This is a genomic window from Roseateles sp. P5_E8, from assembly GCF_054177665.1.
This window is the reverse complement of record NZ_JBGCUM010000004.1, coordinates 108,837-165,946: the sequence shown is the minus strand read 5'-3', so window position 1 is coordinate 165,946 and position 57,110 is coordinate 108,837. Positions and strand designations below refer to the sequence as shown.

Genomic DNA, 57,110 nt, shown 5'->3' with positions numbered 1-57,110 from the left:
TCGGCACGACCATCTCGCCGTGGATCGTCACGATGGAGGCGCTGGCGCCGTTCCGCATCCCCTTCACCCGTCCGGCCGAAGACCCGCAGCCGCTGCCCTATCTCGACTCGCCCGCGCACCGCGCCAATGCGAGCTTCGACATCGAGCTGGAGGTCTGGTTCAAGACGCCGGCCATGACGGAGCCGACGCGGCTGTCGCGCTCCAACCTGCGCCATGCCTACTGGTCGCTCGCGCAGATTCTGACCCACCACGCCAGCAATGGTTGCAACCTGCAGCCGGGCGATCTGCTGGGCACCGGCACCATCAGCGGCCCGCAGCCGGAAGAAGCCGGTTCGTTGCTGGAGCTGACCGGCGGCGGCAAGCAGCCCATCACGCTGCCCAATGGCGAGACGCGCACCTTCGTGCTCGACGGCGACACGCTGGGCCTGCGCGCCTTTGCGCAGAAGCCGGGCTTTCGCCGCATCGGCTTTGGCGCCTGTGATGGCCAGATCGTGGCCGCTCAGTCATAGGCCAGCGCCCGCGCCGCCGGCACACGCAAGGCGCGCCAGGCGGGCAGGGCGCAGGCCAGCAACGAGATCAGCGCCATCAGCCCCAGCCAGCCGAATGCCACGCCCGCGCTCGGCACCAGCCGCCACGGCACGCTGAACATGATGCGGCCGAAGGCGACTTCGAGCAGCGCGCTGATGGGCAGGGCCAGAGGCAGCGATGCCAGCCAGGCCAGCACGACCAGGGTCAGGCCTTCAACCTGCACGATTGCCAGGATGGCGCCGTCACGCGCGCCGATGGCGCGCAGCACGCCGATCTCGCGCCGGCGCTCCAGCACGGCCAGGCCCATCGTCGAGGCCAGGCCCATGGCGCCCACGGCGATCATCACCAGGCCCATGGCGCCGAGGAAGTCCACCACCATCAGCAGATGGTCTTCGACGACGCGGCGGTTCTCGACCTGGGACTGGCTCGCGGCGACGTTGATGCCGGCTTCGGCCAGCGCCTCGCGCAGCTGCTGCACGGCATCCAGCAATGCGATGGGCGAGTTGGGAGAGGTCAGCCGCAGCACCACACTGGTCGCGAGGTCGTTGCCTGCCTGAGCGTCCAGCGCGGCGCGTGACGTGTAGGCCAGCGCCTGCGGGCCGCTGTCGACGAGGCCCACGACGGTCCAGTCCTGGCCGGCCAGGCGATGCGTGCTGCCCACCATCAGCGCCGGTTGCTGTTTCAACAGCAGACGGCTGACGACCAGTTCGCGCGCATCACCCCCGGCCAGCCAGCGGCCTTCGAGCAGGCGCGGCGTCAGCAGCCGACTGCCGGCGGGCAGGCCCAACAGCGTGACGGGCTCGGCGAGCCCGGTGGCCCGCAGGCTGCGCCAGGCCTCGGCCGCGGCGACGCCGGGCACGTCGGCCGCCAGCGCCTCCAGCCTGGACGCCGGCGTGGGCGCGCCGACGCGCAGCTGCACCTGGTAGCGCTGGGCGTTGAAGAGATCGTCCACCGAGCCTTGCACCGCGCTGCGCAAGTTGGCCGCGCCCAGATAGACGGCGCCGCCACTGGCCAAGGCCAGCACGGTCAGCAGCATGCGCTGACGACGCCGCAAGGCATTGCCCACCGACAGCAGCAGCGGCCTTGCCCAGCCGCCAAGGTAGGGCACCAAGCGTGCGGCGAGGGCACCGCGCCTGAGGCTCAAGGCCTGGCCTTCGCGCGTGATGCCGATGTCGCGCAGCGCCTCGCCCACAGGCCGGCGCAGCGCGGCGCGCACCGGCAGCGCGGCGGCGGCCAGCGGCAGTGCGACGCCGACGGCCAGCTGCAGCGCAACCGCCCAGGCGGGCGTGGCGATGCCGTCGAGAGGAAAGTTCAGCAGCTCCGCCTTCAGCCCGCCGTAGATGCGCCCCAGCCACAGCGCGGCAGGCACGGCGATCGCCGAGGCCAGCAGACCCAGTGCGCCGGCCTGCGCCAGCACCATCGTCCCGATCTGCCCCGGCGAGCCGCCCAGCACTTTCATGACGGCGATCTCGCGCGTCTGCCCGGCCAGCATTGCGGCCACGAGGTTGACGACCAGGAAGCCGCAGGCCAGCAGCGCCAGCAGGCCGAAGGCGCCTTGCGTCATCAGCAGCGAGTCCATCTGCGCGGCATGGATGTGCTGGCCGGGCTCGGGCACGTCGACGCCTTTCACCGTGTAGCCGGCGGTGGTCAGCGCCGCCTTCAAGGCCTCGGCGATGCGGCGCACGTCGGCGCGCGTCGGGTGCCTGTCACGCACGCGGACCTGCAGCTCGTTGAAGCCCGTTGGCGCGCCCAGCCGGGTCAGCGTCGCCTCCGTCCCGTAGAGGTAGACGAGGTTCTCCATCCAGCCCGGGGCCTGGCTGACGTCGCGCACCAGACCTTGGATGGCCATGGATTGCGCCTCGCCGCCGGCCAGGCGCAGCGACACCGGCTCACCGACGCTGGCACCGGAGAAGTCCAGCGACGAGCGTTCCATCCACAGGCCGCCATCGGCGGGCGGCGCGGCGGGCTGCAGCCGGCCGATGCCGGCGCGCTGGAAGTCGTCGAATGCAAAGACGACGGCGTTGCGTGCACGGCCATTGGCCTGCACGGCGGCCATCACGCTGCGCCGAAGGCGCGCGGCGGCGATATCGGGCTGGGCTTGCGCCAGTGCCAGCGCGGGTGCGTCGGCACGGTCCAGCAGCAGCGTGGCCGAGACCGGCTGGCTGGCGCGGTAGCCCAGGTCGGTCGCGCGCTCGACCAGCGCCCAGGCGTTCAGGATGGTGCCCGCCGCCGTCAGCCCCAGCGCCACGGCGAGCACCACGAGCAGGCTGCGCGCGCGGTGCTGCCAGAGGTCGCGCCAGGTCTTGCGGGAACGACGGTCAAGCATGGCGACGGTCCTCCACCAAGCGGCCGTCGCGCAGGCGCAGGCTGCGCTGCACCTGGCCCAGGGCCGCCGCCTCGTGCGTGACCATGACGACCGTGACACCCTGTTCGCGGGCCAGCTCGGCCAGCAGCGCCAGCAAGGCCTCGGCGTTGGCGGAGTCGAGGTTGCCGGTGGGCTCATCGGCCAGGATCAGCGCCGGCGCATTGGCCAGCGCGCGCGCCAGGGCCACGCGTTGCTGCTGCCCGCCGGACAGCGCCGCCGGGAACTTGTCGGCCTGGTCGGCCACGCCCAGACGCGCCAGCAGCGCCAGCGCGCGCTCGGCCCGCTCGGCAGCGGGCCACTGGTCGCAGAAGTCCATGGGCAGCATGACGTTCTCCAGCGCCGTCAGCGTGGGCAGCAGCTGGAAGAACTGGAAGACCACGCCCACCGCGCGGCCGCGCCAGCGAGACAGCGCGCGCTCGGGCAGGGCGCGCAGGTCTTGCCCGGCGACGTTCAGCTCGCCGCTGCCGGCGCGGTCGATGCCGGCGAGCAGGTTCAGCAGCGTCGACTTGCCGCTGCCCGAGGGCCCCACGACTGCGACGAACTCGCCGGCTTCGATGTCGAGGTCGAGTGCGCTCAGCGCGTGGAAGTCGCCACCCGCGGCGGGGTAGCTCTTGCTGACGCCGCGCAGGCGGATGAGTGCTGGGTTGTGTTGCATGCCGGCCAATGTAGGCAGCGGCCGGGCGCGCGGCACACCGCTCGACGGCACCGTTGTGCCACTGGGCGAATTGGCCCTCGCCAGGCGCGGCGCGGGTCGCGATGCTGGCGGCATCCCTTCTTTTGGAGACACCATGAAAGCCCTTGTCCTGTCCCTCGTGCTGGCCGTCGCCGGCATCGCCCACGCGCAGCACGGCACTGCGTCAGCTTCAGCCATCGCACCGGCCGAGGCTGCGCAATTCGACTTCCTCGTCGGCCAGTGGGAGCTGGAGGTGTCGCCCAAGGTCAGCGGCCTGGGCGCGATGATCCACGGCGCGCCCAAGCTGGTGGGCAGCTGGAAGGCCTGGAAGTCCTTCGACGGCTACGGCCTGGACGACGAGCTGCGCATCCTCGACGCGTCGGGCAACCCGACCGCGCTCAGCCACAGCCAGCGCATCTTCGATGCCAAGACCAAGCGCTGGCTGGTCAGCGGCCTGGACGTCTACCGCGCACGCTTCGGCAGCAGCAGCGGCCAGTGGCAGAACGGCGAGATGCTGCTGGAGGGCAGCGGCCAGAACGCCGAAGGCAAGCCCATGCTGACGCGCACGCGCTTCCTGGAGATTGCGGCCGACCGCTTCAAGATGCGCCAGGACCGCTCACTGGACAATGGCGCGAACTGGGAGGAGGGGACGCTGACGGTGGTGGCCAAGCGCATCTCCCGCAAGGCGAACCGATAGGCCGAAGGACGACGATGGGGCGAGCCTGGATCTGGGCGCAGTGGCTGATCGGCTGGTTGCCGGTGGCGGCGCTGTTCGCCGTGCTGATGATGACGGTGCATGGCGCCGGCTTCGCGTCGGCCCTGCATTACTCGCTGCGGCTGATGGCGACGGCCGCGCTGCTGGGGCTGGTCGTGCACCGCTTCACCGCGCGCCTGCCGTGGCCGCATCCGCTGAAGCTGGGCTTTGTCGCCAAACACGCGCTGGGCGCAGCGTTGTACGCCGTGGCCTGGGTGGCGGCCAACAGCGTCGTCGAGAGCCTGGTCGTGGGCCGTGTCGTGCTGGTCATCGGGCCCGGCATCGCGGCCTACCTGGTCACCGGCGTGTGGTTCTACGTGATGATCGCCGGCGTCGCCTATGCCCAGCGGGCCGCCGCGCGCAATGCCCAACTGGAGGCCCTGCAGGCGCGCAGCCAGCTCGCCGCGTTGCGCGCCCAGCTGCATCCGCACTTCCTGTTCAACGCGCTGCACACGGTGGTGCAGTTGATCCCGCTCGACCCCGAACGCGCGACGCGGGCGGCCGAGCAACTGGCGGCGCTGCTGCGCGCGAGCTTCGACAACCCGCGTGAGCAGGTGACGCTGCGCGAGGAATGGGCTGTCGTGCAGCTCTACCTGGACATCGAGGCCATACGTTTTGGCGAGCGCCTGCGCGTGGATGCGGAGTTCGGCCCGACCGCCCTGGATGAGCTGGTGCCCAGCTTTGCGCTGCAAACGCTGGTGGAGAACGCCGTGCGCCATGGCGCCGCGCCGCGTGTCGAGGCGACGACCGTGCGGGTCTGGGCTCGCGAGGAGGCGGGGCAGTTGCTGGTTGTCGTCGAGGACGACGGCATGGGCGTCGAGCCGGCCGCGTTGGAGGCGGGCGGCACGGGCCTGCGACGGCTGCGCGAGCGCCTGGGCTGGCTGCATGGCGGCAACGCCTCGCTGACCGTTCAGGCCGCCGCCGGCCGAGGCGTACGCGCGGAGCTGCGGCTGCCCTTGCGCTACCCGGACGAATGACGGCGATGACCGCCGCCGCCGTCACTGCCCTGATCGCCGACGACGAGCCGGTCGCCCGCGCCGGCCTGCGCCATCTGCTGCGCGGCCTGCCGTGGCTGCACTGCATCGGCGAGGCGGCCGACGGGCCGGCGGCGCTGGCCGAGATCCAGCGCTTGCGGCCGGAACTGGTGTTTCTGGACATCCAGATGCCGGGCCTGAGCGGCACCGAGGTGCTGCGCCGCCTGACCGAGGCCGGCACGCCGCCGCCGCTGGTCATCTTCACGACGGCCCACGCCGAGCATGCGATCACGGCCTTCGAGCTGGGCGCGCTGGACTACCTGCTCAAGCCCTTCGGCGCTGAGCGCCTGCACGCAACGCTGGAGCGCGTGCGCGCGGCCCTGGGCGAGCCCTGCCCGCCGGCCCTGGAGCGCCTGGCCGAGCTGCTTGGGCGCGGACCGTTGACGCGCCTGTTCGTGCGCAGTGGCGCGGCCATCGTCCCCGTGGCGGTGAGCGACGTGAGCCATTTCGAGGCGGTAGGCGACTACGTGGCCGTGCACGCCGATGGTGCCGAGCACCTGCTGCATCTGGCGCTGGCCCGGCTGGAGGAGAGGCTGGACGCGCAGCGCTTCGTGCGCATCCACCGCGGCTGCATCGTCAACCTGGATGCGGTAGCGCGCTTTCGGCGCACGGCCACCGGGCAGCTCAGCGCCGAGTTGAAGAACGGCCGCGCGCTGCCGGTCAGCCGAAGCCGGTCCCAGGTCCTGCGCGGCCTGGCCGGCTGAGCACGAATCGGGGCGAAGCCGTCCCTTGTTGGTGCGCAGATGCATGCTGCGGTACACCAACGGTGCCGTTCGCGGCGTGTTTGCACCAAAACGGTGGCGCTCAAGATGCCCGTCGTGGGGCGTGATGAAGTTCACATGCTGGCACGGGCCTTGCGGACTGTGCCGTCGGCTACCGAACTTCATCCCCAAACCCCAATGGAGGTCTCACCGATGCTTCGCCGTTCTGCCCTGGCCCTGGCCGCTTCTGCCGCCGCCGCTCTCATCACCCCCGCCGCCTACGCTGCCGACACSATCAAGGTCGGCGTGCTGCACTCGCTGTCGGGCACCATGGCCATCTCCGAGACCGTCCTCAAGGACACGGTGCTGATGGCCATCGACGAGATCAACGCCAAGGGCGGTCTGCTCGGCAAGAAGCTGGAGCCTGTCGTCGTCGACCCCGCCTCCAACTGGCCGCTGTTCGCCGAAAAGGCCAAGCAACTCATCTCGCAGGACAAGGTCGCCGTCGTCTTCGGCTGCTGGACGTCCGTGAGCCGCAAGTCGGTGCTGCCGGTGTTCGAGCAGACCAACGCGCTGCTGTTCTACCCCGTGCAGTACGAAGGTGAAGAGCTGAGCAAGAACGTGTTCTACACGGGTGCCGCGCCCAACCAGCAGGCCATCCCCGCAGTGGAATACCTGATGAGCAAGGACGGCGGCGGCGCCAAGCGCTTCGTGCTGCTGGGCACCGACTACGTCTACCCGCGCACGACCAACAAGATCCTGCGTGCCTTCCTGAAGAGCAAGGGCATCGCCGACGCCGACATCATGGAGGACTACACCCCCTTCGGCCACGCGGACTACCAGAGCATCATCGCCAAGATCAAGAAGTTCTCGGCCGAAGGCAAGAAGACGGCCGTGGTGTCGACCATCAACGGCGACTCCAACGTGCCCTTCTACAAGGAACTGGGCAACCAGGGCCTGAAGGCGACGGACGTGCCAGTGGTGGCCTTCTCCGTGGGTGAGGAAGAGCTGCGCGGCGTGGACACCAAGCCGCTGCAAGGCCACCTGGCCGCGTGGAACTACTTCATGTCCATCAAGGCCCCGGCCAACGACGCCTTCATCAAGAAGTGGAGCGACTACGCCAAGGCCAAGGGCATCGCCGGCCACAAGGACAAGCCGCTGACCAACGACCCGATGGAAGCCACCTACATCGGCATCAACATGTGGGCGCAGGCGGTCAAGAAGGCCGGCAGCACCGACACCGACAAGGTCATCGCCGCCATGGCCGGTCAGACCTTCACGGCACCGTCGGGCATCACGTCCAAGATGGACGAGAAGAACCACCACCTGCACAAGTCGGTCTTCATCGGCGAAGTGAAGGCGGACGGCCAGTTCAACGTGGTGTGGAAGACGCCCGGCCCGGTCAAGGCCCAGCCGTGGAGCCCCTACATCCCCGAGAACAAGGGCAAGAAGGACGAGCCCACGAAGTAAGACCGTCCGGCGCCGCAGCAACCGCTGCGGCCTGACGGGGTGCTGCCTGTGGACCGGCACGGCCGGCTCCACGGCAGCCACTGCAATGGCGCGCAGCGTGCGCGTCACTTGTTTGCGTTCGCTTGGATCTTCATGATCAAACGACTACTGATCGGTTGTTGGCTGGCGCTGCTGGGCCTTTCGGCCTGGGCTGCGCTGCCGCCTGAATTGCTGGCCCGCATCGCCGCTGGCGAGGGCGATGACCGCGTCATCGCGCTGAACGAGGCCGTGGCTCAGGCCGACCCGGCGCTGGCGGACTACCTGCATGCCCTGCTCGACGGCCGCGTGCGGCTGCGCGAGGGCAAGGTGGTCGTGGCGCTGGAAGGCAGCGCGCCACCCGAGGGCGACGAGCCCATGCTGAACAACCGCCTGCGCCGCGAGATCGACTCGGCGCTGGCGGGGCTGGCCCTGCTGTCCAAGGACCGCGATACACGCGCCAAGGCGCTGGCGACGCTGCGCGAAGACGCCAGCGCCGCCAAGCTGCCCCTCTACGAACGTGCGCTGGCGGCCGAGACCGACGCCGGTCTGCGCAGCCAACTGGGCGCGCTGGTGGCCGGCGCCAAGCTGTCATCGACGGACGCCGCCCAGCGCCGCGCCGCAGCCGTCGAGCTCGCCGGCAGCGCCGACCCGACGACGCGCGCCTTGCTGCTGGACCGTATCAGCAGCGAGACCGATGTCGCCACCAAGGCGGCGATGAAAAGCGCGATCGACGCCATCGGCGACCGCCTCGCCTGGGGCGAGCGTGCCCAGCTGCTCTTCTCGGGCCTGAGCCTGGGCTCTGTGCTCTTGCTTGTCGCGTTAGGTCTGGCCATCACCTACGGCCTGATGGGCGTCATCAACATGGCCCACGGCGAGCTGCTGATGGTGGGCGCCTACGCCACCTACATGGTGCAGCAGGGCTTCCGCGCCTGGCTGCCCGCCGCCTTCGACTACTACCTGTGGCTGGCGCTGCCGGCCAGCTTCATCGCGGCCGCACTGGTCGGCGCAGCGATGGAGCGAACAGTCATCCGCTGGCTCTACGGCCGCCCGCTGGAAACACTGCTGGCCACCTGGGGAATTTCGCTGGTGCTAATGCAGGCCGTGCGCACGCTGTTCGGCGCGCAGAACGTGGCCGTCGAGAACCCCGGTTGGCTGTCCGGCGGCTGGGCGCTGCTGCCCAACCTGACGTTGCCCTACAACCGGCTGGCCATCATTGCCTTCGCGGCCCTGGTGCTGGGCGGCATGGCGCTGCTGCTGGCCAAGACGCGTCTCGGGCTCATGGTGCGCGGCGTCACGCAGAACCGCCGCATGGCCGCCTGCGTGGGCGTCAACACCGCCAAGGTCGACACCATGGCCTTTGCGCTCGGCTCGGGCATCGCCGGCCTGGCCGGCTGCGCGCTGAGCCAGATCGGCAACGTCGGCCCCGACCTGGGCCAGAGCTACATCGTCGACGCCTTCATGGTGGTCGTGCTGGGTGGCGTCGGCCAGCTCGCCGGCACCGTCTACGCGGGCCTCGGCCTGGGGGTGCTGTCCAAGCTGCTGGAAGGCTGGCAGGGCGCGGTGCTCGCCAAGATCGCGCTGTTGCTGCTGCTCGTCCTCGTCATCCAGAAGAAGCCGCAAGGCCTGTTCGCACTGAAGGGCAGGTCGGTCGAATGAAAAAGCCTCTGCTCATCGCCGTGGCAGTGCTGGCGCTGCTCGTGCCTTTCCTGCACCTCGCCTTCCCGCCCGGCCACGCGCTGCACCTCAGCGAGTTCTACGTCGGCCTGCTCGGCAAGTTCCTTTGCTTTGCCATTTGTGCCCTGGCCTTGGACCTCATCTGGGGTTTCGGCGGCATCCTGTCGCTGGGCCACGGGCTTTTCTTTGCCCTGGGCGGCTATGGCATGGGCATGTACCTGATGCGCCAGATCGGCCGCGACGGGCAGTACCAGTCGGACCTGCCGGACTTCATGGTCTTCCTGAACTGGAAGGAGTTGCCCTGGCACTGGATGCTCAGCGACTCGCTGGTCGGCCAGATCTTCCTGGCGCTCGCGGTGCCCGGCCTGCTGGCCGCGGTGTTCGGCTACTTCGCCTTCCGCTCGCGCATCCAGGGCGTGTATTTCTCGATCATCACGCAGGCGTTGACGGTGGCGGCCATGCTGCTGTTCTTCCGCAACGAGACGGGCTTTGGCGGCAACAACGGCTTCACCGACTTCAAGCGCATTGCCGGCATGCCGCTGAACACGCCGGGCATGAAGGTGGGCCTGTGCGTGGCCAGCGGTGTGGCGCTGATCGCCTGCTATCTGATCGCCCGGGCGCTGACGCAAAGCCGCTGGGGCCGCATCTTGCAGGCCATCCGCGATGCCGAGGGCCGCGTGCGCTTCCTGGGCTATGACCCGGTCGCCTTCAAGCTCAGCGCCTACGTCATCTCGGCCGTGATGTGCGCGCTGGCGGGCATCCTCTACGTGCCCCAGGTCGGCATCATCAACCCGGGCGAAATGAGCCCGGCGGCCAGCATCGAGATGGCCATCTGGGCGGCAGTGGGCGGCCGCGGCACGCTGATCGGCCCCGTACTCGGCGCCTTCTTCGTCAACGGCACCAAGTCCGTCTTCACGGCCTGGTGGCCCGAAGGCTGGCTCTACATCCTGGGCGGGCTCTTCATCGCCGTGACGTTGTTCCTGCCGCAAGGCCTGATGGGCTTGGCGAAGAGGTTCAAGAAATGACTCCAGAACTTCTCGAAGCCGGCGCGGAAGCGCGCTCGCGGGCGTTCACCCGCATCGCCACGGCCGGCGAGCCCGTGTTCAACCAGGGCGTGGCGCTTTACGTCGAAGACCTCAAGGTCGCCTTCGATGGCTTCCAGGCGTTGGGTGGGCTGTCGTTCACGGTGGGTGTTGGCGAGCTGCGCTGCGTTATCGGCCCCAACGGCGCCGGCAAGACGACGACGATGGACTGCCTCACCGGCAAGACCCGGCCCGACAGCGGCCGCATCTTCTTCGGCAGCAACCTGAACCTGCGCTTGATGAGCGAGCAGCAGATCGCCCGCGCGGGCATCGGCCGCAAGTTCCAGAAGCCGACGGTGTTCGAGGCGTTGTCAGTGGCTGAGAACCTGGAGCTGGCGCTGGTCGGCGACCGTGGCGCGCGCTTTGCGATGCGCGCCAAGCTGAGCGGCGAACAGCGGGACCGCCTCGACGAGCTGCTAATGACTGTCCATCTGACCGAGGAGCGTCAGCGCGTCGCCGGCCTCTTGAGCCACGGCCAGAAGCAGTGGCTTGAGATCGGCATGCTGCTGGCGCAGGACCCCAAGCTGCTGCTGCTGGACGAGCCGGTGGCCGGCATGACTGACGAGGAAACCGAGCGTACGGCGGAGCTCTTCCTGAGCCTGGAAGGCAAGCACTCGCTGGTCGTTGTCGAGCACGACATGAACTTTGTCGGCACGCTGGCCGGCGCGCATCGCACGGTCACGGTCCTTCACGAAGGCAAAACCTTGGCCGAAGGCACGATGGCCGCCGTTCAATCGGATGAAAAAGTGATCGAGGTGTACCTTGGCCGATGACATCCTCAAGGTCCAGGACCTGCACAAGCATTACGGCGGGTCGCACATCCTGCGTGGTCTGAGCTTCGACCTTAAGCCGGGCGAAATCACGGTCGTGCTGGGCCGCAACGGCGTCGGCAAGACCACTCTGCTGAAGAGCCTGATGGGCGTGGTGCCCGTCACCTCCGGCAGCATCACGCTGGCCGGCGAGCCCATCAACAAGCTGAAGACTCATCAGCGCGTGCGCGCCGGCCTTGGCTACGTGCCGCAGGGCCGCGAGATCTTTGGCCGGCTGACGGTCATCGAGAACCTGCAGATGGGCCTGAGCAGCCAGCCCGCTGGTACGCCGTTGCCGGTGGAGCTATTCGAACTGTTCCCCGTGCTCGCCAAGATGCGTTCGCGGCGCGGTGGCGACTTGTCCGGCGGCCAGCAGCAGCAGCTCGCCATCGCACGCGCGCTCGCGCCAGGCCCGAAGGTGCTGCTGCTGGACGAACCCACCGAAGGCATCCAGCCCAACGTCATCCAGGACATCGGTCGCGTCATCAAGCACCTGGCCCACGACAAGGGCTTGTCCGTCGTGCTCGTCGAGCAGTTCTACGACTTCGCCGAGGAACTGGCCGACCAGTATTTGCTGATGCAGCGCGGCGAGATCGTCATGCGCGGGCGGGGCAAGGACATGCCGGCCGACGGCGTGCGGGAGCGGTTGGCGATCTGACGGCTCTTGGCGCGGGAGAATGGATGCGATCCATCTCCGCCAAGTCGCATGCTCAATCGTCGCTACTTTTTGTTGGCGTTGTTTTTTTGGGGCGCTTCGGCCCTCGCGCAAGCCCCTGCTTCGCCGGCAGACTGCGCGAGCTGCGCTGAAGTGCACCGTGTGCTGGGTCTGATGGAGCGGGTGATCAAGGCTGACGTGCCGACCCGGACTGCGCAAATGATGCGTCTGATCCAAGCAGAGCTTGCAGCTGTGTGTCGTGACGACCCGCCAAATCAAGAGGTGGTCTGTGACATCGCAGGCTCGCAGCCTGGCGAGCGTCTGAGTCTCGCGATGTATACCGATGATGACCGCCGCATGGCTGCCGAGCGTCGGCACTTCCTGTGGGTGCGCATGCAGTTCCACGCCCCGCGGCCGGAACGCATGCGCGAATTGGGAGAGCAACTCGGTCCGGGATGGCGCCGCATGCATTCGGGGCAGGGCGACTGCTACTACGGTGCTTGGCGTCGCGGCCCCGTGGCGAACACATTCACTCGCGTGGAGATTTCAGGTCGCTGGCGGGACACGGCAGGCTGTGAGGACAGGGTGACTGGTGTCGATTTGGTCATCACGAAAGGCGACTACCCGATGCCGCGTATTCACTGAGAGCCCAGTGGGTTAATGGGGTGAACAAAGTGAACCCCAACGTTGGCCGCGACGTCATCGTTGGGGTCTGGGCGCTCACCCCGATCTACCAAGCTGACCGCCGGGCGCCGGCGCCAGCCCCTAGTTCGTCGGATGCCGTTAGTCCCGCCGGACCACCAGAATCGGGCTCATCAGGGGATCCCGCCCACGCCGATGCATCCGCCTCGGCAGGCTGCGGGACTCACCATGCGCCATCAAGCCCAGCCCAGTTCCTCGCCAGCCCGGCAGCCTCCGGCGCCCAAAGAGCGCCGTCGCGGGCGCGACGGCTCCCTTCGCTCGCGCTTCCTGTGGCTGCGCGGCCTGATCCAGCGGCCTTTCAGCCTGCGTTGGACCACGCATGGCCCGCGCCTGGTCTGGGTCGAGCGGCGGCGCTCCCGTGGGCCGGTCGACCCGGCCAGCGGCGCCCGCGTCAGCGCCGAACTCGAGATTGCGCTGCTGGGCTATCCCGACGCGGCGGCCGCGATGCCCCATCTGGTCCGCGTGCATGAGCAGCTCGTCCTCAAAGGTTGGCCGGGTCTGGCCCTGCTGCCGCCCGAGCTGATCCGCAAGGCGCTGGCTCAGGGGCTGATTTTGGTCGAGCAGGCCGACTCGCCGGCCCTGGCCGCCCTGCTGGGGCATCTGCGCCAGTTGAGTGGCCCGCCTCCCGCAGCCGCAGCCGGCCCGCGCAGCCTGGACGACACCGTGCCGACGGGCGAGGGCATGGCCCGCGTTGAAGTCTCGGAGCTGGACGAGGTCGACTTCGAGCAACTGGTGACTGATTGGGGGCGCGACCAGGACGCGGCCCAGGCTCCGCCGGCCGCCGACGGTCAGGCGCCGCCGCCATTGCACTGAGGCGGCCCCGACACGTCAGGCGTCATGCAAATCACCGCTGCTGCCCCTTCTGACATCGAGCGCGCCGTGGGCTGCCTGGCAGCAGCGTTCGCGGAAGACCCGATCACGGGATTCCTGCTCGAAACCGGCCCCAACTATCGGGCGCGCCTGACGCAGTTTTTCTCGCTGCTGATGGGCGCGCGCATCGCGCTCGGCATGCCGGTGCTGCTGGCGCGAGACACGGCTGGCATTCGTGGGGCAGCGATGGGCTACACCACGGCGCCACCCCCTTGGCCAACCAGCTTCGCGGATGACTGGGATCGCTTCGAGAAAGCCATTCCCGGCTTGACCAATCGCATGACGGCATACGACGAAATCGCCGAGAAGAGCAAGCCGACCGTTGCGCATTACTACCTCGGCGTGATCGGTATGGATCCAGCGCTGCAGGGCCTCGGCATGGGCGCACAGCTGCTCAAGGCATTCTGCGATCGGTCAGCTGCCGACCCGCTGTCCGCCGGTGTCTACCTCGAGACGGCGAACCCGTCGAACGTGCGGTTCTACGAGCGAGCCGGCTTTGCCGAGACAGGGCGGAGCATCCTGGGCAACGCAACGCTGTGGTGCATGTTCCTGCGCCACGGCGCCTGACTTCCAAAGCCTGGCTCACAGCGCCCTAGGTGCCGCTTGCTTCGGCCTCAAGCCACAGCACCGCAAACCATTGGTTTGCATCCGTCCACACCTTCCCCGGCCTGAACCCCGCCCTCGCCGCCAGCGCCTGGAAGCCCTCGACCGTGTACTTGTGCGAGTGCTCCGTGTGCAGCGTCTCGCCCTCGTTGAAGACGTAGATCTCGCCACCCACTTGCAGCTCCAGCGGCCGCGTCGCGCGCAGATGCATCTCGATGCGGCGGTAGGCCGGGTTGTAGAAGGCCAGGTGCTGAAAGCCGTCCGTCGGGAACTCCGCGCCCAGTTCCTTGCGGGCTCGCTCCAGCAGGTTCATGTTGAAGGCGGCCGTCACGCCTTCCGCGTCGTTGTAGGCGGCGTGCAGTACCTCGTGGTCCTTCACGAGGTCGATGCCGATCAGCAGCCCGCCGCCGGCCAGTTCGGCCGCCGCCAGACGCAGGAAGGCGTCGGCCTCGCTGGGCGTGAAGTTGCCGATGCTGGAGCCAGGGAAGAAGCCCACGCGGCGTGCGCCGTCAGGGCAGGCCGGTAGCGCGTGCTGGCGCGTGAAGTCGGCCACCAGCGGGTGGATGGCCAGGCCCGGGTAGTCGCCCGCGAGGCCGTCACAGGCCGACAGCAGGTGCGGGCCGGAGATGTCGACCGGCACGAACTCCACGTTCTCACGCGGCATCGCATCCAGCAGCAGCCGCACTTTGCGCAGCGCACCGGCGCCGTACTCCACCAGCTGCACCCGCTCGCCCATCTGCGCAGCCATGTCGGCGGCGTGCGTCTGCAGCAGCGCCAGCTCGGTGCGCGTCGGGTAGTACTCGGGCAGGTCGCAGATGCGCTCGAACAGTTTCGAGCCCACCTCGTCGTAGAAATACTTGGGCGAGATCGCCTTGGGCGCGCGGTTGAGCGCGGCATGCAGGTCGTCCGCGAATTGCTCGTTCTCGGCCGCTGCCCTGGGCTGGCGCCATTCAATGCCTGGTTTCATCTTGCGAGCCTCACTCCACTGAACTGCCAGCGCGCGGCCGGCGGAAAGAAATTGCGGTAACTTGGCCGCGCATGGCCGGCGGGCGTTGCGAGGCTGCCGCCGCGCAGCACCTGCTGGCCGACCATGAACTTGCCGTTGTACTCACCGACCGCGCCCGCAGCCGGCCGGAAGCCGGGGTAGGGCGCGTAGCTGGAGCGGGTCCATTGCCAGGCTTGGTCGGCCGCTTGCTGGAAACCTTGCAGGGCCGACGCCGCCTCCCACTCGAACTCGGTCGGCAGCCGCGCGCCGGCCCATTCGGCAAAGGCGCAGGCCTCGTAGAAGCTGAGCTGCATGACGGGCGCGCCCGGGTCCAGCGGCTGCACGCCGTGCAGACCGAAGACGCTGCCGTCCTCCAGCCAGTAGGCCGGCCGCTGCCAGCCCTGGGCCTGCACAGCGGCCCAGCCGTCGGACAGCCACAGCAGCGGCTCGCGGTAGCCGCCGGCGTCGATGAAGTCGGCGAACTCGCCGCAGGTGACGAGGCGGTTGCTGATCTCGAAGGGCGTCACCAACGCGGGGTGGCGCGGGCCTTCGTTGTCGAAGGCGAAGCCGTCGCCGCCGTGGCCGATGTCAACGATGCCGCCTGAGTGACGCAGCCAGGCCTGCTCGGGCGCGCGGGCCTGCACCGGCGATGTCACGTCATATGCCGGCAGCAGCGGGTTGCATGAGAACGCGTGCAGGATGTCCGTGAGCAGCAGCTCCTGATGCTGCTGCTCGTGATGGCAGCCCAGCTCGATGAGCGTGCGGGCCTCGGCCGGTGCATGGGGCAGCAGGTCGGCCAGCGCCGCGTCGACATGGGCGCGGTAGGCCCTGACGTCGGCCAGCGACGGCCGGCTCAGCAGGCCGCGCTGCGGCCGCGCGTGGCGAGGGCCGAGACTCTCGTAGTAGGAATTGAACAGCCGCGGCCAGCGCTCGTCGAAGACGCAGTAGTCCGGCAACCAGGGCAGCAGCACCATGGTCTCGAAAAACCAGGTGGTGTGCGCCAGATGCCACTTGGCCGGGCTGGCGTCGGGCATGGACTGCAGTTGCGCGTCCTCGCCGGACAGGGGCGCGGCGAGAGCCAGCGAGTGGGCGCGGGTGGCGCGGAGCAGGTCCGGCAGCGTGGCGGTCGACATGGGGTTGAACCGTAGCGCAATCTGCTGCCAACGGTATGTCAGTGCAGGGGCACTGACTGTAGGACGAGCCCCTAGTTGCTCAACCGCGCGATGGGCCAGGCCGCCAGCAGCCCCAGAGCTATGCCGATGCCATCGGCCACCACGTCATGCCAATCGGCCTCGCGCGGTGGCAAGAAGCTCTGGGCAATCTCGATGCCGACGCCATAGGCCAGCAGCGCGATGAACAGCAGCGGCCATTGGCGCGGGCGTTGCCACAGCGCCCAGACGGCGCTGAAAGCCAGCGCGGCAAAGGCCAGGGTGTGATTGGCCTTGTCCCAGCCGAGATCGACGGTCTTGGGCGGGGCCGGTGACAGGGCCAGCCAGGTGATGACGGCAAGCAGCAGCAGGAGCAGCGCACGCCACAGGACGCGACGCTCCGGGGCGGTGAAGAGGGACAGCAGGGTTCTCATGGCGGGCGGGATTGTGGCCCGCACCCGTGTCACTTGGCGCCAGCTCACTTCATCTGCAGCAGCCAGCCCTTGGCCTGGCGCAGGTGGGCGTTCAGTTGCGCCTGGGCCGGGCCGACGTCGGAATCGGCCACCGGCAGCTTTTCCAGCAAGGCCGCGTCGATGAACTCACGCGAGGCCTTGTTCAACATCCAGTTCATGGACGGCGGGCGCTGGCCCTGCGTCGCGGGCAGGCGCAGCTCGGCCACCTGGCCACAGCCGCCGAAGCGCTTGATGAGCTCCACCGTCGAGTCACGGCCGCGCGCGCTGTTGCTGTGCAGGATGCCGCGTGGCGGGGCGCCGACTTCGTCGAGCGTGACGTTGCGGGCGCGGTAGCGGCGGCCGTCTACGGGCTGGGCGTCGGCGGCCTGCGGCGCGTCGCGGCACAGCCAGTCGTCCACCTCGGACGGGCCGTTGAAGAGCAGCAGCAGGCGCAGCCGCGAGCGGTCCAGGATGCCCTGGCGCGCGCAGTCGTCCTCGGGCTTGCAGTTGCGCAGCCGGCCACTGGCCTCCAGGTCGCGCAGCAGGTCGGACAGCATCAGCGTGGCGCTGCTCTCCACATAGCCGCCATCGCCCAGGCGGTCCCAGGTGCGGCCGACGTCGCCGGTCTCCTCGTCCTTGTGGGCGTCCTTGAAGACGACCGCCGCCGCCGGGCTGATGTAGGGGAAGCGCGCGCTGTTGTGCACGGCCTGGGCCAGCGTGAGGCGGTCCACATCGAGCCCCAGCGAGGGGTCGAGCAGGTCGATGCCGTCGCCGCTGGGCAGCAGGAAGTCGCTCTGGTAGACGCGTTGGCCGCGCGCCAGGGCGGCCGTGTTCAGGGCCAGCAGCGGCAGCCATTCGGCGGCGGTGGCACGGCCGTGCAGGGCCGTCATGGCCTGGCCCCAGGGGTTGGGGTGGGCCGCAGGGCGCGGCGCGCATTGGCGGGCCAGGCTCCTGGGCCAGTCACGCGTCCAGACGCCTTCCAGGGCCAGCGAGCGGTCCACGCCGGCGATGGCCACGGGCAAGAAGCGCTGGGCCAGGTCGCCGTAGAGCAGGGCGCCCACGGGCGTGGCGAGATGGTCCTGGCCGGTGAAGTCGCGCACCAGCTTCCACGGCGTGCAGGCGGCGGCGTCGACGGCCTGGCGGCGGGCGTCCAGCGCCGCGACGAAGGTGGCCGCGCCCAGGGCGCCGCCCGAGGTGCCGCTGACGGCGAACACCGAGTCGGCGAAGTTGACGCCCTCGACCTCGCCCAGCTCCTGCAGGCGGGCCAGCGACGCGCTGCTCCAGTAGGCCGCTCGCGAGGCACCACCGGCCGAGGCCACCAGCACGAGCGGCCGCTTGCCATCGGCACCCGCCGTGCGCAGCCAGGCCTGCACCCAGGCGTCGACTGGCTGGCGGGCGGTCACGGCACGTGGCGCGCTGCGCTCCGGGTCGGCCACGCGGTGGTTGTCGTTCAGCGGCGCGAAGGCGACGAAGAGCAGCAGCGGCAGCGGCGTCAGCGGGATGCGGATCAGCGCCTTGGGCACATAGGTCAGCAGGATGCCGCCGAAGACGATCCAGCTGCCCAGCGCCAGCAGCATCAGCGCGGGCGAGCCCAGGGACCGCGCGGTGGCTTCCGGCCAGGCCAGCAGCGCGGCGAACAAGGCCCATTGCAGCAGCAACACCAGCACGACGAGCACCCGCGACGGCGTGGGCATGCGGTCCTCGCGCTCCATCGCGGCGATGGCCTCGCGTCGCCAGTCCAGCGCCAGCCAGCGCGCCAGCCAGGAGCCCGGGCCGAGCTTGAGCAGCCAGGCGCGCCGCTTCCAGACGAAGAGATAGAGCGCGGCCGTCACCGCCAGCAGGCCCACGCCGATGAGGCGCTCGCGCTGCTGCATCAGGAAGAAGGCGCTGATGGGCAGGCCGCCACCAAGGATGAGCGCGCGCGGCAGCCAGCGGCGCAGGCCTTCGGCAAAACCAGGGTGCGTGCATTCGCCCAGCGAGTCGGGCTTGAAGCGCCGGTCCAGCAGCAGCCGGCCGGTGTACCAGGCCAGCAGCAGCCACAGCCAGAAGGCGAAGACGAGCACGGCCGTCTGCGCGCTGCCCACTTCCAGCGACAGCAGCGTCTCGCGCGCCTGCTCCAGCCCCAGCAGCATGGCCACGCCGGCAATGAGGACGCCCACCGGGAAGGCGCACAGCCACAGCACGCGCAGCAGGTAGAGCACGCGGGGCACGTCGCCCTCGGGGGGTGGCGCGGGCTCGTCCGGGCGCGGGGGCTCGGGCGGCGGCTCCGGCGGCGTCCCGGGAGGCGGCGGCGGCGGAGAAAACTTCGGCGGCGGCGCGGGATCGTGGGGCGGGTAGACGACCGGAATCAGCATGGCTGCACTTTTGGAGGCTGTCGGGCTTTGGGATGGGTGCGCGTTGGCCCGCCTTGGGGCCGCAGGCAAGGCGCAAAGCGGAGTCGGGTTGTACACCCGACGAGCATTTGCAACGCCGCATGCGACCCCAAGGCGGGTCAACCCGAAGGGCCGGGGCGATTTGCCATGCCATCCAGCGTTGCACCCTCCTTGTGGGGTGAAGCCCCACGGCGGCGGGTGCGCCTTGTCTGGCATGGCAACTCGCCCCGGCGCGCACCCATCCCAAAGCCCGACAGCCTCCCAGCCCCGGGTTGCATCGCGACCAAGGTCACCGCGCAGGCTTGGTGTCTTGTGGGAAACCCTGTCAGGGCGGGTCTGGCGTGACGGCGACGATGGCGCCTTTACAGTTGCTTCGACAACGAAGTCAGGGAGAGAAGACTCATGGACAACGGCCAACTGTTGCCACTGCTAGGCAGTTTCTTGGTGGGCGGCTTGCTGGCCGCGGGCGGCGTGAATGCCTGGTTGTCCAGCCGCGCAAAGCGCGAGGCGCAACGCCACCTTCAGGCGGAGCAAGCCCTGCAGCTGGCCGGCCAGCAGCTGACGCAGGCGCGCAAGCAGATCGAGCAGCTGCAGCGCGAGAACCACGAGCTGCGCCTGGCCGTGCGCCCGGCGCCGCGCTCGGCGCCTCCGGCCGAGGCCCCCGTCGACGCCGCCGAGGCAGCGCGGCTGTATGCCGAGTCCAAGCTGCAGCCGCAGCCGGCCAAGGACAAGCCGCAGGCCTTCAAGGACACGGTGGTGCTGCGCCGAACGGAGTAGCCGCGACGAAGGCCCAGGCCGCCTTGTCACTGCCGGGACAAGACCGCGCGGCGGGCGCTGCCTAGAATCGAACGATCGTTCTATTTCTGGGCCGGCTGCTGGATGCGCGGTTGGCCCGCCAACCGAGGTCGTGCCCATGACAGCCCATTACGAAGTTCGCGGCAGCGTCGCCGTGATCACGCTCGACAACCCGCCGGTCAACGGCCTGGGTTTTGCCACCCGCGCCGCCGCTGCCGCCGGCGTGGAGCGCGCCGAGGCCGACCCGGCCATCACGTCCATCGTCATCACCGGTGCCGGCAAGGCGTTTTCGGGCGGCGCGGACATCAAGGAGTTCGGCTCGCCCAAGGCGCTGGCCGAGCCCAATCTGCTCAGCCTGATCTCGGTCGTCGAGAACAGCAGCAAGGCGGTCGTCGCGGCCATCCACAGCGTCTGCATGGGCGGTGGGCTGGAGCTTGCGCTGGGCTGCCATTACCGCATCGCGCAGACGGGCACCAAGGTCGCGCTGCCGGAAGTGAAGCTTGGCTTGCTCCCGGGCGCCGGCGGCACGCAGCGCCTGCCGCGCGCCTTGGGCGTGGAGCCCGCGCTGAACATGATCGTCAGCGGCGAGCCGGTCGAGGCGCAGATGCTGGCCATGGTCCCGGGCCAGAAGCTGTTCGACAAGATCGTTGACGCCGATGTGCTGGATGCGGCGGTCAAGTTGGCTGAAGAAATCTCCGAGAAGCGCCCGCTGCCCAAGGTGCGTGAGCTGAAGGCCCGCCACCCCAACGCCGAGGCCTACTTCCAGTTCGCCCGCAACATGGTGGGCGGCATGAGCAAGAACTTCCCGGCGCCGCTGCGCTGCCTGGAAGCCGTGGCCGCCAGCGTGACGATGAAGTTCGACGACGGCATGCGTGCCGAGCGCGAGGGCTTTGCGGCGCTGATGCAGACGCCCGAGTCCAAGGCGCTGCGCCACCTGTTCTTCGCCGAGCGCGTGGCCAGCAAGATTTCCGACGTGCCCGAAGGCACGCCGCTGCGCGACATCAAGAAGGTGGGCGTCATTGGTGCCGGCACGATGGGTGGCGGCATCTCGATGAACTTCCTGAACGCCGGCATCCCGGTCACCATCCTGGAGACCAAGCAGGAAGCCCTCGACCGGGGCATCGCGACCATCAGGAAGAACTACGAATCCCAGGTCAAGAAGGGCAAGCTCAAGGAAGACAAGTACGCCCAGCGCATGGCGCTGCTGAGCACGACGCTGAACTATGCCGACCTGGGCGACGCCGACCTCATCATCGAGGCGGTGTTCGAGGAGATCGGCGTCAAGGAAGCCGTGTTCAAGCAACTGGACGAAGTCGCCAAGCCCGGCGCCATCCTGGCCTCCAACACGTCGACGCTGGACGTCGACAAGATTGCATCTTTCACGAAGCGTCCGCAGGACGTGGTGGGCATGCACTTCTTCAGCCCGGCCAACGTGATGAAGCTGCTGGAGGTCGTGCGCGGCAAGGAGACCGCCAAGGATGTGTTGGCCACGGTCATGGCCATTGGCAAGAAGATCAAGAAGACGGCGGTCGTGTCGGGCGTCTGCGACGGCTTCATCGGCAACCGGATGATCGAGCAGTACAGCCGCCAGGCCGGCTTCCTGTTGGATGAAGGCTGCAGCCCTAGCCAAGTCGACAAGGCGGTCGAGAAGTTCGGCTTCGCGATGGGGCCTTTCCGCATGGGTGATCTGGCAGGCAACGACATCGGCTGGGCAATTCGCAAACGCCGTTCGGTCGAGCGGGCGACGATGAAGTATTCGGCCAGCGCCGACCGCCTGTGCGAGCTGGGCCGCTTTGGACAGAAGACGGGTGCGGGTTGGTACGACTACCTGCCCGGCAAGCGCGACGCGATCCCGTCGCCGGTGGTGGCCGAGCTGCTGACGAAACACCGCGAAGCGATTGGCGCCAAGACCCGCGACATCAGCGACGAAGAGATCGTGCACCGCCTCGTGTTCGCCCTCGTCAACGAGGCTGCGCATCTGCTGGAAGAGGGCATCGCCCAGCGCGCGTCGGACGTGGACATGGTCTACCTGACCGGCTACGGGTTCCCGATCTTCCGCGGTGGCCCGATGTGCTACGCCGACACGCTGGGCCTCTTCAACGTCGTGCAGGCGATGAACCGCTTTGCCAAGAACCCGATGGACGACGGCGCGTTCTGGACGCCCGCGCCGCTGCTGGCGCGACTGGTGGCTGAAGGCAAGTCCTTCACCTGAGCGCCCGGCCAATCTGAACGCTTTGCGTGCCAGACCGATCGAGCGAAGCGAGTAGCTCTGGCACCAACTGATTAAGGACAAGACATGAGCAACGCACTGATCGTCTCCACCGCCCGCACGCCGCTCGCCAAGAGCTGGAAGGGCGCGTTCAACATGACCCATGGCGCGACGCTGGGCGGCCATGCCGTCAAGGCCGCTGTCGAGCGCGCCGGTATCGATGGCGGTGCCATCGAGGACGTGCTGATGGGCTGCGCCACGCCGGAAGGCGCCACGGGCTCCAACATCGCGCGCCAGATCGCGCTGAAGGCCGGCCTGCCCATCACGGTGAGCGGCGTCACCATCAACCGCTTCTGCTCCAGCGGCCTGCAGACCATCGCGATGGCCGCGCAACGCATCATTGCGGGCGAGGGCGACGTCTACATCGCCGGCGGCGTCGAGAGCATCTCCTGCGTGCAGCAAGAGGCCAACAAGCACATGCTGGTCGACCCGGCGCTGATGAAGCTCAAGCCCGAGATCTACTGGAACATGCTGCAGACCGCCGAGAACGTGGCCAAGCGCTACAGCATCTCGCGTGAGCGCATGGACCAGTACGGCGCCGGCAGCCAGCAGAAGGCCTGCGCCGCCCAGGCAGCCGGCAAGTTTGCCGACGAACTGATCTCGGTGACGACGACCATGGGCGTGGCGGACAAGGTCATGGGCCTGATGAGCAAGGAAGTGACCATCAGCGCCGACGAGGGACTGCGCGAAGGCACCACCTATGACGCCATCAAGGACCTGCGCTCCGCCATGCCCGGCGGCTTGATCTCGGCCGGCAATGCCAGCCAGTTCAGCGATGGCGCCGGCGCGTGCGCGCTGGTCAGCGAGCACTACGCGTCCACGCACAACTTGAAACCCCTCGGCCGCTTCCTCGGCTTTGCCGTCGCCGGTTGCGAGCCCGATGAGATGGGCATAGGCCCCGTGTTCGCTGTCCCGAAGGTGCTGAAGAAGCTGGGCCTGACGGTCGCCGACATCGACCTGTGGGAGCTGAACGAAGCCTTCGCCGTGCAGGTGCTGTATTGCGCCGACACGCTGGGCATCCCGATGGACCGCCTGAACGTGAACGGCGGCGCGATTGCTGTTGGCCATCCTTATGGCGTGTCGGGCCAGCGCCTGACGGGCCACGCCCTCATCGAAGGCAAGCGCCGTGGCGCCAAGCGTGTCTGCGTGACCATGTGCATCGGCGGCGGCATGGGCGCGGCTGGCGTCTTCGAAGTGCTGTGAGCGTCACACCAGAGGTCTTCCTGGCGATGGGTCGCGAGGTCCTCGCCAAGCAGCCATTCAGCGTGCTGTTGGGGTCGGAGCTAGCGGCACTGGCGCCGGGCAAGGTCGACCTGCAACTCGCGCTGAGACCCGAGCACCTGCAGCAGAACGGCTTTGCGCACGGCGGCATCGTCAGCTACCTGGCCGACAACGCGCTGACCTTTGCCGGCGGCACGGCGATGCAGGTGCCCGTCGTGACGTCCGAGTTCAAGATCAACTACGTTCGCCCGGCAGTGGGCGAGCGGCTGATTGCCCGCGCCAGCGCCGATGCCGTCAGCAAGACGCAGGCGGTGTGCCGCTGCGAGGTGTTTGCGGTCAAGGACGGCGCCGAGAAGCTGTGTGCGTTGGCCCAGGGCACCATCGTCAAGCTGGCCGAAAGCTGAACATGCGCGAGACCCTCGACTTCCTTTTGTTCGACTGGCTGAAGTCCGCCGACCTGACCACGCGCGAGCGCTTCGCCGAGCATTCGGCCGAGACCTTCACCGCCGTGCTCGACACCTGCGAGCGCATTGCCCGCGACAAGTTCGCGCCCTTCAACCGCCTGGCCGACACGCAGGAGCCGCACTTCGACGGCGAGCGCGTGCACCTGCCCCAGGCCACGCACGACGCAACCAAGGCCTATGCCGAGTCCGGCATGCTGGCCGCCGCGCAGGACTATGACGTGGGCGGCATGCAGCTGCCCTGCGTCATCGAGATGGCGGGCAACGCCTTCTTCAGCAAGGCCAGCGTGGCCATGGGTGGCTACGCGATGCTGACCTCGGGCAATGCCAGCCTGTTGATGGCCCACGGCACGCCGTTGCAGCGCGAGGTGTTCGCCAGAAACGAGTTCGCCGGCCGCTGGTTCGGCACGATGTGCCTGTCTGAACCTCAGGCAGGCTCGTCGCTGTCCGACGTGGCCACGCGTGCCGAGCTGGACGACGAGACCGACCCGCTCGGCCCGCGCTACCGCCTGACCGGCCACAAGATGTGGATCTCCGCCGGCGAGCATGAGATCACCGAGAACATCATCCATCTGGTGCTCGCCAAGGTGCCCGGACCGGATGGCAAGCTCATCCCCGGCACGCGCGGCATCTCCCTTTTCATCGTGCCCAAGTGGCTGGTCAACGAACAGGCCCAGCTCACCGGGGAGCGCAACGATGTTGTGCTGGCCGGGCTCAACCACAAGTTGGGCTATCGCGGCACGACCAATTGCCTGCTGAACTTCGGCGAAGGAAAGTTCAGCCCCTCGGCTGCGGGTACGCCGCCGATCCCCCAAGGGGATGTGGGGCGCCTTGGGAGCGGCCCGGCGGCGCCCCGTGGCGCGGTGGGCTACCTCGTCGGCAAGGTCGGCGACGGCCTGCGCTGCATGTTCCACATGATGAATGAGGCCCGCATCGGTGTGGGCCTTGGCGCTGTGATGCTCGGTTATGCCGGCTACGAGGCCAGCCTGGAGTACGCCAAGCAGCGCCCGCAGGGCCGGCCGATGACGGCCGCCGGAAAAGACTCCGCCAGCCCGCAGCGGCCCATCATCGAACACGCCGACGTGCGCCGCATGCTGCTCGCGCAGAAGAGCTATGTCGAAGGCGGCCTGGCGCTGGAGCTGTACTGCGCCCGCCTCGTCGACGAGCTGGCCACGGGCGACGACAAGGCCGGCGCGCAGGCCCTGCTGGACGTGCTCATCCCCATCGCCAAGAGCTGGCCCAGCGAGTGGTGTCTGGAGGCCAACTCGCTGGCCATCCAGGTGCTGGGCGGCTATGGCTATACGCGCGACTTCCCCGTGGAGCAGTACTGGCGCGACCAGCGGCTGAACATGATCCACGAGGGCACGCACGGCATCCAGGCGCTGGACCTGCTGGGCCGCAAGGTCGTGCAGCAGGGCGGCGCATCRCTGGCGGCGCTGGCCGCCCGCGTGCAGCAGACCATCGAACGCGCCATGCAAACCGACTGGGCACCGCAAGCCAACCAGCTCGCCGCCGCACTCGCCCAGGTCGGTGGTGCGACCAAGAAAGCCTGGAGCACCGGCCAGCCCGAAGACGCGCTGGCCAACGCCGTGCCCTATATGCAGGCCTTCGGCCACACGGTGCTGGCTTGGCTGTGGCTCGACGTGGTGCTGAGTGTCAGCGGCGACAGCGACTTCGCCCATGGCAAGCGCGCAGCCGCTCACTACTTCTTCGCCTACGAACTGCCCAAGATCGGCGCCTGGCTCGACGTCGTCGCGCGCCGCGAACCCCTCTTCCGAGACATCAAGGCTGAATACCTATGAGCACCAAAGTCCAAGACCTCTTCGACCTCAGCGGCCAAGTGGCCCTCGTCACCGGCGGCTCGCGTGGCCTGGGCCTGCAGATCGCCGAGGCGCTGGGTGAAGCCGGCGCCAAGATCATGCTGACCTCGCGCAAGGCCGCCGACCTCGAGGAAGCCGCGGCTCACCTGCAGGCGCGCGGCATCGACACGCGCTGGATCGCCGCCGACGCCGCCAAGCCCGAGGACGCTCAACGCGTCGTCACCGAGACGATGGAGCGCCTGGGCCAGATCGACATCCTCGTCAACAACGCCGGCGCGAGCTGGGGCGCGCCCGCCGAGGAGCACCCCATTGAGGCCTGGGACAAGGTCATGGACCTGAACATCCGCAGCCTGTTCGTCTTCGCCCAGGCCGTGGCCAAAGCCAGCATGATTCCGCGCAAGTCCGGCCGCATCATCAACGTGGCGTCCATCGCCGGCCTCTCGGGCAACTCGGCCGTCATGAAGACCATCGCCTACAACACCAGCAAGGGCGCGGCCGTGAACTTCACGCGTGCGCTGGCCGGCGAGTGGGGCCAATACGGCATCACCGTCAACGCGCTGGCGCCGGGCTTCTTCCCGAGCAAGATGACCAAGGGCCTGCTCGCGGCCGTCGGCGAGGAGAAGATGGCCTCACACGCCCCACTGAACCGCATCGGCGATGACGACGACCTGAAGGGTGCGGCGCTGCTGTTCGCGTCGCGCGCTGGCAAGCACATCACCGGCCAGATCCTGGCGGTGGACGGCGGGGTGTCGGCCATCCACGGCGGCTGATCCGGCGATGGATTTCCCGGTTCACATTCCTTTCGTCGAGCAACTCGGCTTCACGCTGCACGCCATCGAGGACGGCCAGGCGGAGCTGCGGCTGACGATTGCCGAGCAGCATCTGAACTCCTGGCGCGTGGCTCATGGTGGCGTCGTCATGACGCTGCTGGATGTGGCTATGGCCCACGCCGCTCGCAGCGTGAACCGGCATCTGCCGGACCTCGGCCCGGGCGTCGTCACCGTGGAGATGAAGACCAGCTTCATGCGGCCCGGCGAAGGCGAGTTGCGCGCGGTGGGCAAGCTGCTGCACCGCTCCACGACGATGGCCTTCTGCGAGGGCTCGGTCTTCGCTGCTGACGGCAAGCTCTGCGCCCATGCCACCGGCACGTTCAAGTACCTGCGCGCGTTGCCTGCCGGGCGCCAGTTGAAGCCGCTGGGCGGCGAGGGCGATTGAGAAGCTGCGACTGAATCCCCGCATCGCTCGCGGGCTTGAGTGAGATTTTCGGAACGGCGTTCCATAAACGGGCAAAATGGCATCCGCATGCGGCCTCTGCCGCGTCCGCCCCATTCCGCACCGCCTCTGAAAGTCACCGCCATGAAGATCGCCCTCATCATCGAGAACAGCCAAGCCGCCAAGTCCGAGATCGTGCACAGCGCGCTCAAGACCGTTGCCGAGCCGCTTGGCCACAGCGTCCACCACTACGGCATGTACACGCCGGAAGACAAGGCCTCCCTCACCTATGTGATGAACGGCCTGCTGGCCGGCATCCTGCTGAACTCCAAGGCCGCCGACTTCGTCATCACCGGCTGCGGCACCGGCATGGGCTCCATGTTGGCCTGCAACTCCATGCCCGGCGTGTTCTGCGGCCTGGTCATCGACCCGACCGACGCCTTCCTGTTCGGCCAGATCAACGACGGCAACGCCATGTCCATGCCCTACGCCAAGGGCTTCGGATGGGCGGCTGAGCTGAATCTGCAGGACTGCTACCGCAAGCTGCTCGAGAACGAGCGCGGCGCCGGCTACCCCAAGGAGCGCGCCGCCATCATGGCCAAGAACCGCGGCATCCTGAAGGACCTGAAGGCCGCTTCGTGCAAGGACATGCTGACGACGCTGAAGGCCGTCGACCAGGACCTGCTCAAGGCCGCCGTGTCGGGCGAGAAGTTCCAGGAGCTGTTCTTCACGAACTGCCAGGACGACGCCATCGCCAGCCACATCAAGGCTGTGCTGGCTTCCTGAGCTTGATCTCGACAGTCTCGCGCCCTGCGAGACTGTCGCGATGCCTTTCCCGCCTCCCCACCTCACGCTGCGCACGCTGACGCGCGGCGACGGCCTGCTGGGCTTGCGCCCGCGCGGCGCGCTCGGCCCGCGCGCTGAACAGGTGACGGTGGCGATGCTGGCGAATGGCGATGCCAACGCCGAGCAGGCGCTGCTGACGCGGGGCCTGATCCCGCTGGACCCCGGCCTGCTGCAATGGCGCGGTGAACCGCTGCCACTGAGTTCATCGCTCTGGACCCTCGTCCAGGAAGAGTTCTTCGGCGATTTCCTCGTCGACAAGGCGCCCGAACTGCTGGCCCTGGGCTGGCAGGTCACCACCGAGCCGGGCTTTGCCCATCACAGCCGCGCCGTCAGCGGCTGGCAGCTTGGGCTGGCGGAAGACGCTGAAGAAGTTGCCCTCAAGCCCGCCCGCCGCGTCGAGGGCGTGCAACTCGCGCGACGCCAGGGCGCCTGGCTGGTCAGCCTGGGCATGGAAGTCGACGGCGAGCGTATCGACCTCGCGCCGCTGATCGCCAACCTGCTGCGCAAGGACAAGCGCTGGCTGGACGCCATTGCGATTGGCGCCATCGAGGACGACGCCGTCATCTCGCTGCGCGCGCCCGGCGGCCGGCGCTTCCACGCCGAGGCCGCGCCGCTCAAGGCCATCATGCTGGCGCTGCTGGACCTGCTGAAGCCGGTGCAACTGGAGAAGGGCGAGCCGCTCAAGCTCAACGCCTGGGATGCCGACCGCATCCGCTGCATCGAGGAAGAATCGCGCGGCCGCTGGCAGATCCACGGCGACGCCGGGCTGATGGCGCTGGGCCGGCGCCTGCTGGCGGCCGGTACGCCCACGTCGACGCCGCAACCGCCCGGCCTGGGCCTAGCGCTGCGGCCCTATCAACTGCACGGCCTGGCCTGGCTGCAATACCTGCGCGAGCAGAACCTGGCGGGCATCCTGGCCGACGACATGGGCCTGGGCAAGACGGCCCAGGCGCTGGCCCACATCTGGGCCGAGAAGCAGGCCGGCCGGCTGGACCGCCCGGCGCTCGTCATCGTGCCGACCTCGCTGCTCTTCAACTGGCAGCAGGAGGCCGCGCGCATCGCCCCGGGGCTGGTGGTGCAGACCTGGCACGGCGCTGATCGCGCGGCCGTCGATCTGGCCAGCGCCGACATCGTGCTGAGCACCTACAACCTCGTCTGGCGCGACCTGCGGGCGTTGTCCGTGCAGCCCTGGCATCTGCTGATCCTGGACGAAGCCCAGTCCGTCAAGAACTCCCAGGCCCGCGCGGCCCGCGCGCTGCGCCGGCTGGATGCGCGCCACCTGCTGGCCCTCACCGGCACGCCGCTGGAGAACCACCTCGGCGAGCTGTGGTCGCTGTTCGATCTGCTGATGCCCGGCTTCCTCGGCGATTCGCGCACCTTTGCGCGCCACTGGCGCAAGCCCATCGAGGTCAACCGCGACGGCCCGCGAGCCCGCCTGCTGGCCGCCCGCGTGCGGCCCTTCATCCTGCGCCGCATGAAGACCGAGGTGGCGACCGAGCTGCCGCCGCTGACCGAGCTGGTCAAGCGCGTGCCGCTGCTGGGCCAGCAGAAGCAGCTGTACGAGAGCGTGCGCGTGGCGGCCGACCACATGGTGCGCCGCATCCTGATGCGCGACGGCTTCAGCGCGAGCGGCCTCATCAGCGTGCTGGACGCGATGCTCAAGCTGCGCCAGGTCTGCTGTGACCCGCGGCTGGTCAAGGGTGTCGAGATGGCGCCGAACATCGAACGTGCCAAGCTCGAATGGCTGCGCGAGCACCTGCCCGACTTCGTCGCCCAGGGCCGGCGCTTGCTGGTGTTCTCGCAGTTCACCGAAATGCTGGACCTGATTGCCGCTGAGTTGGACCGTTTGGGCCTGCCTCATCTGCGCCTGACCGGGCAGACCGCTGCTGCTGCGCGCGGTGACGTCGTGCAGCGCTTCCAGGCCCGCGAGGTGCCCATCCTGCTCGCCAGCCTGAAGGCCGGCGGCGTGGGCCTGAACCTGACGGCGGCCGACACCGTCATCCATGTCGACCCCTGGTGGAACCCCGCCGTGCAAAGCCAGGCCAGCGCCCGCGCCCACCGCATCGGCCAAGACCAGCCGGTCTTCGTCTACCAGCTCGTGGCCCAGGGCAGCATTGAGGAGCGCATGCTGGAGTTGCAGGAGCGCAAGAAGGCGCTGGCCGACGGCCTGCTGGGCAGCGACGACGGCGGCGCCTTGAGCAAGTTCAGCGCGACGGAACTGAACCTGCTGCTGGCGCCGCTCGAATCGGGCGACACGTAGCCAGGCCCTGCCCGGCTGGCAGCCGTGGCCGCAGCCGGCCGTGCGCCAAACCCTGAGTCAGTCCGCCACGCGCTGGTCGCTGAAGCGGAACCAGTCCACGTCGACGTGGCCGGCCGCGCCGCTGCCGGTGTTGAAGCAGAAGAGGGCGACCTGCGGCCCCTGGAAGGTGCCTGTGCGCCAGTCGTAGATCAGCGCGAACTCGTCGCCCAGCGCCTGCCACTGGCTGCCGTTCAGCCATGACAGCCGGCCCCGCGCTCGCTCGAAGTCCATCTCGGTGCGCAGCGTCACCGTGGTCGCGTCCAGCGCAGCCTGCGGGCCGGGCTGCACCGTGGCCGGGTCGCGGTCGCCGTTGTCGATGACGGTGTGCCGCTCCAGCCACAGCTTGCCGTCCTCGCTGCGCACGGCGGCGATGCCGGCGTTGACCTTGCCCAGCGTTCCCGCGCCGCAGCGGTCGCCGGCCTTCAGCGCTGCCAGGTCCAGCCGAACGTCGGTGCGGCTGTAGGGCCCCTGGCCCTTCTGCGTGAGCGTGTTGCGAGCCGTCCAGAAGCCGCTGGCCGGTGTGGCCTTCAGGCGCAGCCAGCCCGGCCGCTCGGTCAGCGACCAGCGTGCGTCGTCAGGGTTGTGGTTCCAGGCCCATTGCAGGCCCAGCTCGGTGCGGTCGAACTCGTCGCTCGTGTCCGGCTGCGCCACCGGCTGGCCCTGCACCGGCTTGACGGCCCGCGCCGGCACGCGGCCGGGCGCCTCGGGCGTGCCCCACACGGGCCAGTCGTCGCGCCAGAAGATGGGGCTGAAGTTGGTGATGCGGCCGATGCTGGGCTTGTCCTGCATGACGAAGCCCCACCAACGCCCGTCGGCCAGGTCGACGATGGCGCCCTGGTGGCCGCCGCTGGTCGCCGTGTCGATCACGTTGATCGTTTCCCACGGCCCGGTCAGTGCCTTGGCGCGCGAGATCGTCATCGCCAGCCGGCGCGRCACGGCGTTGAACAGGTAGTACCAGTCGCCGCGGCGGACCAGCTTGGAGCCCTCGGCGCCCGGGATGTAGTGCACCTTGCGCGCCTCGGTGACGCGGCTCAGCGACTTGTCCAGCGACAGCAGCGTCACCGTGCCATCGCTGCCGATGGCCGTAGCGATGAAGGCGCTGCCGTCGCGGTCGAAGAACAGCGCGGGGTCGAATGCCGCGCGGTCCAGCGAGTGGCAGCGCCACGGGCCGGCCACCCGGGCGGCGCGGCAGAGGCGCGTGTTCTGGCCCACCACCGTGAAGGCGATGACGAACTCGCCGTTGTGGAAGCGCAGGCTGGGCGCGAACACGCCGCGCCGGTAGACGCCGCCGCCTTGCAGGTCGAAGGCCGGGCCGCCCTCCAGCTTGGGCAGCACATGGCCGGCGATGCGCCAGTTGATGAGGTCGCGCGAGTGCAGGATGCGCAGGCCGGGCGAGTTGGCGAAGGTGGTCGTGGCGAAGTAGAAGTCATCGCCGACGCGGATGACGTCGGGGTCGGGATAGTCGGCGTACAGCGGCGGGTTGCTGTAGCTGCCGTCGCCGTTGTCGGCCTGCCAAGCGCGTGCCGGCAGGCTGGCGAGCAGCAGGCCCGCCGCGCCCAGCACCAGCGCGGTGAGAGGGGACTTCATGGCAGGTTGTCCTTCAGGTAGATCTCGATGCGGATGGGCGCGGCGTCCGCCGGGCTGCGCTGGCGGGTCAGCCGTGTCAGCGCCAGGCGGCAGGCCAGTTGCGCCTCCTGGGCGGCCGACTGGCCGATGACGGCGCTGGCCGTGCCGTCCAGCAAGGCCGCGCGCGTCTGCGGCGTCAGCTCGTGGCAGACCCAGGCCACGCGCCCGGCCGCGCCGCCGTCCCGCAGGGCGGTGTGGATGCCGTCGTTGCCGGCGCCGATGCTGTACAGCCCGGCCAGGTCCGGCCGCTCGGCCAGCAGTTGCGCCACCAGCGGGCGGGCCGACTCCGGGCGGTCCTGGCAGGCCAGCGGCGGCAGCAGCTCCAGCTGGGGATGCTCGGCCGCCATCAGCTCGCGAAAGCCCAGCAGCCGCTCCGCATGGTCGTGCAGCGCCAGCGAGCCCATGACGACGCCCACCGGCCCGCTGCGCCCCGTGAGGCTGCGGCCCAGCAGCGCCCCGGCCGTGCGGCCAGCGGCGCGGTTGTCGATGCCGACGAAATGGTTGCGGGCCCGCGCCGGGATGTCGGACACCAGCGTGATGACGCAGGTGCCGTCGCCGGCCATGCGGTCCACCGCGTCGCGCACCAGCGGGTGGTCTTCCAGCATCAGCACGACGGCGTCGTACTGGCCGCGCAAGCGCCGCACGGCTGCCGACGCGGCGGCGGGGGAGAAGGCGTCCGTGGTGCGCACCTCCACGCGGGCGTGCTGCTCGCTCAGCCAGGGCGTCAGCGCGTGCAAGGCCTCGCGCAGTTGTTCCACGAAGCTGTTCTGCCCGGCCGGCAGCAGGAAGCACAGCAGCCAGCTGCCGCCCCGGGGCTGCGGCGCGGTGCTGGGTTCGTTCTGCAGCGTCAGGCGCTGCACGGCCTCCTGCACGCGCAGCAGCGTGCGGGCGCTGACGCCGGGGCGCTGGTTCAGCGCCCGGTCCACTGTGGCCAGGCTGACGCCGGCTTCCCGGGCGACGTCATGCAGCTTGGCGCGCAGGTCGGGGCGCGGCGAGAGGGTGGGCTGCGTCATGGCAAGGAGCTGCTGGCGCGAAGATCAGAGGTCCGGCTGCCGGGGCGTGGCGGGCGCCAACCCGTCAGTGGTCAACTTCATGAGCGGTGTTATCTCTCGATGTTTGGTATCGCTATCATATTTACCGACCGTACTCTAATGTCTGGCGTTTCCACCTAGGCGCTGGCGCATGGGATGAGACCGATACCAACAACGATCTGGAGACTTCATGCTTGGCAACCCCTGGCGGCGCGCTGCTGCAGGCTTGGCCCTGGGGATGGCCGTGGCGCTGCCCGCCGCGGCCCAGGCGGCGGTACCCGCACTGGCGCGCGAACGCATCGACCTGGCCACGGGCTGGCGCTTCCATCGCGGTGACCCCGCCGGCGCGACGGCGCGGCTGATGTACGACGTGCGGCCCGAGGTGCAGGCCTCGGCCGATGGCAAGGTGGCCGACGCGCGGCCCGACGAGGCAGTCAAACCAACGTCCGGCGCGGCGGACGCCGTACTCAAGCCCTGGGTGCTGCCCAGCGCCAATGCCTTCATCAAGGACCCCGCCAAGCGCTACCGCCGCCCCGAGGGCCACCCGGGCAGCGACGTGGACTTCGTGCGCCCCGGCTTTGACGACAGCGGCTGGCAGGCCGTTACGTTGCCGCACGACTGGGCCATCGCCGGCCCCTTCCTGGAGACCGGCCCCTACGGCGGCATGGGCCGCCTGCAGACCTGGGGCCCGGCCTGGTACCGCCGCGCGCTGGACATCCCGGCGGCGGACCGTGGCCGCTCGCTGTTCCTGGACGTGGACGGTGCGATGTCCTATGCCACCGTCTGGCTCAACGGCAAGCTGGTGGGCGGCTGGCCCTATGGCTACAACTCCTTTCGCCTCGACCTGACGCCCTGGGCCCAGCCGGGCGGCATGAACCAGTTGGTCATCCGGCTGGACAACCCGCCTGAATCTGCACGCTGGTATCCGGGCGCGGGCCTGTACCGCAAGGTCTGGTTGACCAAGACCGAGCCGGTCCATGTGGCGCATTGGGGCACCACTGTCACGACGCCGCAGGTGTCGGCGCAGGAAGCCACCGTGGCGGTGGAAGTGCGTGTGGACAACGACGGCGGCAAGGCAGCGCGCGTCGACGTACTGACCGAGATCTTTGCGCTCGGCGCCGATGGCAAGCCCATGGGCGAGGCCGTGGTGGCGGCGCTGAAGCCGCATGTAGCCGTGCCGGCGCGCGGGCAGGGCGTCGTGACGATGTCGCTGCGCATCGCCAAGCCTTGGCTGTGGGGCCCCAGGCCCCAGCAGCAACCGCATCGCTACCTGGCGGTCACGCGGCTGCAGGGCAAGGCCGGTGTGGTGGACCGCTACGAGACGCCGTTCGGCATCCGCACGCTGCGCTTCGACGCCGACACCGGCCTGCACGTCAACGGCCAGCCGGTGAAGCTGCAAGGCGTCAACCAGCACCACGATCTCGGCGCGCTGGGCGCCGCCTTCAATGTGCGCGCCGCCGAGCGGCAACTGGAGATCCTGCAGGCCATGGGCAGCAACGCCATCCGTCTGTCGCACAACCCGCCGGACCCGGCGCTGCTGGCGCTGACCGACCGCATGGGCCTGCTGGTGGTGGACGAGATCTTCGACTCCTGGGAGCGCAAGAAGACGCCGCTGGACTTCCACCTCATCTTCCCGGACTGGCATGAGGCCGACCTGCGCAGCATGCTGCGCCGCGACCGCAACCACCCGTCCATCGTCATGTGGAGCATCGGCAACGAGGTGGGCGAGCAGTACACCGGCGAGGCCGGCGCCGCCGTCGCGCGCCGCCTGCACGAGATTGCCCGCGAGGAAGACCCGACGCGCCCCACCACCACGGCGATGAACTTCGCTAAGGCCGACATGCCGCTGCCGGCCGAGGTCGACGTCATCGGTCTGAACTACCAGGGCGAGGGCATACGGCAGGACCCCGAGTTCGTCGGCACCGACCGCATCCGCACGCCGCCGCAATACCCCAACTTTCACAAGCGATTCCCGAGCAAGCTGGTGCTCAGCAGCGAGACGGCCTCGGCCTTCAGCAGCCGGGGCGTCTACCTGTTCCCGGTCACGCCGGCCAACAGCTCCATCACGCGCAACGGCCGTGGTGGCGACGACAAGGCGCTGCAGGTCAGTGGCTACGAGCTGTACGCGGTGGACTTCGGCGCGTCGGCCGACAAGGTCTTCGCCGCGCTGGACGCCCACCCCTTCGTCGCCGGCGAGTTCGTCTGGACGGGCTTCGACTACCTCGGCGAGCCCACGCCCTACTACGCGGCGCGCAGTTCCTACTCCGGCATCGTCGACCTGGCCGGCTTTCCCAAGGACCGCTACTGGCTCTACCAGTCGCGCTGGCGGCCCGACCTGCCCATGGCCCATCTGCTGCCGCACTGGACCTGGCCTGAGCGCGTGGGCCAGGTCACGCCGGTGCATGCCTTCACCAGCGGCGACGAGGCCGAGCTGTTCCTGAACGGCCGCTCGCTGGGCAAGCGCAAGAAGGGCGCGGGCGAGTACCGCTTGCGCTGGGACGACGTCGTCTACGAACCGGGCGAGCTGAGCTTGCAGGCCTGGCGTGACGGCAAGCCCTGGGCCACGGCCAGCGTCGCAACGGCGGGCGCCGCCACCGGCCTGGAACTGAAGGCCGACCGCACGACCATCGCCGCCGACGGCAGCGATCTCAGCTTCATCACGCTGACCATCACCGACGCCGCCGGCCGCCCCGTGCCGCGCGCCGACACGCGCATCCGATTCAGCGTCGACGGCCCCGGCGACATCGTCGCCACCGACAACGGCGACGCGACCAGCTTCGAGCCCTTCCCGTCGCCCAGCCGCAAGGCCTTCGGCGGCCAGGCGCTGGCCATCGTGCGTGGCCGCGTCGGCGTTGCCGGCAAGCTGGTGGTGCGCGCTGAAGCTGACGGACTGGTGTCGGCCGAGATCACCGTCCTCACCGAGAAGAACCGATGAACGCCTACTGCGGGTAGCGCTTGCCCAGCGTCTCCAGCGGCCATTCGTCGCTGCGCGCCGGTGCAGCCGGCAGGCCGTCGCCGCCCAGCAGGTTGGACTCGCTGGCGTTGTCCACCCAGGCATAGCGCGCGGCCAAAGGTGCGGGCACGGCCGGGCTGCTCAGCACGATGGCATCACCGTCGATGCGCGCCGTGGCGGCAACGAACTTTCGGTCTGCGCCGGCCAGTACAAAGCCGCGCAGCGCCTCACCGGCCTTGGCGGGGCGCAGGCCGCCGGCCGTGCTCTTGAAGCGCAGCCACAGCTCATTGCCGCGCACTTCCGACCCGGACAACACCGGCCCGCTGGCCGCTGCAGCGCGCAAGCCCAGGTCGTGCAGCGCCAGGGCCGCCAGGCGCTGGCCCGGCGTGCGCTTGTTGCGCGGATGGATGTCGTTCGCGTCACCCACGTCGATGGCCACCGCCATGCCGGTGTGGGGCAGCTTCAGTGCCTGAGCCTGCGCATCACGAAGCTCGGCCCAGCCGCCATGGCCCGGGCGGTTGTCCTGCAGCGGCAGGAAGGAGGCCAGCTGCACAAAGAAGAAGGGCATGTCGGGCTGGCGGAACTGCGCGCGCCAGTCCTTGATGAGCCGCTGGAAGTCGCCGGCATAGGCCGCCGCGCGGCCGGTGTTGCTCTCGCCCTGGTACCAGAGCACGCCGCGCACGGCCAGGCCGTTCAGCGGCGCGATAAGGCCGTTGTGGGCCAGCGTGGGCGCGTCGTTGGCGGTGGGCCCGCTGGCCACGCTGACCTGCTCGACGCGGGCGCGCCAGGGGCCGGCCAATGACACTGCGCCGGCGGCCGTGTCCAGCCGCATCGCCGCCGCGTCGCCATGGAAACCGCCGCCGCCACCCGTGTCGGTAACGCGCACGGCGATCCAGTTCGCGCCTGCGCGCAGCACACCGGCCGGTACGGCATAACGCCTCGACTGGTCGTAGCCGCACTGGCCGCCGACGCGCTGGCCGTTCACCCAGACCTCGTCGCAGTCGTCCACCTTGGCCAGGTGCAGCTCGGCCGCGCCGCCCACCTGTGCGGCGTTCAGCTCCACCTTGCGGCGCAGCCAGACGACGCCGTCCAGGTCCGCCAGCCCCTGGCCTTCCCAGACGCCAGGCGCCTGCAGCGTGGGCCAGTTCGCGTCCAGCTCGCCGGCGGCGGACCAGCCCTTGGCGTCCACACCCTGCCAGGCCAGGCCCGGCTGCCAGGCCACCACGCGGGCCTCCAGGCGCGTGCGCAGTGCCTGGGCGAAGGCGGCGTTGTCGGTGGGCAAGGCCTTCACGATGGGCGCCAGGTCGGCGTCGGCCAGCGCGGCGTCGCGGCGCATCCAGGTCTCCAGGTGCGAGCCACCCCAGGCGGTGTTGACGAGGCCGATGGGCACGCCTTGCGCCGTTTGCATCTGGCGGGCGAAGTAGTAGCCCACGGCGCTGAAATCGCCGACCGTGCCGGCTTCCGCCACGATCCACGATGCGGGAGCGATGTCGGCCTCGGGCTGCAGGCTGGCGCGCAGCGGCACGCGCAGGTGGCGCAGTTGCGCGTTCTGCGGCGCGGCGGCCTCCTGCGCACCCGTGTCGGTGGTCGACAGCGGCCACTCCATGTTGGACTGGCCGCCCAGCAGCCAGACGTCACCGATCAGGATGTCGGCGCGCTCGACCTGGCCATCGCCCAGCACGCGCAGCCGGTGCGGCCCGCCCGCCTTCAACGCGGGCAGCTGCGCCGTCCAGCGGCCATCACCGCCCACCTTGGCGCTGGCTTTGCTGCCCGCCAGCTCCACGCTGAGCGTGCGCCCGGGCGTGGCCCAGCCCCACACGCGGATGGGCTGCTCGCGCTGCAGCACCATGTGGTCGCCAAACACCTGGGCCAGGCGCACTTCGGCTTGGGCATGGGTGGCGAGCAGGCCCAGCAGGGCGGGGATGAGCGACCGGGTGAGCCGCAGGGCGGGTGAGTTCATGGGTCTCCTTGTCTGTTCTGWTGGTCATGTAGCGCTACCAGGCCGGGCCGCGGCCCGCCGCCGGGGATTCTGCTGCGCCGGGGCCGCCACGCGCGACGGATTGGTGTATTGGTACGTAAAGGAAAAAATGTTTACGCAACCATTAATATGGTATTGCGGCGATTGCTACCATCCTATGCTGGGCCAAAACCTGGCCCCAAAGCCGTCCACAGGCCCAACCGAACCAATCGAGGTCGAGATTGAATCAACCCGCGCGCCGGCGGCGTCGCCACCCTTGAACGGCCGCCGCAGCGCGGCGCCCCGGCCGGGCCAATGACTTCTGGCCGCCGAGTGATTCGACTTTTGTCATCGCGTGCCTCAAGGGCGGATGCCAATCCTCAGATTGAGTGGATCGATATCCATCTTGAGATCGAATCGCTCGGGAATTTGATTGCTGGGCGTCGCAATCGCTTTCTACGATGGCACTGATATATCAGCGGCTATCTCGCCCGGCTTGAAAGGATGTCCATGAAGCGCGCAGAACAGCCCGGTACCGGGCCCAGGCCGGCCACGGTGGCGGATGTGGCCCGCCTGGCCGGCGTGTCGACCATGACGGTATCGCGCGTCGTCAACGGTGAATTGACCGTGAAGTCGGACACTCGCACCAAGGTCCAGGCCGCTGTTGCAGCGCTGAACTACACGCCCAACCCCGCGGCGCGCAAACTGGCCGGCGCGCGGCCCATTCTGGTGGGCCTGCTCTACAGCGACACCCGCGCGGGCTACCTGAACGGCTTCATGCTGGGTTTGTTGAGCAAGATCAGCCTGCGGCATGTGCAACTCAACGCGCAGTACTGCGATGTCAGTGGCGACTACATGGAAGTGGTCACCACCATGCTCGCCAAAGGCATAGACGGTCTCATCCTGCCGCCGCCGTTCTGCGAATCGAAGGCGCTACAGGACCTGATCGCGCGCAGTGGCACGCCTGTGGTGACGGTTTCCGCGGGCAATCCCTCGCCGCATTTCAACAGCGTCGGCATCGACGACTACAAGGCCGCCTACGACATGACCCGGCATCTGCTGGCTCTGGGCCACGAGAGGCTTGGCTTCATCATGGGTGATCCAGGCCAGAGCAGCAGTGAGCGCCGCCTTGCCGGTTTCCGCGCGGCCGTGAGCAAGGCTGGGCTCGACCTGGAGCACGACATCCAGATCCGGCAGGGGCGCTTCACCTACCGGTCCGGATTGGAAGCGGCAGAGCAACTGCTGTCCGGCAGCCAGCGGCCGTCGGCGATTTTCGCCAGCAATGACGATATGGCGGCCGCAACGGTTGCGGTGGCTCAGCGGCTGGGGCTTTACGTGCCCAGTGATCTCACCGTGGTGGGCTTTGACGACGCCCCACTGGCCACGACGATCTGGCCCGAACTGACGACCGTGCGCCAGCCTATAGGCGACATGGCCAGCGCGGCGGTCGACGTGCTGGTCAGGCAGATCCGCGCCTGGCGCAATGGGGTCAAGTTGCCGGTCAATCAGCAGTTGATGGACTACACGCTGATCCGTCGTCAGTCCGATGCGGCGCCCAAGCACCGGCCTGCGGTACGCCTTGGCATCGTGGCCTGACGCCGTCGCCATGGTAGAAGAACGCGCGCCCGGCGGCTCTGCCAGAACGGCGAGTTGGCCTGCGGCGCAAGCAAATCGGCGGTGCACCCCGTGAAGCAGAAAAACGCCCGCGCAAAGGAAAACGGCCTAGCTGCCGAAGCTGCTAAGCCGTTGATTCTCTTCTTGTTATTTGGTCGGGACGGCGGGATTCGAACTCGCGACCCCTTGCACCCCATGCAAGTGCGCTACCAGGCTGCGCTACGCCCCGACTGAGCCAATCAGTATAGCGGAGAAATCCGGCGCTCAGGTCAGAAGGCTGGCGCGGATCGCAAGAAGTTCGGCGCGGACCTGCTCTAGTGAAGTGAGCGGGTCGACTGCCAGCACCGGCAGCGTCATCGAGGCCTCTGCGGCCTTCAAAGGTTGAGCATGCGACGCGTGCGGGCGAGCGGCGGGCAGATGCGCCAGTTCGACCCGCATGTCGCCGTCGTCGTCACCCTCCAGCGCGTCAAGCGCCTGCGCTGCCTCCGCTTCGTCACGGAAGTTCTGCGCCGCAGCGGGCGGCAGGCCGTCGCTGAGCTGGTTGCGCGCGCCGCTGATCGTGAAGCCCTGGTCGTAGAGCAGGTCGCGGATACGGCGGATCAGCAGCACCTCGTGGTGCTGGTAGTAGCGCCGGTTGCCGCGCCGCTTCATGGGCTTGAGTTGGGTGAACTCCTGCTCCCAATAGCGCAGAACGTATGGCTTCACGCCGCAAAGATCGCTGACCTCACCGATGGTGAAGTAGCGTTTGGCGGGGATGGCGGGAAGCGCCTTTTCCATTGCAAATCAACAAGTTCGCGAGGGGAGGGGAGACTCTACTCGAAGTCTTCCCCGGCCGGCGCGTCACCTTGCACCTGCCCCTTGAGTTTGTGGCTGGCGTGAAAAGTCACGACGTTGCGCGCCTTGATCGGAATGGACTCGCCCGTGCGCGGGTTGCGGCCGGGGCGCGGCGCCTTGCGGCGGATGTTGAAGTTGCCGAAGCCGGAGAGCTTCACGTCCTGACCCTTGACGAGGCTGTCGTGCAGGATGTCGAAGAAGGCCTCGACCATGTCCTTGGACTCGCGCTTGTTCAAGCCCAGCTTGTCGAACAGCAGTTCGGCCAGCTCGGCCTTGGTCAGCGTGGGCGTCTCCAGGCTGCCGATGACGACCGCTGCGGCTTCTTTCTTGACGTCGTTCGCGTCCATGTTCTTGATTCCTCCTCCAGAGGGTCAGCCGCGCAGGCGGGCGCCGAGTTGTTGGTTCGCCGCTGCGACGATGGCCGCCACGGCTGCGTCTATGCGTTCGTCGGTCAGCGTTGCTCCGTCGTCGAGCAGTTCCAGGCGCACGGCCAGGCTGCGCTCGTCGGCTTGCAGGTCGGCACTGCCGGACGCCGGCTTGAAGACGTCGAACAGCTTGGCGGAGCGCAGCAACGAGCCACCAGCCGACGTGATCGTGGCCATCAGCGCATCGTGCGGCGTGCTGTCCTTGACGACCAGCGCCAGGTCGCGCTGCACGGCCTGCTGGCGCGGCAGCGGCTGGCCTTGCGGCAGCGTGCGCAGCAGCGTGGCGTCGAGGTTCAGCTCGAAGACGATGGGCGCACCGCCGCTGATCTCGTAGCCTTGGCGCCAGCGAGGGTGCAACTCGCCAACGACGCCGATGACGGCGCCATTCAGCTTTACGCGTGCGCTGCGGCCCGGGTGCAGGGCAGGGTGCTCGGCGGCTTCGAAGGTCAGCGTCTGCGGTGCGAACAGCGCTTCCAGGTCGCCCTTCACGTCGAAGAAGTCGACGGCGCGGTCGCGCTGGCTCCATTGCTGCTGGTCAGCCGGACCCCAGGCCAAGCCGCCCAGGCGCAGCGGCTGCTCAATGCCAGCCACGCTCAGCGGGCCGTTGGCGACAGCAGCATCACGCTTGAACACGCGGCCCAGCTCGAAGACACGCACGCGCGTCGCGCGGCGGGCCTGGTTGTGGCGCAGCACCTGCACCAGGCTGCCGATGAGGCTGGTGCGCATCACCGACAGCGGCGCGGCGATGGGGTTCAGCAACTTGATCGGGTCGGTGACGCCGGCCAGCTCGCGCTCCCAGCGTTCTTCGACGAAGCTGAAGTTGATGGTCTCGAAGTAGTCGCGTGCGCTAACCGCGCGACGCAGCGCATGCGTGGACTGACGCGACTCCGAGCCTGTGCGGCCGACGATGGGCGCCAGCGGTGCGGTGGACGGCAGCGTCGGATAGCCCAGCACGCGGATGACTTCCTCGATGAGGTCTTCCTCGATCAGGATGTCGAAGCGCCAGCTCGGCGGCGTGACGGTGATGATGCCGTCGGTGGTCGTGAAGGGCAGGCCCAGGCGCGTGAACACGCCTTCGCACTGTGTCTGCGTCAGCGGCATGCCGATGACCTTGGCGGCGCGAGCGACGCGCAGGGCCACGGGCTTGCGCACCGGCACGTTGGGCGACTGGTCGTCCATCGGGCCGACCTTGGTCTCTGGCGTGCCACAGATGTCGACGATGAGCTGCGTGATGCGCTCGATGTGCTCGACGGTCTGTGACGCGTCGACGCCGCGCTCGAAGCGATGGCCGGCGTCGGTGGAGAAGTTGTAGCGGCGGCCGCGGCCCATGACGGCCTCGGGCCACCAGAACGCAGCTTCGACGTAGACGTTGCGCGTGTCGTCGGACACGGCGGTGTGGTCGCCGCCCATGATGCCGGCGAGGGACTCGACCTCGCGCGCATCCGAGATGACGCCGACTTTTTCGTCGACGGTGATGGTGTTGCCGTTCAGCAGCTTGAGCTGCTCACCGGCCTTGCCCCAACGCACGACCAGCTCGCCGCTGATCTTGTCCAGGTCGAAGATGTGCGACGGGCGGCCGTACTCGAACATCACGTAGTTCGAGATGTCCACCAGAGCCGTCACCGAGCGCTGGCCGCAGCGCTCAAGGCGCTGGATCATCCACGCTGGCGTTTGCGCCTTTGTGTCGATGCCCTTGACGATGCGGCCCGAGAAACGGCCGCACAGGTCGCTGGCTTCGATGCGGATCGGCAGCTTGTCGTCGATGCCGGGCTTCACCGGCGGGAACTCGGCCTTGAGCAGTGGTGCGCCGGTCAGCGCGGCCACTTCACGGGCGACGCCGAAGACGCTCAAGCCATGGCCCAGGTTGGGCGTCAGCTTGAGCGTGAACAGCGTGTCGTCGAGGTTGAGGTGCTTGCGGATGTCTTCACCAACGACGGCATCGGCGGGCAGCTCCAGCAGGCCGCCGTGGTCTTCGCTGAGCTTGAGTTCGCGGGCCGAGCACAGCATGCCGAAGCTCTCGACGCCTCGCAGCTTGCCGACGCCGATCTTGAAGGGCTTGGCGGCGTCGTCCGTCGGCAGCTCTGCGCCGACGGTGGCCAGCGGCACCTTGATGCCCACGCGAGCGTTGGGCGCGCCGCAGACGATCTGCAGTGGTTCTGCGCCACCGGCGTTGACCTTGCAGACGCGCAGCTTGTCGGCATTGGGGTGCTGCTCGGCCTCGAGGATTTCGGCGACGACGATGCCATGGAAGGGCGGCGCCACGGGGCGCAGCTCTTCCACTTCCATGCCGGACATGGTCAGCAGTTCGGCCAGGGCTTGGGTGGAGAGCGGCGGATTGCAGAACTCGCGCAGCCAGGACTCGGGGAATTGCATAACTGTTTACTTGAACTGTGCGAGGAAGCGGAGGTCGCCGTCGAAGAAGGCGCGCAGGTCGTTGACGCCATAGCGCAGCATGGCCAGGCGGTCGATGCCGGAGCCGAAGGCGAAGCCGATGTAGCGCTCCGGGTCCAGGCCCATGTTGCGGATCACCTGCGGGTGCACCTGGCCCGAGCCCGACACCTCCAGCCAGCGGCCCTTCAGCGGGCCGCTCTCGAACATGATGTCGATCTCGGCGCTGGGCTCGGTGAACGGGAAGTAGCTGGGGCGAAAGCGCAGCTGCAGCTGGTCGGTCTCGAAGAAGGCGGTGATGAAGTTCAGGTAGACCGCCTTCAGGTCCTTGAAGCTGATGTTCTCGCCCACCCACAGGCCTTCAACCTGGTGGAACATGGGTGAGTGGGTGGCGTCGCTGTCGACGCGGTAGGTGCGGCCCGGCGCGATGACGCGGATCTCAGGCATCGTGTCTTGACCGGCGTAGCGCTTGGCGTGCGCCTGCGCGTAGCGGATCTGCATCGGGCTGGTGTGCGGGCGCAGGTTCAGCCAGGCACCGTTCTCGTCCTTCATGTCGACGTAGAACGTGTCCTGCATCGAGCGGGCGGGGTGGTTCTCGGGGTTGTTCAGCGCCGAGAAGCTGTACCAGTCGGTCTCGATCTCGGGGCCGTCGGCAACGTCGAAGCCCATGGAGCCGAAGATGGCCTCGATGCGCTCCATGGCGCGCGTGATCGGGTGCAGGCCGCCGGTGCCGCGGCTGCGGCCGGGCAGGGTGACGTCCAGCGCTTCGGCCTTGAGCTGCTTCTCCAGTTCGGCGGCAGCGAGCGCATCGCGGCGGGCCGTCAGGGCGGCTTCGATGCCAACCTTGAGCTGATTGATCTCGGCGCCGCGGGTCTTCTTTTCCTCGATGCTGAGCGCGCCCAGGCCCTTCATCAGTTCGGTCACGCGACCGGACTTGCCCAGGAAGCGCGCCTTGGCGTTTTCGAGTTCGGCGGGCGTTGGGGCTGCGGCGAAATCGCTGCGTGCCGCTTCGAGCAAAGCGTCGAGATCAGACATTCGGATTTTGGAAATAAAAAGGGGCCGGTCACTGGGTGACCGGCCCCTCAAAAGTTGCGTATCCCGACGCAAGTCGGGATGAATCGCAATCAGGCGAGCGCGGCCTTCACCTTGGCGAAGATGCTGGCAAAGCCAGCCGGGTCGTTGACGGCCAGATCGGCGAGGACCTTGCGGTCGATCTCGATCTGGGCCTTCTTCAGACCCGCCACGAACTTGCTGTAGGACAGACCCAGACCACGCGATGCGGCGTTGATACGGGCAATCCAGAGCTGGCGGAAGACGCGCTTCTTGGTACGACGGTCACGGTAGGCGTATTGGCCCGCCTTCATCACCGCCTGCTTGGCGATGCGGAAGACGTTCTTACGGCGACCCCGGAAGCCCTTGGCCAGAGCCAAGACCTTCTTGTGACGGGCACGAGCGGTTACACCACGTTTGACGCGAGGCATGTGTTTCTCCTTGAGTCAGTAGTGGATTACAGGCCAGCAAAGGGCAGCATCTGAGCGATGTGTCCCATGTTGGTTTCGTGCACAGCGACCGAACCGCGAAGCTGACGCTTGTTCTTGGTGGTCTTCTTGGTCAGGATGTGGCGCTTGAACGCCTGACCGCGCTTGACGGTGCCACCCGGACGAACGCGAAAACGCTTTTTCGCGCTGCTCTTGGTCTTCATTTTGGGCATGTTGATGCTCCTTCTAAGTGTGTCCCTGGGGCGATGCCGGTGAGCCCGCCATGCTTGTTGGCCTCAGGAGACTTGTAAGCCGGTGGGCGACCAAACCCGCCGGCTGAACTCTGCTTCGGTCTTAACGCTTTTTGGGCGCCAGGACCATGATCATCTGCCGACCTTCGAGCTTCGGCATGTTCTCGACGATTGCCACGTCGGCCAGTTCATCGCGAATCCGCTCCAGCAGGCGCATACCGATGTCCTGGTGGGTGATTTCGCGGCCCCGGTAGCGCAGCGTGACCTTGCCCTTGTCGCCGTCTTCGGCGATGAAGCGGCGCAGATTGCGCATCTTGATCTGGTAGTCGCCTTCGTCCGTGCCCGGGCGGAACTTGACTTCCTTGATTTCGATGACCTTCTGCTTGGACTTGGCCTCGGCAGCGCGCTTCTGCTCGATGTACTTGAACTTCCCGTAGTCCATCAGCCGGCAGACCGGCGGATTGGCCGTGGGGGAAATCTCGACCAAGTCCACATCCATGTCGCCCGCCATACGCAGGGCTTCCTGGATGCTGACGACGCCGATGGGTTCGTTCTCGGGGCCGTTCAGACGGACTTCGGGAGCCATGATTTCGCGGTTCAACCGGTGCTTGCGCTCCGGAATCGCACGACGGTCGGCAAACGTAGCGATGGTGTAGACCTTTCAGCGGGCCCCAAGGCGAAGGGCCCAAACAAAATAAATCGCGCCCGAGAGGCTGGGTCAGACCTTGTTGGTGATGTCTGCGGAGATCCGGTTAAGGAAGTCCTGCAGGGGCATCACGCCGAGATCCTGGTTGCCACGGGCGCGTACCGCAACGCTGCCATTCGCCTTTTCCTTGTCGCCTACGACAAGGATGTACGGCAGCTTTTGCATTGAATGCTGGCGGATTTTATAGGTGATCTTCTCGTTGCGCAAATCCGCCGAGGCCCTAAGCCCTTGTTTTTGCAGCGATTTCACAATTTCAGACACGTAATCGGCCTGCGCGTCGGTGATATTGGCCACGACGACCTGTGTTGGTGCGAGCCAAGTGGGCAGCGCGCCGGCGTGTTGCTCGATCAGGATGCCGATGAAACGCTCCAGGCTGCCGACAATGGCGCGGTGCAGCATGACGGGCGTCTTGTGCTGGCTGTCCTCGTCGACGAAGGCGGCGCCCAGGCGCTCCGGCATGTTGGAATCGATCTGGATCGTGCCGCACTGCCACTGGCGGCCCAGCGCATCCTTCAGCGCGTATTCAATCTTGGGCGCGTAGAAGGCGCCCTCGCCGTGGGCGATCTCGAACTCGCAGCCCGAGCGGCGCAGCGACTCCATCAGCACCTGTTCGGTCCGATCCCAGTATTCGTCCGTGCCGATGCGGGCGGCCGGGCGCGTGGCGACCTTGTAGACGATGTCGGTGAAGCCGAAGTCGGCGTAGACCTTCTTGAGGAGGGCTGTGAAATCGGCGCACTCGTCCAGGATCTGGTCGTCGGTGCAGAAGATGTGGCCGTCGTCCTGCGTGAAGCCGCGCACGCGCATGATGCCGTGCAGGCCGCCGGTGGGCTCGTTGCGGTGGCATTGGCCGAACTCGCCGAAGCGCAGCGGCAGGTCGCGGTAGCTCTTCACGCCCTGGTTGAAGATCAGGATGTGGCCGGGGCAGTTCATCGGCTTGAGCGCGTAGTCGCGCTTTTCCGACTCGGTCGTGAACATGTTGTCGCGGTACTTGTCCCAGTGGCCGGACTTCTCCCACAGGCCCTTGTCGAGGATCTGCGGGCCCTTGACCTCCAGGTAACCGTTCTCGCGGTAGACGCGGCGCATGTACTGCTCCACCTCCTGCCAGACGGCCCAGCCCTTGGGGTGCCAGAACACCGTGCCCGGCGAGTGCTCGTCGATGTGGAACAGGTCCAGCTCACGGCCCAGCTTGCGGTGGTCGCGCTTCTCGGCTTCCTCCAGGCGGATGAGGTACTTCTGCAGGTCGTCCTTGCTCGCCCAGGCCGTGCCGTAGATGCGTTGCAGCATCTCGTTGCGATGGTCGCCGCGCCAGTAGGCGCCGGCCACCTTCATCAGCTTGAAGTGCTTGAGCTTGCCCGTGCTGGGCACGTGCGGGCCGCGGCACAGGTCTTCGAAAGCGCCTTCGCTGTAGAGCGACACGTCCTGGTCGGCCGGGATGCTCTCGATGATCTCGGCCTTGTAGGCCTCGCCCATGGCCTTGAAGTGCGCCACGGCCTCGTCGCGCGGCAGCACGCGGCGCGAGACCTGCTCGTCCTTCTTCGCCAGGTCGGTCATCTTGGCTTCGATGGCGGCCAGGTCGTCGGGCGTGAAGGGGCGCTTGTAGGCAAAGTCGTAATAGAAGCCGTTCTCGATGACCGGGCCGATGGTGACCTGGGCGTCGGGGTAGAGCGACTTGACCGCATAGGCCAGCAAGTGGGCCGTTGAGTGGCGGATCAGCTCCAGGCCGTCGGCGTCCTTGTCGGTGACGATGGCGAGCTGGGCGTCCTGGCTGATGACATGGCTGAGGTCGACGAGCTTGCCGTCGACGCGGCCACCGAGCGCGGCCTTGGCAAGGCCGGCGCCGATGCTGGCGGCTACATCACCGACAGACAGCGCGGCGGGGAACTCACGGCGGGAGCCGTCGGGGAGTTGAATCGAAATCATGGGGGTGCTCCAGAGCGCGGAGAAAGGGCGAAAACAAAAAAGCGCGGCCACTTGCCGCGCTTGATTGGTGAAGTCCGAAAAGGACTGGTGTGACGAGCCGCGGCCGACTAGGTACCGGTGAAGGTGGTCGTAGTTCGCGGTGTCATAACCAGGGTGCCTTTCTCGCTCTTGTGATGGGAGGGAGCGACAATTCTAGAGGCTCAACGCGGCAACGGTGTTGCGCTGTGTCAGCGCCGCGAACTCGTCGGCGAGGCGCTGGCTCTCGGCCACGGCGATGCGCCAGCGGCGGCGGCGCTCTTCGGCGTCCAGCGTCATGAAGTCGTTGCGGTCGGGCAGCTTGGCGCCGGGCAACTGGGCGATCCACTCGGGCGAGGGGCATAGCAGTACGACGTTGTCGAGAAAGGCCGTCGAGCGATGCCGGTGCTTCAAGGCCTTGTCCAGCCAGCCGGGCACGACCTGGCGCTGGAAGTGCGGATAGAGCACCAGCGGTGCGCCGGACGACTGCAGCGCGCGGTAGTCCAGGTGCAGGTGGTAGTCGGTGATGCCGCCGTCCCAGTAGGCGCCGCGCGGCGCGCCGGGCAGGTCGTGCTGGGCGCGCAGCCAGAAGGGGATGGAGCAGCTGGCCAGCAGCGCGCCACGCAGGTTGGCGCGAGAGAGATGCACCTCGCGGGTCGTGAAGTCGTTCAGCTTCAGCGGCAGGCGGTCGCGCGGATCGGAGAAGACGACGCGCTCCAGGAAGCGGCCCAGCAGCGGGCGCGACACGGCATTCGCGGCGAATGCGCCTAGGTAACCCATTGGCGTGCGCAGCTTGCCTTCGCGCGCCAGCAGGCCCAAGCCCTTGTTCTGCCCACGCGACGTGATGACGTGCAGGCGAAAGCGCGGGTGGGCCAGCACGTCCTCCTCCCGGCCCTGGAAGATCTCGCCCAGGATCTCACCGAAGCGCTGGCTGACGCCCTCGGGGCGCGGGCGCTTGTCGCCGGGCAGCACGTCGTATTCCTGCGTCACATAGGCCTCGGCCATGGTGTCGAAGGCGGTGGCCACGTCGCGGTGGGCCAGCGCCGTGGTGGCCATGCGCCAGGCGCCGATGCTGGCGCCGACGAGGTGGACGGTCTGGCGGCTCTGCGGCAGCCAGTCGCCGAAGATGAAGCGGTCCAGCCCGTTGAGGATCAGTCCCTTGGGGCCGCCAGCCGCCGCAGGAATCAGGCCGACGTCTTCGGCCCGCAGGCCCCGCTCGGCCAGCCGCGCTTTCGCGGCCGGGCCGGCGTAGACCTGCAAGGCCGACGGCATCAGAACTTGTGTTCCCAGTTCACCGACCACCAGGGCACGGGCTTGCGCTCGTTCAGCGCGTAGTCGGGCAGGCCCGCGTAGGTGACGTAGTTGCCCTGCCTGGGTTGGAACAGCCCGTTGACGCTGAGGCGCACGCCGTCCTGCTTGCTCACCTGCATCATCGCGAACGCGTCGACCGAGCGGCTGGCCAGCGTTTCCTGGCTGACCAGGTTGGTCTGCTGCACGTCGAAGTCGGGCGCGATCTGGGCGCTGAAGCCCATGCTGATCGGCAGGCTCTTCATGCGGTAATCGGCGCCGAAATTGAACTGCCAGGGCTGCTGGCCCTCCAGGCGGTTGTTCGGGCCGACGATATCGGCGACCGTGGAGCGATAGATGTTCAGCGACGCGCGCATGCTCAGCGCCGTCGTCGGCTCGAACAGGCTGGGGAAGAGCTCACCGGCGCGGCCCTTCACTTCGAGTTCCAGACCCTGCGTCGTCGCCTTGCTGAGGTTGATGGGCTTGGCGACCCAGCGCGGCACGGTCGACCAGCTGACGCTGTTTTCCTTGACGAGCGAGTTGCGCACCAGGCCGGTGATGCGGCGCTGGAACAGGCCGACCGACACCATGCCGCCGGCGGGCAGGTAGTTTTCCCAGGCGATGTCCAGGCCTGTTGCCAGCTCGGGCTGCAGGTTGGGGTTGCCGATGCGGTCGGGCGCGGACTGCGTGTTCTCGCGTGCGCCGGAGCCGATCGCCGGGTAGTCGGTGTTGATGCTCGGGCGGGCGATCAGCTGCTGCACGTCCGCGGCCTTGTAGCTGCGCGTCAGGCTGGCGCGCACCATGTCGCGGGCCTTGGGGTCGGGCTTGAAGTTCAGGTGCAGCAGCGGCGTGGTGACCTTGCTGGTGCTGTTGAACTCGCTACCCACGCCCTGGCTGACCGTCTTGATCTGCTCGTGGCGCACGCCGAAGTAGGCCGACCACTGCTTGTTGATCTCCCACTCGTCCTGGGCATAGAAGGCCGTGCGGGTGATGGTGGCGTTGAAGGGCTGGCCTTCCAGGCCGGGCAGCAAGGGGCGGACCAGGCCGGTGCCCGGATCGATCTCCACGGTGCTGCGCGTCTCGTCGCGGGTGCGGCGTTCGATCTCGCTGCCCACCGTCACGGTGTGCGCTTCGCCGGCGTACTGGCTGTATTTGCCGCCCAGCGTGGTGTTGCGGTTGCGGTTGTCGCCGGTGGTGATGCGCTCGATGACCGGCGTGCCCGCCGCGTTGCGGCCGAAGAAGTCGAAGTTGAAATCGGCGCCGCCGCTGCCGGTGCCGGCACGCAGTTCGATGCGGCGGTCCTCACCGAAGCGGTTGTTGTATTGCAGGTTGATGCGGTTGGCGGAGAAGGTGCCGCGGTTGCGCGTGGTGTCGAGCACGCTGATGGGCCGCACGCTCTTGATGGGGTCGAAGAAGACTTCCTGCGTGGTGTTTTCGCCCTCGGTGCGGAAGCGGTTCTGTACGAAGAAGCCCTGCAGCGACAGCGTCTCGTCGTCGCCGAGCTTCCAGTTCRGGCGCGGCGACATGTTGAAGCCCGTGCCGTGGTTGCGATCTCGGCCCGAACCGCTGAGGCGCGTCAGGCCGCCGTCGCGCAGGCGCTCGCTGTCGGTCTCGTTGACGAAGTTCCAGTTGTAGACCGAGATCGGCAGCACGAAGCCGACGCCGCCGACGATGCGGTCGCCGTAGGTGAAGCCGGCGTTGATGACGGGCTTCTCGCTCGCATAGGCCAGGCCCAGGCGCAGGTCCTTCTGCACGACGCGCGGGGCGTCCTTCAGGATGATGTTGAGCGTGCCGGCGATGGCCTGGGCGCTCTGGTCAGCCGTCGGGGCCTTGGTCACTTCCAGGCGCTCGACCTGGGCGGGGTTCAGGTTGTCCAGGCTGAAGCCCGGGGGCGCGGGTTCGCCGTTGACGAGGATCTGCGTGTAGGCGCCGCCCAGGCCGCGCATGCGCAGCTGGCCGCCGGAGACGTTGATACCGGGCAGGCGCTTGAGCACATCGCTCAGCTGGGTGTCGCCGTATTTGTCCAGCTCCTCGCGGCCGTAGAGCTGCTTGGCCACGGGCTCGCGGCGGCGCAGGTCGGTGTCGTTCAGCGTGCGGCGCACTTCGACGCGTTCGAGCTGGTTGCCGGGCGAGGGCGAGGTGGCGGCGCGGTCGACGTCCTGCTGGGCCAGGACGAGGGCCGGATAAAGCAGGAGCAGCGAGGCGAGGGCGGGGGTTTTCAAGAGGTACTCCGGATGTTCAGTGCGGCGCGGACCATAGCCGCGGCGATGACGCGATGCAGTTGGCCTGCGACCAGCTGCGATTTGCGGTGCGTCAATCGACGGCCAGGGGTGCGGGCAGGATGTTGGCAGCGCTGCGTGTCAATGACGAAGGTCAGCGCTTGAGCTTGGCAAAGGCCGAGGCCATGGCGTTGCCGCCGGCCGGCTGCTGGTCATGCGAAGGGCGCGAGCCAGCGCCGGGCCGCTCGTTGCGGGCGGCGGGGCGGAAGGCGTTGTCCTGCTTGGGGCCACGCGGCGCCTGCGCGTCCAGCTTCATCGTCAGCGAGATGCGCTGTCGGGCCAGGTCGACCTCCAGCACCTTGACCTTGACGATGTCGCCGGTCTTGACGATCTCGCGCGCATCGCTGACGAACTTGTTGGCCAACTGGCTGACGTGRATGAGGCCATCCTGGTGCACGCCTAGGTCGACGAAGGCGCCGAACTGCGCCACGTTACTGACCGTGCCTTCCAGCAGCATGCCGGGCTGCAAGTCCTTGACGTCCTCGACGCCGTCGTTGAAGCGTGCGACCTTGAAGTCGGGGCGCGGGTCGCGGCCTGGTTTCTCCAGCTCGGCCAGCACGTCCTTGACGGTGATGAGACCGAACTTCTCGTCGGCCAGCAGCTCGGGCTTGAGCGTGCGCAGCACTTCGCTGCGGCCAATGATGTCGGCGGCCGGGCGCTTGAGGAGGGTGAGCGCCTTCTCGACCAGCGGGTAGGTCTCGGGGTGGACGCCGCTGAAGTCCAGCGGGTTGTCGCCGCCGTGGATGCGCAAGAAGCCGGCGGCCTGCTCGAAGGTCTTGGGGCCCAGGCCGGTCACGTCCAGCAGCTGCTGGCGGTTGCGAAAGGCGCCGTTGGCGTCGCGCCAGCGCACGATGCTGCTGGCGACCGACGCCGACAGGCCGGAGACCTTGGCCAGCAGCGCCTGTGAGGCGGTGTTCAGGTCCACGCCCACCTTGTTCACGCAGTCCTCGACGACGGCGTCCAGCGTGCGTGCCATCTCGCTCTGGTTGACATCGTGCTGGTACTGGCCGACGCCGATGCTCTTGGGGTCGATCTTGACCAGCTCGGCCAGCGGGTCCTGCAGGCGGCGGGCGATGGACACGGCGCCACGCAGGCTCACGTCCAGATCGGGCAATTCCTTGGAGGCGAACTCCGACGCCGAGTAGACCGACGCACCGGCTTCGCTGACGACGACCCGCTCGATCTTGACGTTGGCATCCAGCGCCTGCAGCTTCTTGATCAGCTCGCCGGCCAGCTTGTCGGTCTCGCGGCTCGCCGTGCCGTTGCCGATGGCAATCAGGTTGACGCCATGCGTGGCGCACAGCTTGGCCAGCGTGTGCAGGCTGCCATCCCAGTCGCGGCGGGGCTCGTGCGGGTAGACGGTGGAGGTGTCCAGCACGCGGCCGGTGTCGGAGACGACGGCCACCTTCACGCCGGTGCGGATGCCCGGGTCCAGCCCCATGACGACGCGCTTGCCGGCGGGCGCGGCCAGCAGCAGGTCGCGCAGGTTCTCAGCAAACACCTTGATGGCGGTGGCCTCGGCTGACTCCCGCAGGCGGGCGAACAGGTCGCGCTCCAGGCTCAGCGAGAGCTTGACCTTCCAGGTCCAGCCGACGGTCTTGCGGATCAGTGCGTCGCCCGGGCGGTTGGCGTGGCGCCAGCCCAGGTGGCTCGCGATGCGGCCTTCGGCCAGCGTGGGCTGGCCGGCGACCACTTCTTCGTCCAGCACCAGCTTGGCGTCCAGCAACTCCAGCGTGCGGCCTCGGAAGACGGCCAGCGCGCGGTGCGAGGGCACCGTCTTGATGGATTCGGCGTAGTCGAAGTAATCGCGGAACTTGGCGTTGTCCGGCGCGTCCGGGCTCTTGCCGTCCATCAGCTTGCTTTGGAACAGGCCTACATCCCACAGCCACTCGCGCAGCTTGCCCACTAGCAGGGCGTCCTCGGCCCAGCGCTCGGCCAGCAGGTCGCGCACGCCGTCCAGCACGGCATGGGCGTCGGCAAAACCGGCGTCGGCATTGATGAACGATGCGGCTTCAACCAGTGGCTCCAGCGACGGGTTGGCGAACAGCTTGTCCGCCAGCGGTTCCAGCCCCGCCTCACGGGCGATGAGTCCCTTGGTGCGGCGCTTGACCTTGTAGGGCAGGTAGAGGTCTTCGAGCTCCTGCTTGGTTGGCGCCGTGCGGATGGCGGCCTCCAGTTCAGGCGTCAGCTTGCCCTGCTCGGCGATGGACTTGAGCACCGCCTCGCGGCGGTCCGCCAGCTCGCGCAGATAGATGAGGCGCACATCCAGCTCGCGCAGCTGGATGTCGTCCAGGCCGTCGGTGGCCTCCTTGCGGTAGCGGGCGATGAAGGGCACGGTGGCCCCGCCGTCCAGCAGGTCGACGGCGGCCTGCACCTGGGCGGGCCGAACCTTCAGCTCGGCGGCAATCTGGTGGACGATCGATTGGGTGATCAATTGGCTCAAAACGGGCTCGGGCTGCGGGCGAAAAAGCCCATGATTTTCCCACACGGGTTTTCCAGGCCCTGCCAGGCGTGCTGCACGATCTCCGTGGGCGCTCGCGCGGCTGGCCCAGAGCTGCGGGCCAGCTGGACAGTCGCCCGCGGCCCGCAGCCCGCCGCCCTTGATCAGAGGCGCAGGCGGCGGCGCGCGGCGACGCCCAGCAGGCCCGCGACGCCTAGCGCCAGCATGGGCGCCGTGGCGGGCTCGGGCACGGCCGAGATGGCGCCGAAGGGTTGGGCCGCGGCGCCGTCGACGGACACGCTGGTGACTTCCAGCGTGTGCGAGAAGTCGGCGAGGCCGCCGTTCTGGGCACCATTGAACAGCAGCACGCTGAAGAAGTAGAAGTAGCGACCGCAGGCCGGCGAGATCGGCTTCTCGCAGTTCTGTTGCGTCCCTTGCGCGGTCACGTGCAGCGTCGTGTCGACGTCGACCCAGGTGTTGACCGGAGTGGTCTGGGCACCGAAAACGTCCAGATGGGTCTGGGTGCTGGACTTCAGTCTGCTCAGTTGCTGGATCAAGGTCTCGCTTCCTGAGTCGAGATCGAGCCCGGCTGCCAGAAACGCGGCGCTCGACTTTTCGCCGGTGTAGTTGGCATGCGAGCCGTAAGCCAGCGCGGCAACCGCTGCACCCGAGATGTCGGGCGCCATGGCGTCGCCGAGCCGGTGCAACTGGCCGTCAAGCTTGAGGTCGAACTTGAAGCTGGCATCCTGGTCCAGCAGCGCGAAGTAGGTCACGGTCGAGTAGCTGACGGCGGCCGTCCCCGCGCCCAGCGGGTTGAGCGGGTCGCGTGCCGACGCCGATGCGCCGATGCTGGTGGGCGACACCCGGGCCATCGCCGAGGCGAGCTTGCTGCCGGCGGCGTGCGAATCCTCTACGCGCAGGCTCAGATCGGCGCCCGTCGGCACGACCTTGGAGTCGCTCTGCTCGGTGAGCTGGCCGTCAATGATCGTGCCGGCCGTGACCCGGTTCGCGAACACGTACCACTGGTTGAGTTCGAGCCCATAGAGGTTGGAGATGTTCGGCGCGCCCAGTTGCAGCGGCGAAGGCGTGGCATCTGCCGCGGCGGGCGAGTGAACGAAGGCGGCAATCAGGCTCAGGGCCAGGGCGGTGAAGCGAAGGGCAGGCATGCGAACAGCGCAGAAGTGGCGACGCCGCAGTCTAGGAACACCGGCCAGCCAGGCGCGGTGAAATCGGCACTGTGGGCTAGGGGATGGACGGCGCCCGCGTTCTCCGCCTTTGACGGCGCTCAGCCCTGATCGGACAGCCAGTGCGCCAGCCCCTGCGCCGCCGCGCGGCCGCTGGCGATGCTGGCCGTGAGCAGGTAGCCGCCGGTCGGCGCCTCCCAGTCCAGCATCTCGCCGGCGCAGAAGATGCCGGGCAGGGCGCTGAGCATCAGCCCTTCGGTCAGCGCCTCGAAGCGCACGCCACCCGCCGTGCTGATGGCCTCGGCCACGGGGCGGGGCGCGTGCAGCGTCAGCGGCAGGTGCTTGAGCGCTGCAGCCAGCGTGGGCGCGTCCAGCATCTGCTCGCGCGTCAGCAGCTCGTGCAGCAGGCCGAGCTTGAGTGGGTTCAGGTGCAGGCGGCTCTTCAGGTGCGACGACAGTGAGCGGCTGCCGCGCGCGTGCTTCACTTCGGCGAGCACGCGCTCGGCTGCGAGTTGGGGCAGCAGGTCGAGGTGCAGCGTGGCTGAGCCCGTGCGACCGATCTGCTCGCGCAGCGCAGCGCTGGCGGCGTAGACGAGGGAGCCTTCGATGCCGGTCGCCGTGATGACGAACTCGCCGGCGCGGTAGGCAAAGCCTTCGGTTTCCAGGGCGACGGGCTTGATCGGCTGGCCGGCGAACTCGGCGGCGAAGCGCTCGCTCCAGCCGGGGCCGCTCGCATGGGCGGCGGTGGTGCCGATGTCGAAGCCGCAGTTGGCCGGCAGCAGCGGCGCGACGTCCACACCACGCGCTGCGAGCCACGGTGCCCAGGCACCGTCGGACCCCAGTTGCGGCCAGGAGGCGCCGCCCAGCGCCAGCAGTGTCGCGCTGGGCGTGACGAATCGTTCGTTTTCGGGGGTGTCGAAGCGCAGCGCTCCGTCATCCGCCCAACCGGTCCAGCGATGTCGCATGGCGAACTTCACGCCGGCCGCGCGCAGGCGGTGCAGCCAGGCGCGCAGCAGCGGCGCGGCTTTGAGGTCTTTGGGGAAGACGCGGCCCGAGGTGCCGACAAAGGTTTCTATGCCCAGTCCTGCGGCCCAGTCGCGCAGCGCTTCGCCGTCGAAGCTGCGCAGCAGAGGGGCTATCTGCGCGGCCCGCTCGCCAAAGCGGCCCAGGAAGGGCTCGAAGGGCTCGGAGTGGGTCAGGTTGAGCCCGCCCTTGCCGGCCAGCAGGAACTTGCGGCCGACGCTGGGCTTGGCGTCGTAGACGGTGACGGCGTGGCCGGCGGCGGCCAGCACCTCGGCGGCCATCAGGCCGGCGGGGCCGCCGCCGATGATGGCGACGGAGTCATTCGGAATCGGGGAACTCATGCCCCGATTGTCTCCGCCCCCTAGTCGGCCCTGAGCTTGGCTCGCAGCCCCACGCCGATCTCGGGCCGGTCGACGAAGGCATCAGTGGGGTTGCGCTGCAGCATCACGTCTTCCAGCCGCGTCTGCACGCCGGCCAGGGCCTGCGGGTGGCTGAAGATGTAGAACTTGTTGTGGTCGATGGCGTCGAACACCAGGGCCGCCACGTCGGCCGCCGTCAGCTTGCCGGAGGACACCGCCTTGTCGGTCTGGGCCTGGGAGATGAGCTGGCTCTTGGTCGGCTTGGCGCTGGCGAATTCGCTCGGCCGGTTGCGGTGGCTCTGGCTGATGCCGGTGGGCACGAAGAAGGGGCAGAGCACCGAGGCGTGGACCTGGTCCGTCACCAGCGACAGGTCCTGGTACAGCGTCTCGCTCAGCGACACCACGGCGTGCTTGGACACGTTGTAGACGCCCATGTTGGGCGGGTTCAGCATGCCGGCCATGGAGGCGGTGTTGACGATGTGGCCCGAGTAGGCCGGGTCGGCCTTGGCTGCGGCCAGCATCATGGGCGTGAACAGGCGCACGCCGTGCACGACGCCCATCAGGTTGACGCCCAGCACCCATTCCCAGTCGGCGAGCGTGTTCTCCCAGATCAGGCCGCCCGAGCCGACGCCGGCGTTGTTAAAGACGAAGTGGGGCGCGCCGAAGCGTTCCTGTACGGCATCCGCCAGCGCCTGCATGGGCTCGGCCTTGGCAACGTCGACGACGCGGGACAGCACCTCGACGTTGCCGAACTCGGCGGCCGCCTTTTCAAGCGCATCGGCCTGCACGTCGACGAGGACGAGGTTCATGCCGCGTGCGGCGGCGAGGCGGGCGGTTTCCAGGCCGAAGCCGGAGCCGGCGCCGGTGATGACGGCGGTCTGTTTGGTCATGCGGATTTTTCCTTGCGCATCTCTTGGTGAGGGATGCCGTCTTCCATGTATTGATCGCCGATAGGCGAGAAACCGAAGCTGCCGTAGAAGCGTTCCAGATGCGCCTGCGCGTGCAACGTGGTGGCATGCCCGGGCCACAGGCGCTCGCACTGCGCGACGGCCTCGGCCATCAGCAGGCGGCCCGTGCCGCCGCCACGCGCGGCGGGCGGGGTGACGACGCGGCCAATGAGGGCGTCCGGCGCCTTCAGGCCGGGCGGGATCAGCCGCGCATAGGCCTTCAGTGCACCGTCATCTGCGCTGCCGAGCAGGTGCAGCGTTAGCGGGTCCAGGCCGTCGATGTCAAGGAACACGCAGTTCTGCTCGACAACGAAGACCTGGGAGCGCAGCGCCAGTACGTCGTAGAGCTGCCGGACGCTCAGTTCGTCAAAGCGCAGGCAGGTCCAGCGGATCAAACGAGCTTCACCAATTGTTTGCCGAAGTTCCTGCCCTTGAGCAGGCCGATGAAGGCCTCGGGCGCTGCGGCGATGCCGTCGGCAACGGACTCGCGGTACTTGAGCTTGCCCGTGGCGACGAGGCCGCCCACTTCCTTCAGCGCCTCGGGCCAGACTTCCATGTGCTCGGAGACGATGAAG

The 57,110-nt window shown here is 68.3% G+C and carries 48 protein-coding genes and 1 tRNA gene (2 of these 49 cut by a window edge); 23 read left to right on the top strand and 26 right to left on the bottom strand.

Annotated features, from left to right (window positions below; all coding sequences use genetic code 11):
* Positions 1-509: the end of a fumarylacetoacetase gene (gene fahA / locus ACXRVZ_RS04145; protein WP_457419807.1), read on the top strand. It extends 733 nt beyond the left edge of the window; 509 of the gene's 1,242 nt are visible here — the last part of the coding sequence; its start codon lies beyond the left edge, outside the window; the stop codon is at positions 507-509.
* Here the strand turns inward: fahA and ACXRVZ_RS04140 are convergent.
* Positions 500-2,854 (bottom strand): ABC transporter permease, encoded by a 2,355-nt coding sequence (locus ACXRVZ_RS04140; protein ID WP_457419805.1) that lies wholly within the window; start codon positions 2,852-2,854, stop codon positions 500-502. The genes fahA and ACXRVZ_RS04140 overlap by 10 nt on opposite strands.
* On the bottom strand, positions 2,847-3,548 hold the full coding sequence (locus ACXRVZ_RS04135; RefSeq protein WP_457419803.1) for an ABC transporter ATP-binding protein: 702 nt from the start codon (positions 3,546-3,548) through the stop codon (positions 2,847-2,849). The genes ACXRVZ_RS04140 and ACXRVZ_RS04135 overlap by 8 nt, the downstream gene beginning before the upstream one ends.
* A 133-nt stretch (positions 3,549-3,681) precedes the next feature.
* On the opposite strand from ACXRVZ_RS04135, the gene ACXRVZ_RS04130 reads away from it, so the two are divergent.
* From ACXRVZ_RS04130 to ACXRVZ_RS04080, 11 genes are all read left to right on the top strand, one after another.
* On the top strand, positions 3,682-4,263 hold the full coding sequence (locus ACXRVZ_RS04130) for a hypothetical protein (protein WP_457419801.1): 582 nt from the start codon (positions 3,682-3,684) through the stop codon (positions 4,261-4,263).
* 14 nt (positions 4,264-4,277) lie between these two features.
* Positions 4,278-5,297, top strand: coding sequence for a sensor histidine kinase (locus tag ACXRVZ_RS04125; RefSeq protein ID WP_457419799.1), 1,020 nt, complete (start codon positions 4,278-4,280; stop codon positions 5,295-5,297).
* Positions 5,298-5,302: 5 nt separating this feature from the next.
* Positions 5,303-6,058 carry a LytR/AlgR family response regulator transcription factor gene (locus ACXRVZ_RS04120; protein ID WP_457419797.1) on the top strand — a complete coding sequence of 252 codons (756 nt, stop codon included), beginning with the start codon at positions 5,303-5,305 and terminating at the stop codon, positions 6,056-6,058.
* 210 nt (positions 6,059-6,268) lie between these two features.
* Entirely contained in the window at positions 6,269-7,525 is a 1,257-nt protein-coding gene (urtA, locus tag ACXRVZ_RS04115; RefSeq protein ID WP_457419795.1) for an urea ABC transporter substrate-binding protein, read from the top strand.
* A 132-nt stretch (positions 7,526-7,657) separates the two neighbouring features.
* Positions 7,658-9,199, top strand: coding sequence for an urea ABC transporter permease subunit UrtB (urtB, locus tag ACXRVZ_RS04110; RefSeq protein ID WP_457419793.1), 1,542 nt, complete (start codon positions 7,658-7,660; stop codon positions 9,197-9,199).
* Entirely contained in the window at positions 9,196-10,242 is a 1,047-nt protein-coding gene (gene urtC, locus ACXRVZ_RS04105; protein WP_457419791.1) for an urea ABC transporter permease subunit UrtC, read from the top strand. The genes urtB and urtC overlap by 4 nt, the downstream gene beginning before the upstream one ends.
* The gene (gene urtD, locus ACXRVZ_RS04100) at positions 10,239-11,072 is read left to right on the top strand and encodes an urea ABC transporter ATP-binding protein UrtD (protein ID WP_457419789.1); all 834 of its coding nucleotides are present in this window, start codon (positions 10,239-10,241) and stop codon (positions 11,070-11,072) included. Before urtC ends, urtD begins: the two co-directional genes overlap by 4 nt.
* A gap of 1 nt (position 11,073) precedes the next feature.
* Positions 11,074-11,766: an urea ABC transporter ATP-binding subunit UrtE gene (gene urtE, locus ACXRVZ_RS04095; protein ID WP_457419861.1), complete on the top strand. Its 693-nt coding sequence runs from the start codon at positions 11,074-11,076 to the stop codon at positions 11,764-11,766.
* A 48-nt stretch (positions 11,767-11,814) separates the two neighbouring features.
* Complete coding sequence (locus ACXRVZ_RS04090; RefSeq protein WP_457419787.1) at positions 11,815-12,408, top strand: hypothetical protein; 594 nt, start codon at positions 11,815-11,817, stop codon at positions 12,406-12,408.
* A 225-nt stretch (positions 12,409-12,633) separates the two neighbouring features.
* Positions 12,634-13,278, top strand: coding sequence for a hypothetical protein (locus ACXRVZ_RS04085; RefSeq protein ID WP_457419785.1), 645 nt, complete (start codon positions 12,634-12,636; stop codon positions 13,276-13,278).
* A 24-nt stretch (positions 13,279-13,302) separates the two neighbouring features.
* Positions 13,303-13,902: a GNAT family N-acetyltransferase gene (locus tag ACXRVZ_RS04080; protein ID WP_457419783.1), complete on the top strand. Its 600-nt coding sequence runs from the start codon at positions 13,303-13,305 to the stop codon at positions 13,900-13,902.
* 25 nt (positions 13,903-13,927) lie between these two features.
* On the opposite strand, the gene egtD is transcribed toward ACXRVZ_RS04080, so the two are convergent.
* From egtD to ACXRVZ_RS04060, 4 genes are all read right to left on the bottom strand, one after another.
* A complete protein-coding gene (gene egtD, locus ACXRVZ_RS04075) occupies positions 13,928-14,905 on the bottom strand; it encodes an L-histidine N(alpha)-methyltransferase (protein ID WP_457419781.1) in 978 nt (325 codons plus the stop codon).
* Positions 14,902-16,056 carry an ergothioneine biosynthesis protein EgtB gene (gene egtB, locus ACXRVZ_RS04070; protein ID WP_457419779.1) on the bottom strand — a complete coding sequence of 385 codons (1,155 nt, stop codon included), beginning with the start codon at positions 16,054-16,056 and terminating at the stop codon, positions 14,902-14,904. Before egtB ends, egtD begins: the two co-directional genes overlap by 4 nt.
* 71 nt (positions 16,057-16,127) lie before the next feature.
* Positions 16,128-16,505 carry a VanZ family protein gene (locus ACXRVZ_RS04065; protein ID WP_457419777.1) on the bottom strand — a complete coding sequence of 126 codons (378 nt, stop codon included), beginning with the start codon at positions 16,503-16,505 and terminating at the stop codon, positions 16,128-16,130.
* Positions 16,506-16,549: 44 nt separating this feature from the next.
* Positions 16,550-18,877, bottom strand: a complete 2,328-nt coding sequence (locus ACXRVZ_RS04060; protein ID WP_457419775.1) for a hypothetical protein — start codon at positions 18,875-18,877, stop codon at positions 16,550-16,552.
* A gap of 420 nt (positions 18,878-19,297) precedes the next feature.
* On the opposite strand from ACXRVZ_RS04060, the gene ACXRVZ_RS04055 reads away from it, so the two are divergent.
* The 9 genes from ACXRVZ_RS04055 (at position 19,298) to ACXRVZ_RS04015 (ending at position 29,779) form a co-directional block, all read left to right on the top strand.
* On the top strand, positions 19,298-19,672 hold the full coding sequence (locus ACXRVZ_RS04055) for a hypothetical protein (protein WP_457419773.1): 375 nt from the start codon (positions 19,298-19,300) through the stop codon (positions 19,670-19,672).
* Positions 19,673-19,808: 136 nt separating this feature from the next.
* Positions 19,809-21,902: a 3-hydroxyacyl-CoA dehydrogenase NAD-binding domain-containing protein gene (locus tag ACXRVZ_RS04050; RefSeq protein WP_457419771.1), complete on the top strand. Its 2,094-nt coding sequence runs from the start codon at positions 19,809-19,811 to the stop codon at positions 21,900-21,902.
* A gap of 84 nt (positions 21,903-21,986) precedes the next feature.
* Positions 21,987-23,162 carry an acetyl-CoA C-acyltransferase gene (locus ACXRVZ_RS04045; protein WP_457419769.1) on the top strand — a complete coding sequence of 392 codons (1,176 nt, stop codon included), beginning with the start codon at positions 21,987-21,989 and terminating at the stop codon, positions 23,160-23,162.
* Positions 23,163-23,188: 26 nt separating this feature from the next.
* Positions 23,189-23,584: a PaaI family thioesterase gene (locus ACXRVZ_RS04040; RefSeq protein ID WP_457419859.1), complete on the top strand. Its 396-nt coding sequence runs from the start codon at positions 23,189-23,191 to the stop codon at positions 23,582-23,584.
* A complete protein-coding gene (locus tag ACXRVZ_RS04035; protein ID WP_457419857.1) occupies positions 23,581-25,443 on the top strand; it encodes an acyl-CoA dehydrogenase in 1,863 nt (620 codons plus the stop codon). Before ACXRVZ_RS04040 ends, ACXRVZ_RS04035 begins: the two co-directional genes overlap by 4 nt.
* Positions 25,440-26,231 (top strand): SDR family oxidoreductase, encoded by a 792-nt coding sequence (locus ACXRVZ_RS04030; RefSeq protein ID WP_457419767.1) that lies wholly within the window; start codon positions 25,440-25,442, stop codon positions 26,229-26,231. Before ACXRVZ_RS04035 ends, ACXRVZ_RS04030 begins: the two co-directional genes overlap by 4 nt.
* Positions 26,232-26,238: 7 nt before the next feature.
* On the top strand, positions 26,239-26,676 hold the full coding sequence (locus tag ACXRVZ_RS04025) for a PaaI family thioesterase (RefSeq protein ID WP_457419765.1): 438 nt from the start codon (positions 26,239-26,241) through the stop codon (positions 26,674-26,676).
* Positions 26,677-26,817: 141 nt separating this feature from the next.
* Positions 26,818-27,459, top strand: a complete 642-nt coding sequence (locus tag ACXRVZ_RS04020; protein ID WP_457419763.1) for an RpiB/LacA/LacB family sugar-phosphate isomerase — start codon at positions 26,818-26,820, stop codon at positions 27,457-27,459.
* 40 nt (positions 27,460-27,499) lie between these two features.
* The gene (locus ACXRVZ_RS04015; protein ID WP_457419761.1) at positions 27,500-29,779 is read left to right on the top strand and encodes a DEAD/DEAH box helicase; all 2,280 of its coding nucleotides are present in this window, start codon (positions 27,500-27,502) and stop codon (positions 29,777-29,779) included.
* Between the two features lie 57 nt (positions 29,780-29,836).
* Here the strand turns inward: ACXRVZ_RS04015 and ACXRVZ_RS04010 are convergent, their stop codons facing one another.
* Together ACXRVZ_RS04010 and ACXRVZ_RS04005 are read right to left on the bottom strand one after the other, a co-directional pair.
* A complete protein-coding gene (locus tag ACXRVZ_RS04010; protein ID WP_458232193.1) occupies positions 29,837-31,405 on the bottom strand; it encodes a glycoside hydrolase family 43 protein in 1,569 nt (522 codons plus the stop codon).
* A complete protein-coding gene (locus ACXRVZ_RS04005; RefSeq protein WP_457419757.1) occupies positions 31,402-32,457 on the bottom strand; it encodes a LacI family DNA-binding transcriptional regulator in 1,056 nt (351 codons plus the stop codon). Before ACXRVZ_RS04005 ends, ACXRVZ_RS04010 begins: the two co-directional genes overlap by 4 nt.
* Before the next feature lie 208 nt (positions 32,458-32,665).
* Between ACXRVZ_RS04005 and galB the strand changes: the two genes are divergently transcribed.
* The gene (gene galB / locus ACXRVZ_RS04000; RefSeq protein ID WP_457419755.1) at positions 32,666-35,410 is read left to right on the top strand and encodes a beta-galactosidase GalB; all 2,745 of its coding nucleotides are present in this window, start codon (positions 32,666-32,668) and stop codon (positions 35,408-35,410) included.
* 4 nt (positions 35,411-35,414) lie between these two features.
* Here galB and ACXRVZ_RS03995 read toward each other — a convergent pair whose 3' ends face one another.
* On the bottom strand, positions 35,415-37,388 hold the full coding sequence (locus tag ACXRVZ_RS03995) for a sialate O-acetylesterase (protein WP_457419753.1): 1,974 nt from the start codon (positions 37,386-37,388) through the stop codon (positions 35,415-35,417).
* A gap of 507 nt (positions 37,389-37,895) precedes the next feature.
* On the opposite strand from ACXRVZ_RS03995, the gene ACXRVZ_RS03990 reads away from it, so the two are divergent.
* A complete protein-coding gene (locus ACXRVZ_RS03990; RefSeq protein WP_457419751.1) occupies positions 37,896-38,981 on the top strand; it encodes a LacI family DNA-binding transcriptional regulator in 1,086 nt (361 codons plus the stop codon).
* A 170-nt stretch (positions 38,982-39,151) separates the two neighbouring features.
* On the opposite strand, the gene ACXRVZ_RS03985 is transcribed toward ACXRVZ_RS03990, so the two are convergent.
* The 17 genes from ACXRVZ_RS03985 to ACXRVZ_RS03905 all read right to left on the bottom strand — a co-directional run.
* A tRNA-Pro gene (locus tag ACXRVZ_RS03985) sits at positions 39,152-39,228 on the bottom strand.
* 35 nt (positions 39,229-39,263) lie between these two features.
* The gene (locus ACXRVZ_RS03980) at positions 39,264-39,776 is read right to left on the bottom strand and encodes a MerR family transcriptional regulator (RefSeq protein ID WP_457419749.1); all 513 of its coding nucleotides are present in this window, start codon (positions 39,774-39,776) and stop codon (positions 39,264-39,266) included.
* Positions 39,777-39,811: 35 nt separating this feature from the next.
* Positions 39,812-40,180 (bottom strand): integration host factor subunit alpha, encoded by a 369-nt coding sequence (locus ACXRVZ_RS03975; protein WP_331175097.1) that lies wholly within the window; start codon positions 40,178-40,180, stop codon positions 39,812-39,814.
* Between the two features lie 24 nt (positions 40,181-40,204).
* Entirely contained in the window at positions 40,205-42,631 is a 2,427-nt protein-coding gene (gene pheT / locus ACXRVZ_RS03970; RefSeq protein WP_457419746.1) for a phenylalanine--tRNA ligase subunit beta, read from the bottom strand.
* 6 nt (positions 42,632-42,637) lie between these two features.
* A complete protein-coding gene (pheS, locus tag ACXRVZ_RS03965; protein WP_457419744.1) occupies positions 42,638-43,681 on the bottom strand; it encodes a phenylalanine--tRNA ligase subunit alpha in 1,044 nt (347 codons plus the stop codon).
* Positions 43,682-43,770: 89 nt separating this feature from the next.
* On the bottom strand, positions 43,771-44,127 hold the full coding sequence (rplT, locus tag ACXRVZ_RS03960) for a 50S ribosomal protein L20 (RefSeq protein WP_025564000.1): 357 nt from the start codon (positions 44,125-44,127) through the stop codon (positions 43,771-43,773).
* 26 nt (positions 44,128-44,153) lie between these two features.
* Positions 44,154-44,357, bottom strand: coding sequence for a 50S ribosomal protein L35 (gene rpmI / locus ACXRVZ_RS03955; RefSeq protein ID WP_056263791.1), 204 nt, complete (start codon positions 44,355-44,357; stop codon positions 44,154-44,156).
* Between the two features lie 121 nt (positions 44,358-44,478).
* Complete coding sequence (gene infC / locus ACXRVZ_RS03950) at positions 44,479-45,024, bottom strand: translation initiation factor IF-3 (protein WP_394471556.1); 546 nt, start codon at positions 45,022-45,024, stop codon at positions 44,479-44,481.
* A 69-nt stretch (positions 45,025-45,093) separates the two neighbouring features.
* Positions 45,094-47,001 carry a threonine--tRNA ligase gene (gene thrS, locus ACXRVZ_RS03945; protein ID WP_457419741.1) on the bottom strand — a complete coding sequence of 636 codons (1,908 nt, stop codon included), beginning with the start codon at positions 46,999-47,001 and terminating at the stop codon, positions 45,094-45,096.
* A gap of 192 nt (positions 47,002-47,193) precedes the next feature.
* Complete coding sequence (locus ACXRVZ_RS03940; protein WP_457419739.1) at positions 47,194-48,288, bottom strand: patatin-like phospholipase family protein; 1,095 nt, start codon at positions 48,286-48,288, stop codon at positions 47,194-47,196.
* Complete coding sequence (locus tag ACXRVZ_RS03935) at positions 48,288-50,525, bottom strand: TonB-dependent receptor plug domain-containing protein (protein ID WP_458232192.1); 2,238 nt, start codon at positions 50,523-50,525, stop codon at positions 48,288-48,290. The genes ACXRVZ_RS03940 and ACXRVZ_RS03935 overlap by 1 nt, the downstream gene beginning before the upstream one ends.
* 151 nt (positions 50,526-50,676) lie before the next feature.
* Complete coding sequence (locus ACXRVZ_RS03930; protein WP_457419735.1) at positions 50,677-53,025, bottom strand: Tex family protein; 2,349 nt, start codon at positions 53,023-53,025, stop codon at positions 50,677-50,679.
* Between the two features lie 161 nt (positions 53,026-53,186).
* Positions 53,187-54,188 carry a PEP-CTERM sorting domain-containing protein gene (locus tag ACXRVZ_RS03925; RefSeq protein WP_457419733.1) on the bottom strand — a complete coding sequence of 334 codons (1,002 nt, stop codon included), beginning with the start codon at positions 54,186-54,188 and terminating at the stop codon, positions 53,187-53,189.
* A 119-nt stretch (positions 54,189-54,307) separates the two neighbouring features.
* A complete protein-coding gene (locus tag ACXRVZ_RS03920; protein WP_457419731.1) occupies positions 54,308-55,570 on the bottom strand; it encodes a TIGR03862 family flavoprotein in 1,263 nt (420 codons plus the stop codon).
* A 20-nt stretch (positions 55,571-55,590) separates the two neighbouring features.
* Entirely contained in the window at positions 55,591-56,478 is an 888-nt protein-coding gene (locus tag ACXRVZ_RS03915) for an SDR family oxidoreductase (protein WP_457419729.1), read from the bottom strand.
* Entirely contained in the window at positions 56,475-56,930 is a 456-nt protein-coding gene (locus ACXRVZ_RS03910) for a GNAT family N-acetyltransferase (RefSeq protein ID WP_457419727.1), read from the bottom strand. Before ACXRVZ_RS03910 ends, ACXRVZ_RS03915 begins: the two co-directional genes overlap by 4 nt.
* Positions 56,927-57,110, bottom strand: partial view of an NADP-dependent oxidoreductase gene (locus ACXRVZ_RS03905; protein ID WP_457419725.1) — the final stretch only. It continues 836 nt past the right edge of the window; the window shows 184 of its 1,020 coding nt (coding positions 837-1,020); the start codon falls outside the window, past its right edge — the gene reads right to left on this strand; it ends in the stop codon at positions 56,927-56,929. Before ACXRVZ_RS03905 ends, ACXRVZ_RS03910 begins: the two co-directional genes overlap by 4 nt.

Excerpts from the sequence above, each read along its gene's own strand:
- galB (WP_457419755.1), top strand. The coding sequence starts at position 32,666 with ATGCTTGGCAACCCCTGGCGGCGCGCTGCTGCAGGCTTGGCCCTGGGG.
- ACXRVZ_RS04090 (WP_457419787.1), top strand. The coding sequence starts at position 11,815 with ATGCTCAATCGTCGCTACTTTTTGTTGGCGTTGTTTTTTTGGGGCGCT.
- ACXRVZ_RS04020 (WP_457419763.1), top strand. The coding sequence starts at position 26,818 with ATGAAGATCGCCCTCATCATCGAGAACAGCCAAGCCGCCAAGTCCGAG.
- ACXRVZ_RS04025 (WP_457419765.1), top strand. The coding sequence starts at position 26,239 with ATGGATTTCCCGGTTCACATTCCTTTCGTCGAGCAACTCGGCTTCACG.
- ACXRVZ_RS03995 (WP_457419753.1), bottom strand. The coding sequence starts at position 37,388 with ATGAACTCACCCGCCCTGCGGCTCACCCGGTCGCTCATCCCCGCCCTG.
- ACXRVZ_RS03990 (WP_457419751.1), top strand. The coding sequence starts at position 37,896 with ATGAAGCGCGCAGAACAGCCCGGTACCGGGCCCAGGCCGGCCACGGTG.
- ACXRVZ_RS03940 (WP_457419739.1), bottom strand. The coding sequence starts at position 48,288 with ATGCCGTCGGCCTTGCAGGTCTACGCCGGCCCGGCCGCGAAAGCGCGG.
- ACXRVZ_RS04045 (WP_457419769.1), top strand. The coding sequence starts at position 21,987 with ATGAGCAACGCACTGATCGTCTCCACCGCCCGCACGCCGCTCGCCAAG.
- urtB (WP_457419793.1), top strand. The coding sequence starts at position 7,658 with ATGATCAAACGACTACTGATCGGTTGTTGGCTGGCGCTGCTGGGCCTT.
- rpmI (WP_056263791.1), bottom strand. The coding sequence starts at position 44,357 with ATGCCCAAAATGAAGACCAAGAGCAGCGCGAAAAAGCGTTTTCGCGTT.
- ACXRVZ_RS04085 (WP_457419785.1), top strand. The coding sequence starts at position 12,634 with ATGCGCCATCAAGCCCAGCCCAGTTCCTCGCCAGCCCGGCAGCCTCCG.
- ACXRVZ_RS04080 (WP_457419783.1), top strand. The coding sequence starts at position 13,303 with ATGCAAATCACCGCTGCTGCCCCTTCTGACATCGAGCGCGCCGTGGGC.
- ACXRVZ_RS04140 (WP_457419805.1), bottom strand. The coding sequence starts at position 2,854 with ATGCTTGACCGTCGTTCCCGCAAGACCTGGCGCGACCTCTGGCAGCAC.
- ACXRVZ_RS04135 (WP_457419803.1), bottom strand. The coding sequence starts at position 3,548 with ATGCAACACAACCCAGCACTCATCCGCCTGCGCGGCGTCAGCAAGAGC.
- ACXRVZ_RS04120 (WP_457419797.1), top strand. The coding sequence starts at position 5,303 with ATGACCGCCGCCGCCGTCACTGCCCTGATCGCCGACGACGAGCCGGTC.
- pheT (WP_457419746.1), bottom strand. The coding sequence starts at position 42,631 with ATGCAATTCCCCGAGTCCTGGCTGCGCGAGTTCTGCAATCCGCCGCTC.
- ACXRVZ_RS03920 (WP_457419731.1), bottom strand. The coding sequence starts at position 55,570 with ATGAGTTCCCCGATTCCGAATGACTCCGTCGCCATCATCGGCGGCGGC.
- urtD (WP_457419789.1), top strand. The coding sequence starts at position 10,239 with ATGACTCCAGAACTTCTCGAAGCCGGCGCGGAAGCGCGCTCGCGGGCG.
- ACXRVZ_RS04050 (WP_457419771.1), top strand. The coding sequence starts at position 19,809 with ATGACAGCCCATTACGAAGTTCGCGGCAGCGTCGCCGTGATCACGCTC.
- ACXRVZ_RS04015 (WP_457419761.1), top strand. The coding sequence starts at position 27,500 with ATGCCTTTCCCGCCTCCCCACCTCACGCTGCGCACGCTGACGCGCGGC.
- egtB (WP_457419779.1), bottom strand. The coding sequence starts at position 16,056 with ATGTCGACCGCCACGCTGCCGGACCTGCTCCGCGCCACCCGCGCCCAC.
- ACXRVZ_RS04040 (WP_457419859.1), top strand. The coding sequence starts at position 23,189 with ATGGGTCGCGAGGTCCTCGCCAAGCAGCCATTCAGCGTGCTGTTGGGG.
- ACXRVZ_RS04125 (WP_457419799.1), top strand. The coding sequence starts at position 4,278 with ATGGGGCGAGCCTGGATCTGGGCGCAGTGGCTGATCGGCTGGTTGCCG.
- ACXRVZ_RS04005 (WP_457419757.1), bottom strand. The coding sequence starts at position 32,457 with ATGACGCAGCCCACCCTCTCGCCGCGCCCCGACCTGCGCGCCAAGCTG.
- ACXRVZ_RS03915 (WP_457419729.1), bottom strand. The coding sequence starts at position 56,478 with ATGACCAAACAGACCGCCGTCATCACCGGCGCCGGCTCCGGCTTCGGC.
- ACXRVZ_RS03975 (WP_331175097.1), bottom strand. The coding sequence starts at position 40,180 with ATGGACGCGAACGACGTCAAGAAAGAAGCCGCAGCGGTCGTCATCGGC.
- ACXRVZ_RS04030 (WP_457419767.1), top strand. The coding sequence starts at position 25,440 with ATGAGCACCAAAGTCCAAGACCTCTTCGACCTCAGCGGCCAAGTGGCC.
- thrS (WP_457419741.1), bottom strand. The coding sequence starts at position 47,001 with ATGATTTCGATTCAACTCCCCGACGGCTCCCGCCGTGAGTTCCCCGCC.
- egtD (WP_457419781.1), bottom strand. The coding sequence starts at position 14,905 with ATGAAACCAGGCATTGAATGGCGCCAGCCCAGGGCAGCGGCCGAGAAC.
- ACXRVZ_RS03925 (WP_457419733.1), bottom strand. The coding sequence starts at position 54,188 with ATGCCTGCCCTTCGCTTCACCGCCCTGGCCCTGAGCCTGATTGCCGCC.
- ACXRVZ_RS04060 (WP_457419775.1), bottom strand. The coding sequence starts at position 18,877 with ATGCTGATTCCGGTCGTCTACCCGCCCCACGATCCCGCGCCGCCGCCG.
- ACXRVZ_RS04130 (WP_457419801.1), top strand. The coding sequence starts at position 3,682 with ATGAAAGCCCTTGTCCTGTCCCTCGTGCTGGCCGTCGCCGGCATCGCC.
- urtC (WP_457419791.1), top strand. The coding sequence starts at position 9,196 with ATGAAAAAGCCTCTGCTCATCGCCGTGGCAGTGCTGGCGCTGCTCGTG.
- rplT (WP_025564000.1), bottom strand. The coding sequence starts at position 44,127 with ATGCCTCGCGTCAAACGTGGTGTAACCGCTCGTGCCCGTCACAAGAAG.
- ACXRVZ_RS04055 (WP_457419773.1), top strand. The coding sequence starts at position 19,298 with ATGGACAACGGCCAACTGTTGCCACTGCTAGGCAGTTTCTTGGTGGGC.
- ACXRVZ_RS04065 (WP_457419777.1), bottom strand. The coding sequence starts at position 16,505 with ATGAGAACCCTGCTGTCCCTCTTCACCGCCCCGGAGCGTCGCGTCCTG.
- ACXRVZ_RS03980 (WP_457419749.1), bottom strand. The coding sequence starts at position 39,776 with ATGGAAAAGGCGCTTCCCGCCATCCCCGCCAAACGCTACTTCACCATC.
- pheS (WP_457419744.1), bottom strand. The coding sequence starts at position 43,681 with ATGTCTGATCTCGACGCTTTGCTCGAAGCGGCACGCAGCGATTTCGCC.